Below are 57671 nucleotides of genomic sequence, written 5' to 3'. Positions count from 1 at the left end.
TGCTCGTCAGGCGGGTCTGGGAAGTAAGCAGTTCGTCGCCAGTGCCACCAGCCCGCTCACCGGTTTTCTGTATCAGCCAACGGAAGGAACGGAACGATGAACGTTGATTTTCAAACCGTCTGGGAACCGCTCGACTGGGATGATCTGACGCTGCGCATCAACGGTAAAACCGCATTGGACGTTGAGCGCGCACTTGCTGCACCACACCTGACGCGTGACGATTTTATGGCGCTCATTTCACCCGCCGCCAGCGCTTATCTGGAACCGCTGGCGCAACGGGCGCAGCAGCTCACCCGTCAGCGTTTCGGTAATACGGTGGGCTTTTATGTACCGCTGTATCTGTCCAATCTGTGTTCTAATGACTGCACCTACTGCGGCTTTTCGATGAGCAACCCCATCAAGCGGAAAACGCTGGATGAGGCAGAGATCCTGCGTGAATGCGCCGCTATCAAGGCACTCGGGTTTGAGCACCTGTTGCTCGTGACGGGCGAACACCAACGCAAGGTGGGTATGGATTATTTTCGCCGCGTCTTTCCGCTGATCCGGCCGCTCTTCAGTTCGCTGATGATCGAAGTCCAACCGCTGTCGCAGGACGAGTACGCCGAGTTGAAAGCGCTGGGGCTGGATGGCGTGATGGTCTATCAGGAAACCTATCATCCGGCAACCTACCAGTTGCACCATCTAAAAGGACAAAAACAGGATTTCCACTGGCGGCTCGCCACGCCGGATCGGCTCGGGCGCGCCGGGATCGACAAGATCGGGCTGGGCGCCTTAATCGGCCTGTCCACTAGCTGGCGCACCGACTGCTACATGGTGGCGGAACACCTGTTGCACTTGCAGCAGAATTACTGGCAAAGCCGATATTCTATCTCGTTCCCGCGCCTGCGCCCCTGTGCAGGCGGCATTGAACCGGCATCGATTATGGATGAAGCCCAGCTCATGCAGGTGATTTGCGCATTCCGATTACTGTCACCGGATATTGAACTGTCGCTCTCCACGCGCGAATCACCGTTCTTTCGCGATCATGCCATCCCTATCGCGATTAACAACGTCAGCGCCTTTTCCAAAACCCAACCGGGTGGCTATGCGGACGACCATCCTGAACTGGAACAGTTTTCACCCCATGACTCACGACGCCCTGAAGACGTAGCGCAGGCCATCGTGCGCGCAGGCCTCCAGCCCGTGTGGAAAGACTGGGACGGTTATTTAGGCCGGTAGTTACTGAAAAAATAAGTCATTGAGCGGGTAACGCGGCGATGCGCCTGATATTGGTCACTTAAGCGTGAAGTGAGAGGGAAACACGGTGATGAGGTTCCCGCAGGGACACCTCGCACCGTGGTAGCCCTCGTATCTCAGATCTTAAGCGATCGGTATGCGTGATACGCCTGATTTGCGAAGCGGCTCGCAGGCTGAAATGAGAATTACATGTAAAGCAATATTCTCAGGATAGCGCCACGCAACATGACATTCGGCCTATCGTCACGGCCTGCAACGAAGAATACAGTAGCGTCGTTGGCAAGCCTGAGCATGATTACGGAGCTTGCTGGCCGGAGCTGTTTGCTACTTATCGGCTCTGCACATCAACCCGCCGATACGGGGCTTATCCTTACCCGTATCGGCCCTTCCTTAAAAATAATCAGGTTACGTTCTGGTCAGGAAAAGTGTGCATCATCTTCGCGATTTCACTACCCACGATGCGCAACCCTTCCCGCATTTCTTCCGTAAAGCGATTGGCATAATTGAGCCGAAGACAATTACGGTATTTTCCCGAGGCGGAGAAGAGCGAACCCGCGGCTATCTGTATGCCCGCTTTTCTGACCTCACGGCTAAGCTTGAGCGAATCAAAATATTCCGGCAGTTCAATCCACATCAGAAAGCCACCCTGAGGACGACTCACGCAAATATTGGACGGAAAATACTCACGTACCCAGCAGGTAAACGTATCCAGATTAGCCTTGTACTGAGCGCGCATACGACGTAGATGAGGTTGATAGTGTCCGTTACGAATAAATTCCGCCACGGCTAGCTGAGGCTGCACCACAGTCGATCCTGTACTGATGTATTTTGTATGAATCACCCGCTCCAGATAGCGCCCCGGAGCAATCCAGCCGACGCGCAAACCGGGAGCCAGGTTCTTGGAAAACGAGCTGCACAGCAGCACACGTCCATCTTCATCAAATGATTTTATCGCGCGGGGACGCGGATACTCATAGGCCAGCTCGCCATAGGCATCATCTTCAATAATCGCGATATCAAAATGCTGTGCCAACGTCACCAGCGATTTCTTACGGGCGTCAGGCATGATGAAGCCAAGCGGATTGTTACAGCTCGGCACCAGCAGGACGGCTTTGATCGGCCACTGATCCAGCGCCAGTCTTAACGCTTCAAGACTGATCCCCGTCACAGAGTCGGTTGGGATCTCGATCGCTTTGATATCCAGCCCACGAAGGATCTGCATCGTGCCCGGAAAAGCGGGTGATTCAACGGCCACGATGTCGCCAGGCTGACAAACGGCGCGGACGGCAACAAATAGGGCTTCCTGACATCCGGTCGTGACCACAATATCATCTTGCGTCAGTTGGCAGCCGCAGTCCACGGTAAGACGGGCAATCTGTTCACGCAGCGCAGGCACACCATATACGCTGTCATATTGTAAGATGCGGGAATCCTGATACTGACAGAGACGACTCATCTCTTTCCACAGTGGTTTGATGGTCGGCTGGCTCACATCCGGCATTCCGCTACCAAATTTCAGTACGTTCGTTTCCAGACGCACATTCACCAGCTCCAGTACCGATTCCCACTGCGTGATCTCAACCGGACGCTGGGCAGGACGCGTTAGCGCGGGTACAGGCGGCGTTGCCTTACGCGGCATAACAAAATATCCAGAACGCGGCTGCGGCATAATCAACTGCCGGGTTTCCAGCAGATGGTAGGCCTGCTGTACGGTACTGATGCTTACACCATGTTCTGTACTCAGCGCCCGTACCGAAGGCAGGCGCTCTCCACTTTGGTACAATCCTTGTTCGATCCGCTGTTCTAACAGCCCGGCAAGGTGTTGATAACGCGTCATCAGTATCATCCCCTCTCAAGATTCTCAGCAGTAACCAGTACAGATTCGAATAAAAATCACCATTCAGATGCAATATCACACAATCTGTATGCTAAAAAAATGGATTTTTTGAGTCTGTATTGAAAATACCTTTCGCCCCATCATAGCGATCATTCACTGGCGAGGGGGAAAATATGGAATTTCATGAGAATCGATCACAAAAACCGTTCCGCGAGTCACCGTTCTGGCTCATGCTGATTTTGCCGTACCGCTTGTGGAAAGCCTGGCGGGCAAGGGCACAAACGCTGAAGATACTACGAAATATGAGCGATGACGGACTTAAGGATATCGGGCTGAAGCGAAGCGATCTCGATCGGTTCAGATAACACCGACGCAGAGAACAGTAGACAAAAAAACAGAAGAAACGTGCCGATACAGACGCTGCATCTGTATCGGCATTTTGGATTAGAGCGATGGGGATATTAGTGAGGTAAAGCGTCCGCCGGTTTTGCTTTCATCTGCATTCCGACAATCGCTGACAGCAAACAACCAATGGCAAGGTAAGCCGCCACCGCGTGCCATGAACCATCCATAAACTGCACCAGCAGCACAGCGATAAAAGGCGTAAACCCACCGCCGACCACGCTGGCGACCTGGTAACCTACACCCGCTCCACTGTAGCGGTACGCCGTACCAAATAGCTCGGTAAACATCGGTTGCTGTACGCTAACAATCATATCGTGAGCAATATTCGCCAGCATGATGGCAAAGAACAGAATCAGCAGCGTGTTATGGCTTTCCAGCGCCATAAAGAAGGGCACTGCACTCGCGGCACCAATCAGCGCACCGGTAACGTAGATCCGACGGCGGCCAAAGCTATCCGCCAGATAGGCAAAAAAAGGAATAGACACGCAACTGATCGCCCCCACCAGCAGCCCGATATTCAGGAAAATATCCCGCGATAGACCAAGATGGGTGGTGGAGTAATTGAGGGCAAATGCGGTGACGATATACATCGTCAGCAGTTCGCCAAGCCGTAGCGCAATAATCAGCAGAAATGCCTTCGGGTGCTGGCGCAGTGCTTCCATAATAGGGAACGAACGCAGTTTGTTTGCTCTTTCTCCCAGCGTCTTATTCGCCTCAAACTCCTGAGACTCATCCATCCCGTTACGCACCCACCAGGCAATCGCAACCAGAATCAGGCTGAACAAGAACGGCAAACGCCAGCCCCAGGTGATAAATTCTTCATTGGTCGTCAAATTACTGACCAGCGATACCGACCCTGTAGCCAGTAACAGCCCGACGCCAAAACCAACCTGTACCCCGCTGCTGTAAAAGGCTTTCTTCTTCTTCGGCGCATTCTCTACCGCCAACAGCGCTGCACCACCCCATTCACCACCGACGGCAAATCCCTGAATTGCCCGCAGCGTAACCAGCAACACCGGAGCCCACCAGCCGATGGAATCAAACGATGGCAACAGCCCAATCAGCGCCGTGGAAATACCCATCATCCAGACCGTGATCATCAACATCCGCTTACGGCCCAGCTTATCGCCAAAGTGCCCAAACACCATACCGCCGAGCGGACGGAACAGAAAACCTACGCCAAACGTACCAAATGCCGCCAGCGTCCCCATTGTCGGGCTGATCTGCGGGAAAAACTCGGTATTAAATACAAGGGCGGCAACAATTCCGTACAGCAAGAAATCATACCAATCCACCACGGCCCCCACAAAGCTGCCCCAGGCGGCACGTTTCGCTTTATGCTGAGAATGGCTTACTGACTGTGTTTGTAGGGTTTTGTCAGATGAAATTGAATCATCCTGATGAGGTACTGAGCCGCCAGGCTGTGAGAGTGTTGGCGTAGTTGAGGTGTCCATGTCGGTTCCGTTCTATTTACTTTACACTACTGTACAACAAAAAATTCAGGGATGACATTTTTAACGTCGCTTGCGACGGCCTTTAGGTAGCGCACAAGGATGTGCGCTATAAAAAATTTCAGGAAGACATGCCTAAACGTCGTTTACGATGGAGCCGTCCGCTGGGAATCCGCCATAAAAAAACCCCGACCATCATAGTCGGGGTTTTTGTTATTTACCGCATGGTAGTGCAGCGTAAAGAGACTTATTCGTCGTCGCTGCTACCAAAGCCTGCGTTAAGCAGTTCGGCCAGGTTAGCAGACGCTTCATCGGCACTCACCTGAGGCACGACTGGCGCTTCACCTGCCTGACGGCGGCGCAGACGATCTTGATGGTACGCATAACCCGTACCCGCAGGGATCAGACGACCCACGATAACGTTCTCTTTCAGGCCACGCAGCTCATCACGTTTACCCGCAACAGCGGCTTCGGTCAGTACGCGCGTCGTTTCCTGGAACGATGCCGCAGAAATGAAGGACTCGGTCGCCAGAGATGCTTTGGTGATACCCAGCAGATCGCGGCTGTATGTTGCCGTGATCTTGCCATCCGCTTCCAACTGACGGTTGGCAATCTTGATGCGAGACACTTCTGCCTGCTCGCCTTCCAGGAACTCCGTGCTACCGGCGTTAACGATGGTGCCTTTACGCAACATCTGACGAACGATAACTTCAATGTGTTTATCGTTAATCTTAACGCCTTGCAGGCGGTAAACTTCCTGAACTTCGTTGGTGATATAACGCGTTACTGCATGTACACCACGCAGACGCAGGATATCGTGCGGAGATTCTGGGCCGTCGGAAACAACGTCACCACGTTCCACCACTTCACCTTCGAACACGTTGAGCTGACGCCATTTCGGAATCATCTCTTCGTAAGCATCGCTGCCATCCAACGGAGAAATCACCAGACGACGTTTACCTTTGGTTTCTTTACCGAAGGAAATGATACCGCTGATTTCTGCCAGAATAGCTGGCTCTTTCGGACGACGAGCTTCGAACAGGTCGGCTACGCGTGGCAGACCACCGGTAATATCCTTGGTACCACTGGATTCTTGAGGGAGACGCGCCAATGTATCACCGGCACCAATCTGCACCCCATCTTCCAACTGAACAATCGTTTTACCCGGCAGGAAGTATTGAGCAGGCATATCAGTACCTGGGATCAGTACATCTTCACCTTTGCCGTCAACGATTTTCAGTGCTGGACGCAAGTCTTTACCGCTACCAGTACGCTCTGCGCTATCCAGAACGACGATAGAAGACAAACCGGTCAGTTCATCGGTCTGGCGAGTAATGGTCTGACCGTCAATCATATCAGCAAAGCGGATGAAGCCGCTTACCTCGGTCACCACTGGCATGGTATGCGGATCCCAGTTTGCGACGGTTTCGCCACCGCTAACTTCTGAGCCATCACCCTTCGCCATCACTGCACCGTAAGGCACTTTATAGCTTTCTTTGGTACGTCCGAATTCGTCGATCAGTTTCAGTTCGGTATTACGTGAAGTAATAACCAGTTTACCGTTGCTGTTCATAACGAACTTCGCGTTGTTCAGTTTCAGGCTACCTTTGTTTTTCACCTGAATGCTGGACTCAGCTGCCGCACGCGATGCCGCACCACCGATGTGGAACGTACGCATGGTTAACTGTGTACCCGGCTCACCGATAGACTGTGCCGCGATAACCCCGATGGCCTCACCTTTATTGATGATATGGCCACGAGCCAGATCGCGACCATAGCAATTGGCGCACACGCCAAAGTCGGTTTCGCAGCTTACGACTGAACGTACTTTAACGGCGTCAACGGAGTTCTCTTCCAACATGTCACACCACTGCTCGTTCAGCAGCGTGTTGCGTGGAACCAGAATATCCGCCGTGCCCGGTTTGATCACGTCTTCAGCCGTTACACGACCCAGTACGCGCTCACGCAGTGGTTCTTTAACATCACCACCCTCGATAACCGGCGTCATCATGATACCTTCGTGGGTACCACAATCGTCTTCGGTCACAACCAGATCCTGCGCAACGTCAACCAGACGACGAGTCAGATAACCGGAGTTTGCGGTTTTCAGTGCGGTATCCGCCAGACCTTTACGCGCACCGTGCGTCGAGATGAAGTACTGAAGTACGTTCAGACCTTCACGGAAGTTTGCGGTAATCGGCGTCTCGATGATGGAACCATCTGGTTTCGCCATCAGACCACGCATCCCCGCCAACTGACGAATCTGTGCCGCAGAACCACGCGCACCGGAGTCGGCCATCATAAAGATGCTGTTGAAAGAAACCTGTTGCTCAACCACGCCATCACGGTTAACCACATCCTCAACGGACAGGTTTTCCATCATCGCCTTCGCAACACGCTCGTTCGCCGCCGCCCAGATATCGATCACTTTGTTGTAGCGTTCGCCCGCGGTAACCAGACCAGACTGGAACTGCTCCTGAATCTCGGCAACTTCGGTTTCGGCTTCTTCGATAATCTCGGCTTTTTTCTCCGGGATAACCATGTCGTCGATACCTACGGAAGCACCAGAGCGCGCCGCGTAAGCAAAACCGGTATACATGATCTGGTCAGCAAAGATAACCGTCGGTTTCAGACCCAAAATGCGGTAACAGGTGTTCAGCATTTTGGAGATCGCTTTCTTGCCCAGAGGCTGGTTAACGATCGAATACGGCAGACCTTTCGGTACGATCATCCAGAGGATGGCACGGCCGATAGTCGTGTCAATCAGCGTCGTCTGATGCGTAACCTCGCCTTCGATGCTCTTGATCTCTTCCGTGATACGCACTTTAACGCGCGCATGCAGAGAGGCCAGACCAGCGCGATAAACGCGTTCAGCTTCTTTCGGACCCGTGAGAACCATGCCTTCGCCTTTGGCGTTAACACAGTCACGCGTCATGTAATACAGCCCCAATACCACGTCCTGAGAAGGAACGATGATTGGCTCACCATTCGCAGGAGACAGGATGTTGTTGGTCGACATCATCAACGCACGCGCTTCCAGCTGGGCTTCCAGCGTCAGCGGTACGTGCACAGCCATCTGGTCACCATCGAAGTCGGCGTTATAGGCCGCACAAACCAGCGGATGCAGTTGGATCGCTTTACCTTCGATCAGAACCGGTTCAAATGCCTGAATACCCAAACGGTGCAGTGTTGGTGCACGGTTCAGCAGGACCGGGTGTTCGCGAATCACTTCGTCCAGGATATCCCATACGACAGCTTCTTCGCGCTCAACCATTTTCTTGGCGGCTTTAATAGTGGTAGCAAGACCACGCAGTTCCAGCTTGCCGTAGATGAACGGTTTGAACAGCTCCAGTGCCATTTTCTTCGGCAGACCACACTGGTGCAGACGCAGGTATGGACCAACGGTGATTACGGAACGACCGGAGTAGTCAACACGCTTACCGAGCAGGTTCTGACGGAAACGACCCTGTTTACCTTTGATCATGTCGGCCAAAGATTTCAGAGGACGTTTGTTAGAACCGGTGATCGCACGACCACGACGGCCGTTATCCAACAGCGCATCAACCGCTTCCTGCAGCATACGTTTTTCGTTACGTACGATGATATCTGGCGCAGCCAGATCCAGCAGACGTTTCAGACGGTTGTTACGGTTGATCACGCGACGATACAGATCGTTCAGGTCGGAAGTCGCGAAACGACCACCATCCAGCGGAACCAACGGACGCAGATCTGGCGGCAGTACTGGCAGAACGGTCAGGATCATCCACTCTGGCTTGTTACCAGACTGTACGAACGCTTCCAGCAGCTTAATACGCTTCGTCAGCTTCTTACGTTTGGTTTCGGAGTTGGTTTCGGTCAGCTCTTCACGCAGCTGCTCGCATTCCTGCTCCAGATCCATATTCTTCAGCAGAGCCTGGATCGCTTCGGCGCCCATTTTCGCGTCGAATTCATCACCAAACTCTTCCAGCGCATCCAGATACTGCTCTTCAGTCAGGATCTGACGACGCTCGAGGTTGGTCATGCCGCCTTCAACCACGACATAAGATTCAAAATAAAGCACGCGTTCGATATCACGCAGCGGCATATCCAGCAGCAAACCGATACGGGAAGGCAGTGACTTCAGGAACCAGATGTGCGCAGTCGGAGAAGCCAGCTCGATGTGGCCCATACGCTCACGGCGCACTTTAGTCTGGGTCACTTCAACGCCGCACTTCTCACAAATAACACCGCGGTGTTTCAGGCGCTTATACTTACCGCACAAGCACTCATAATCTTTTACCGGCCCAAAGATACGGGCGCAGAAAAGGCCGTCACGCTCAGGTTTGAACGTACGGTAGTTGATGGTTTCTGGCTTTTTAACTTCACCAAAAGACCACGAACGGATCATGTCTGGCGAGGCCAGAGCAATTTTGATCGCATCAAACTCTTCGGTTTTAGTTTGCGCTTTCAGAAACTTTAATAAGTCTTTCACGGATTGGCTCCTGTCGGAGTTAGACCTGATAGACACCTGAATCATGCCGTTAACAACACAATTCAGGTGTCCCTATGACGAATGCCAGCAATACAACGAGCTGGGATTACTCTTCTTCCAGCTCGATGTTGATACCCAGCGAGCGGATTTCTTTCAACAATACGTTGAAGGATTCCGGCATGCCTGGTTCCATCTGATGATTGCCATCCACGATGTTCTTATACATCTTGGTACGGCCGTTCACGTCATCAGACTTAACAGTCAACATTTCTTGCAGGGTATAAGCTGCACCATAAGCTTCCAGCGCCCACACTTCCATCTCACCGAAGCGTTGACCACCGAACTGCGCCTTACCACCCAGCGGCTGCTGAGTAACCAGACTGTAAGAACCGGTGGAACGGGCATGCATCTTATCGTCAACCAAGTGGTTCAGTTTCAGCATGTACATGTAGCCCACGGTAACCTGACGCTCAAATTTCTCACCGGTACGTCCATCGTACAGGGTAATCTGACCGGAGGTAGGGATACCGCCCATCTGTAACAGTTCCTTGATTTCTTTCTCTTTTGCACCGTCGAATACCGGCGTTGCAATTGGCATACCTTTCTTCAGGTTTTCAGCCAGACGCATAACTTCTTCGTCTGAGAAAGTGCTCAGGTCAACTTTTTGACGCACATCGTCGCCCAGATCGTAGGCTCTCTGGATGAACTCACGCAGTTTAGTCACTTCTTCGTGCTGCTTGAGCATGGCGTTGATTTTCTCGCCGATACCTTTCGCAGCCATACCCAGATGGGTTTCCAGAATCTGACCAATGTTCATACGTGAAGGTACGCCCAGCGGGTTCAGTACGATATCGACCGGCGTACCGTTCTCATCGTAAGGCATATCTTCGATCGGGTTGATCTTGGAGATAACACCTTTGTTCCCGTGACGACCTGCCATTTTGTCACCCGGTTGGATCTGACGTTTAACGGCCAGATAAACCTTGACGATTTTCAGCACGCCCGGTGCCAGATCATCGCCCTGAGTGATTTTACGGCGCTTAGCTTCAAGTTTTTTCTCAAACTCGTGCTTCAGCTCATCATACTGTTCTGCCAGCTGTTCCAACTGATTCTGTTTATCTTCATCAGTCAGACCCAGTTCCAACCAGCGCTCGCGCGGCAGTTTGTCCAGTTTGTCGGCTTCTACGCCGCCGGAAACCAGCACAGCGTGGATACGTGCAAACAGGCCCGCTTCCAGAATCTGCAATTCTTCAGTCAGGTCTTTCTTCGCCTGCTTCAGCTGCATTTCTTCGATTTCCAGCGCACGTTTGTCTTTTTCCACGCCATCGCGGGTAAAGACCTGTACGTCGATAATCGTACCGGAAACACCGTTTGGTACACGCAGAGAAGAGTCTTTAACGTCAGACGCTTTCTCACCGAAGATCGCACGCAGCAGTTTCTCTTCTGGCGTCAGCTGGGTTTCACCTTTCGGCGTTACCTTACCAACCAGAATGTCGCCACCGGTCACTTCCGCGCCGATGTAAACGATGCCGGATTCATCCAGTTTAGAAAGTGCTGCTTCACCCACGTTCGGGATATCCGCAGTAATTTCTTCAGGCCCCAACTTGGTGTCACGAGACACACAGGCCAGTTCCTGAATGTGGATGGTCGTAAAGCGATCTTCCTGAACCACACGCTCGGAAACGAGGATGGAGTCTTCGAAGTTGTAACCGTTCCATGGCATGAATGCCACGCGCATGTTCTGACCCAGCGCCAGTTCACCCAGATCGGTAGACGGGCCATCTGCCAGAACATCACCACGTTCTACCGGCTCACCCAGAGACACACATGGCATCTGGCTGATGCAGGTGTTCTGGTTAGAACGGGTATATTTGGTCAGGTTATAGATGTCGATCCCGGCTTCGCCCGGATACATTTCATCGTCATTAACGCGGATTACAATACGGGATGCATCCACGTACTGTACTGTACCACCACGTTTGGCTACGGCAGTTACACCGGAGTCAACCGCAACAGCACGTTCCATGCCGGTACCAACCAGCGGCTTATCAGCACGCAGGGTTGGAACGGCCTGACGTTGCATGTTCGCACCCATCAGGGCACGGTTGGCGTCATCGTGTTCCAGGAACGGAATCAGGGATGCACCGACGGAAACCACCTGCTGTGTGGAAACGTCCATGTATTCAACCTGATCGCGGCTGAACAAGCTGGACTCGCCTTTGTTACGGCAGGTAACCAGTTCGTCGATGAAGCGGCCTTCTTCGTCCAAATTGGTGTTCGCCTGTGCGATAACGAAGTTACCTTCTTCAATCGCAGACAGGTAATGGATCTCATCCGTCACCACGTTGTCACGCACGCGACGATACGGGGTTTCAAGGAAACCGTATTCGTTCGTTTGCGCATAAACGGACAGGGAGTTGATCAGACCAATGTTAGGACCTTCCGGTGTTTCGATAGGACAAACACGGCCGTAGTGAGTTGGGTGTACGTCACGGACTTCAAAGCCGGCACGCTCACGCGTCAGACCGCCTGGGCCCAATGCAGAGATACGACGTTTGTGCGTAATCTCAGACAGCGGGTTGTTCTGGTCCATAAACTGTGACAACTGACTCGAACCGAAGAACTCTTTCACGGCAGCCGAAATCGGCTTGGCGTTGATCATGTCCTGTGGCATCAGCGTATCAAGATCGCCCAGAGACAGACGTTCTTTTACAGCACGTTCTACACGCACCAGACCCACGCGGAATTGGTTCTCTGCCATTTCGCCGACGGAACGGATACGACGGTTGCCGAGGTGGTCGATATCGTCCACTTCGCCTTTACCGTTACGGATATCAATGAGCTTCTTCATCACTTCGATGATGTCATCTTTGCTCAGGATACCAGAACCTTCGATCTCATCACGCAACAGAGAACGGTTGAACTTCATACGACCAACCGCAGACAGATCGTAGCGGTCTTCAGAGAAGAACAGGTTCTCAAACAGCGTTTCTGCTGCTTCACGCGTTGGCGGCTCACCAGGACGCATCATACGATAGATTTCAACCAGCGCACTCAGACGATCGTTTGATGGATCGACACGCACGGTTTCAGACATGTATGCGCCGTGATCGAGATCGTTGGTGAACAGAGTCTCGATACGTTTGTGACCAGACTGGCTCAGTTTAGCCAGCAGATCCAGCGACAGCTCCATGTTGGCTGCGCCGATCAGTTCACCGGTGCTCTCGTCGATATAATCTTTGGACAGTACTTTGCCAGCAATATATTCAACAGGCACTTCAATGCGCTCAATACCGTCTTTCTCTAACTGACGAATATGACGCGCAGTGATACGGCGACCTTTTTCGATATAAACTTTACCGTTCGCTTCGATATCAAACGATGCGGTTTCACCACGCAAGCGCTCAGGAACCAGATCCATCTGCAATTTATTGCCATTGATTTCATAGACAATTTTATCGAAGAAAAGATCGAGAATCTGTTCGGTGGAGTAACCCAGCGCGCGCAGGATAATGGTCGCAGGCAATTTGCGGCGACGGTCGATACGAACAAACAGGTTATCCTTCGGATCAAACTCAAAATCCAACCAGGAACCACGGTAAGGAATAATACGTGCGTTATACAGCACCTTACCTGAAGAGTGGGTTTTACCTTTGTCGCTATCGAAGAACACACCTGGACTACGATGCAGCTGAGATACGATTACACGCTCAGTGCCGTTGATCACGAAGGTACCGTTGTCGGTCATGAGCGGAATTTCGCCCATGTAAACTTCTTGTTCTTTGATGTCTTTAACGGTGCCTTCAGGCGCTTCGCGCTCGTAGATCACCAGGCGCAGTTTCACGCGTAGCGGCGCAGAGAACGTCACACCACGGATCTGACATTCTTTAACGTCAAATACTGGCTCGCCCAAGCGATAGCTAACGTATTGCAGCTCTGAATTACCGCTATAGCTTTTTATGGGGAAAACAGAACGGAATGCAGCTTCCAAACCGTACTGACCTTCCGGGTCTTGCTCGATAAACTTCTGGAACGAGTCAAGTTGGATAGAAAGGAGATAAGGTACGTCCAAAACCTGCGGACGTTTACCAAAATCCTTACGAATGCGTTTTTTCTCGGTATAGGAGTAAACCATAGGGTTCCTCAGCTAGCTGACAAGTCGAACCACTCTGTCTGCCCTAAGAAGGACAGTTCATGCAACACTATTTATGTTGGTCGGAAAATGGGGAACTTTCCGTAATACGTCTTTCTATTACTCTTAAACCATTTCATTGCTTTTGCTCAGGCAGGGAGCCCGTTCTGGAAAGCAGTATATTAAGTCGTCAATAGAAAAAAATATTGGGGAAATCAATGGCTAAACAGTGCGAAAGCCCATCAATGCCCTACAGCGCAAAAAGGCTGGTGACTAAAAAGTCACCAGCCATCAGCCTAATAAATCAGGCTGCAACCTGAAAGATTGGCTTATTTAACTTCAACTTCTGCGCCAGCTTCTTCCAGTGATTTTTTCAGTGCTTCAGCGTCATCTTTGCTCACGCCTTCTTTCAGAACTGCTGGTGCAGATTCAACCAGATCTTTGGCTTCTTTCAGGCCCAGACCAGTCGCGCCACGAACAGCTTTGATTACAGCAACTTTGTTAGCACCGATGCCTTTCAGCACAACGTCGAACTCAGTTTTTTCTTCAGCAACTTCAGCTGGGCCAGCAGCAACAGCTACAGCAGCAGCAGCAGAAACACCGAATTTTTCTTCCATAGCAGAAACCAGCTCAACAACATCCATTACAGACATAGCTGCTACTGCTTCCAGAATTTGATCTTTAGTGATAGACATAACAATTGTTCCTAAGAATCAGAAATAGTTTATACGTTAGCAAGTGCGTTAGAAAAGAAAGCGCTATTACGCAGCTTCTTTTGCATCGCGAACAGCAGCCAGAGTGCGGACCAGTTTGCCTGCAGCGGCTTCTTTCATGGTCGACATCAGACGTGCCAGTGCTTCTTCGTAAGTCGGCAGCGTTGCCAGACGGTCAATTTGAGCCGCCGGGATCAGCTCACCTTCAAAGGCTGCAGCTTTGACCTCAAATTTTGCATTCGCTTTCGCGAACTCTTTGAACAGACGAGCAGCAGCGCCCGGGTGTTCCATAGAATATGCAATCAGGGTCGGACCAACAAACGTGTCTTTCAGGCATTCAAATTGAGTGCCTTCAACGACGCGGCGCAGCAGGGTGTTACGAACAACACGCATGTAAACGCCAGCTTCACGACCTGCCTTACGCAGTTCGGTCATTTTATCAACGGTAACGCCACGAGAATCCGCAACAACCGCAGACAGCGCACCTTTGGCTACTTCGCTGACTTCAGCAACAATCGCTTGTTTGTCTTGAAGATTTAATGCCATTAGCTTTTGCTCCTGGATTTAGCCGGAGAAAATCTCCGGAACTCACTTCACTTATCGCCAAAATTAGAGATAAGCGTTGAAACACGGTGAGCAGAATCCAGTAAAAAATTATTCTTTATAAAAAAGAAAAACGTTATTTAGGCTCTGTCACCGTCTACGCAGGAAGGATTAAGCTTCTTTCGAAACACCTGCGGTCTTGGACGGAGGCCTGGATAGGCCAGGCTCCAACCGAAAATTCTTGCGTTATTCCACTTGAGAAACAACGGGCGTAAAATTATAGGTAAATCCCACACCCGAGTAAAGCGGAACAAAAGCTATTAGTTAGCAGCAGCGTTCAGACCGCTCTGGTCGATAGCAACGCCAGCGCCCATAGTGGTAGACAGGCTAACTTTCTTGATGTACACGCCTTTCGCCTGAGATGGTTTTGCTTTTTTCAGCGCAACCAGCAAAGATTCCAGGTTTTCTTTCAATTTGTCAGAATCGAAATCAACCTTACCGATAGTGGTATGGATGATACCGTTCTTGTCGTTACGGTAACGAACCTGGCCTGCTTTAGCATTGTTAACTGCTTCAGCAACGTTAGGTGTTACGGTACCCACTTTCGGGTTTGGCATCAGGCCACGCGGCCCCAGAACCTGGCCCAATTGGCCAACAACGCGCATTGCATCTGGAGATGCAATAACAACGTCAAAGCCCATTTCGCCTTTCTTAATCTGATCAGCCAGATCTTCCATGCCCACGAACTCAGCGCCAGCAGCTTTAGCCGCTTCAGCGTTTGCACCCTGGGTGAAGACAGCTACGCGAACAGAACGACCAGTGCCGTGAGGCAGAACGGTTGCACCGCGAACGTTTTGGTCAGATTTACGTGCATCGATGCCGAGGTTAACAGCGACGTCTACACTTTCTACGAACTTAGCAGTGGCCAGCTCTTTGAGCAGAGCAACAGCTTCGTTGATGTCGTACTGTTTAGTTACATCAACTTTGTCACGGATCACGCGCATGCGCTTGGTCAGCTTAGCCATTTATTAATCCTCCACTACCAGGCCCATGGAACGAGCGGTACCTGCGATAGAGCGCGCCATAGCGTCTACATCAGAACCAGTCATGTCCGCAGCTTTAGTTTCTGCGATTTCACGAACCTGAGCGCTCGTTACTTTACCAACTTTGTCTTTGTTCGGCTTACCTGAACCAGACTTGATACCAGCCGCTTTCTTCAGCAGAACAGCCGCTGGAGGCGTTTTGGTAACGAAGGTGAAAGAACGGTCAGAATAAACGGTAATAACAACAGGAATTGGCAGACCTTTTTCAACGCTTTCAGTTTTAGCATTGAACGCCTTACAGAATTCCATGATGTTCACACCCTGCTGACCCAGAGCCGGACCTACCGGTGGGCTTGGGTTAGCCATACCAGCTGCAACCTGCAGCTTGACATAGGCTTGTACTTTCTTGGCCATTTAACTTTCCTCAATTGGGTAATAGCGCCTAGTGAAAGGCTCCCCGTGGTTTGTATTACGTTTCAGTCGCCGTTAAGGCCACTGAAAAACAAAAGGCGCGAAATTATAGGTTAATTTCGCGCCATAGGCAAGTCGCTATTTTCAGCAAATCTTATCAGGCAATTAGCCTTTTTCGACCTGAGCAAAGTCCAGTTCAACAGGCGTCGCACGACCAAATATAGAAACAGACACCTTCAGGCGGCTCTTCTCATAGTCAACTTCTTCGACAACACCGTTAAAATCAGCAAATGGACCGTCGTTAACACGAACCATTTCACCCGGTTCAAACAGCGTTTTCGGACGTGGTTTGTCACCAACTTGCTGGAGACGATTCATAATCGCATCCACTTCTTTGTCACTGATTGGCGCAGGACGATCGGATGTACCGCCAATGAACCCCATAACACGAGGTACGCTGCGTACTAGATGCCAGCTGGCATCTTCCATCACCATCTGTACCAAGACATAACCAGGGAAAAACTTGCGCTCACTCTTGCGACGCTGACCACCACGGATTTCGACTACTTCTTCAGTAGGCACCATGACTTCGCCAAACAGTTCTTCCATATTATGGAGTTTGATATGCTCACGCAGTGATTGTGCTACGCGACCTTCAAAACCAGAAAACGCCTGAACGACGTACCAACGTTTTTTTGGAGCTTCAGACATCTTAGAACCTCAGGCCAGTGATAAACGATACCAAACGGACCAGAATACCATCCAGTCCCCACAAAATCAGTGACATCACGGCAGTCACCGCGGCAACGATTAACGTGGTGTGTAACGTTTCCTGACGAGTCGGCCAAATTACTTTGCGCACTTCAGTACGCGCTTCGCGAGCAAACGCTACGGTTGCTTTGCCTTTCGTGGTCAGCAGTGCCACACCACCGGCTGCGGCGATCAGGATAACAACGGCCAATGCACGCAAAGGAAGACTAAATTCGCGATAATAATAATTGCCAACAATCGCAACAACCAGCAAGGCACCTACTACCAGCCATTTAATCACTTCCAGGCCACGCCCACTATCCTGAGCTTCGGTATTCGCACTCATAAACCAACCTGTCACAATGATTCAGACAAATAACTTTGCCCCGTAACCACGGGGCAACCAAACCGAAAGATGTTCTGTAAAACGAATAATTCGGTATTTACGCCGTATCTACAGAGCCTATCTCACCAATGATTATATCCCACAATCGCTGATGAGATAGGTTCTACCATGACAGCGTAGAAAAAGGGCATCAAATGATGCCCTTTTATCGCGTGTCGCGTCAAACGTTATCAGCGATTAAGCGATAACTTTAGCAACAACGCCCGCGCCTACTGTACGGCCGCCTTCACGGATTGCGAAACGCAAACCGTCATCCATCGCGATTGGGTGGATCAGGGTAACAACCATTTTAATGTTGTCGCCTGGCATTACCATCTCTACGCCTTCTGGCAGTTCGATGGTGCCCGTTACGTCAGTGGTACGGAAGTAGAACTGAGGACGGTAACCTTTGAAGAACGGAGTATGACGGCCGCCTTCATCCTTGCTCAGGATATACACTTCTGATTCGAACTTGGTGTGTGGCTTGATTGAACCCGGCTTAGCCAGTACCTGACCACGCTCGATTTCTTCACGCTTGATACCACGCAGCAGAACACCAACGTTCTCGCCCGCACGACCTTCGTCCAGCAGTTTGCGGAACATTTCTACGCCGGTACAGGTAGATTTCGCGGTGTCTTTGATACCAACGATTTCCACTTCTTCACCAACTTTAACGATACCGCGCTCTACACGACCGGTAACAACGGTACCACGGCCGGAGATAGAGAATACGTCTTCGATTGGCAGCAGGAACGGCTTGTCAATGGCACGCTCTGGCTCTGGGATATAGGAATCCAGATGCTCTGCCAGTTCGATGATTTTTGCTTCCCACTCAGCGTCGCCTTCCAGCGCTTTCAGCGCAGAACCACGAACCACTGGGGTGTCGTCGCCAGGGAAATCGTACTGAGACAGCAGCTCGCGCACTTCCATCTCAACCAGTTCCAGCAGCTCTTCGTCATCAACCATGTCACATTTGTTCAGGAACACGATGATGAAAGGAACGCCAACCTGACGACCCAGCAGGATGTGCTCACGGGTCTGAGGCATTGGGCCGTCAGTCGCAGCAACAACCAGGATAGCGCCGTCCATCTGAGCAGCACCGGTGATCATGTTTTTCACATAGTCGGCGTGTCCTGGGCAGTCAACGTGCGCGTAGTGGCGAGACGGGGTATCGTATTCAACGTGAGACGTGTTGATGGTGATACCACGAGCCTTTTCTTCTGGCGCGTTATCGATCTGGTCGAATGCACGTGCGTTACCACCGTAGGTTTTAGCCAGAACGGTAGTGATTGCAGCGGTCAGCGTTGTTTTACCATGGTCAACGTGGCCGATAGTACCGACGTTAACGTGCGGTTTTGTACGTTCAAATTTTTCTTTAGACATCGATTGTCCCTCTAAGACACGGATAAATCGGTGGTATCACCACATCAACCAAGCAATAGCTTGCTGAATTTATTCACAGAAAGAAAATCAGGAGGAGGAAAAGGAAGTGGTGCTGATAGGCAGATTCGAACTGCCGACCTCACCCTTACCAAGGGTGCGCTCTACCAACTGAGCTATATCAGCACATCTTGGAGCGGGCAGTGGGAATCGAACCCACATCATCAGCTTGGAAGGCTGAGGTAATAGCCATTATACGATGCCCGCATCCTGGAACTCGGCTACCTAATTTTTCTGTAGATTTTGAAGTTGAGGAATAAGAATTTATAGACCCCGCCTTCGTCGATCCGGTTTGGTCTTACTACCGTATCGAATATCCTGTTACCAGGATTGAATTTGGTGGTGGGGGAAGGATTCGAACCTTCGAAGTCTGTGACGGCAGATTTACAGTCTGCTCCCTTTGGCCGCTCGGGAACCCCACCTGATTGTGTACTTGATGGTGCCGGCTACCGGAATCGAACTGGTGACCTACTGATTACAAGTCAGTTGCTCTACCTACTGAGCTAAGCCGGCATCAAGTGCTGCGCATTCTAGGTAGACAGAGCGCTCGATGCAACAAAAAAATTGCGTAAAATGTGCTTTCGCTTAGATTTTATCCAGATTCACTCACAATTCTAGGTCAGCAACAAGAATTAGTGCAAAGAACCATCAATCCCTCTCTAGAAAATGAGCATTGCACCATCAAATTTGCCTTATATCTCTTGCACCAAAAATGCGCCTTTTGCCCTTAAAGAGAACATGTCCCTCACTGACAGACGCTATTTTGCTCGTTTTTCTAAGAAAATAGACTTGGAACAAATTTTGCTAAGTTAGAAACAAATTTCTGAAGAACGAGCAAAATACGATGAAAATAGTTCAACTCAATGCGGCAACCTTACCTGTCTATCGTGAAGAACTGGCCAGTCTATTAATAGATGCTGTAGAAAAAGGCGCCTCTGTTGGATATCAATCGCCTCTGCACCACAAAGAAGCTATGGAATATTTTCATGAATTACAAGCATCTGTCGCTAACGGTGACCGCATACTATGGGCAGCACGCGACGAGGAAGGTATCGTCGGAAGTGTACAGCTAGAGTTATGTCAAAAGCCAAACGGGAGAAACAGAGCTGAAATTCAAAAATTGTTAGTTCATAGCCGTGTACGGAGAGCAGGAATAGGCAGACAGCTCATTCAGTTACTGGAAAAACACGCGCTTTTCCAACAAAGAGGGTTACTCTATTTAGATACCCAAGCTGGCTCCCCAGCAGAAGCGTTCTACCGAGCCTTGGGTTATCGCCATCTGGGAGAATTGCCTGACTATGCTTGCACACCCGATGGTTATTACCATCCAACGGCTATCTACTATAAACGCCTCTTTGCCGTGAATGGGTTAGGTAAAGCAATCGCCAGCTAGCCTGTACCCGATGCGTAAACATAGAAGCATCGGGTACAGAACCGATTTTCTCTTCTTCTTTCTATCCGCAAAGTGTTAACCTGCCCATTATCAAAAATTTATTACATAAGAAAAGGTGCCGCGATCATAGCGTTGGCTAAACTAATAGCCCGTTTTCTTCGCTGGCTGAGAGTCCCTTTTCTTACCTGTGAAGCAGGCAGAACACGACTTATGAGCAATAGAGAGCAATCCTTGGCCACGCCATATCTACAATTTAATCGCAGCCAATGGGCCGCCTTGCGCGATTCCGTCCCGTTAACGCTGACAGAGGAAGAAATCGTTAAGCTCAAAGGGATTAACGAAGACCTTTCATTAGACGAAGTCGCAGAAATTTATCTGCCACTATCCCGCCTGCTCAATTTTTATATCAGCTCTAATTTACGCCGTCAGGCCGTACTTGAGCAGTTCTTAGGTACGGATGGCCAAAAAATACCTTACATAATTGGTATTGCGGGCAGCGTCGCCGTGGGAAAAAGTACCACAGCCCGTGTGCTCCAAGCATTATTAAGCCGCTGGCCGGAACATCGCAGTGTAGAACTCATTACAACCGACGGATTTCTTCATCCAAATAAGGTGTTAAAAGCACGTGATTTGATGAAGAAAAAAGGCTTTCCGCAATCATACGATATGCATAGCCTGGTAAAATTTGTTTCTGATATAAAATCAGGAGCACACAAAGTCACCGCCCCAACTTACTCTCATCTAACATACGATATTGTTCCTAATAACAATAAAGTGTTGGAACACCCTGATATCTTAATATTAGAAGGCTTAAATGTCCTACAAAGTGGAATGGACTATCCACATGATCCACATAGAGTTTTCGTCTCTGACTTTGTAGATTTCTCTATCTATGTTGATGCACCTGAAACACTGCTACAAACATGGTATATAAATCGTTTCTTGAAATTCAGACAGGGTGCATTCTCAAATCCAAACTCGTACTTTCATAATTATGCAAAATTGACAGAAGAAGAAGCTGTCGGCATTGCTTCTCAATTATGGAAAGAAATTAACGGACTTAATCTAAAAGAAAATATTCTACCCACGCGGGAAAGAGCTAGTCTTATTATGACTAAAAGCGCTAATCATGCCGTTGAATGTGTTCGGTTAAGAAAGTGAAAAGCGAATAAATATGTAAAAAGCCCCCCTGAGGCTGACGAATCCCCAGAAAACGAGACAGGCATAGAGTTTTATGATCTACTGATTTTCGCCAAAAAACTCAATGAGATCACCTCTATGCCTGCCCGTAAAGTATGCCAGACTTTTTTCCGTCACGCTTTAGCCTCAACGCACCAATATCGGCAAAATGCCATTATCGATTCCACCGTTGCCCTGATGAACGGCGCGACACTTTCCCTTACCAGCATTGGACGTCACCTGCCGGGGACCGCTCGCGTCAAGGATAAAATAAAACGCATTGACCGTCTTCTCGGCAACACATCGCTTCATCGTGATATCCCTCTGATATTTAATAATATTGTTTCTATGATGACGAAACCTATGTCGTGGTGCGTCATCGCCGTTGACTGGAGCGGCTATCCCTGTAAGGAATATCATGTTCTCCGTGCCAGCCTTATCTGTGATGGGCGCGCCATCCCCTTAATGAGTCAGGTTGTCCCGTTAAAAAAACAAAATAATGTACTGATACAAAATACCTTTCTTGACGCCCTTGCGGAAGCTGTCGCGCCGAATACCCGAGTCACCGTCATTACCGATGCAGGTTTTCAAAGCGCGTGGTTCCGGCATATCAAATTTCTGGGATGGAGTTTTATTGGTCGAATCAGAGGGACGGTTAAATTTAGCCTTCATCATGACAAAGAGAACTGGATGACCGTAAAAGACTGCGAGGGAACAGCGCAGGCAAAATATCTGGGAGCGGGCACACTGGCACGCGCTAAATATGCGCAATGCGATGGACATTTTTTCCTTCACAAGAAAGCGTCAAAAGGGCGAAAAAGCAAACGAGCCAGAGGGAAACCGGGCTATCCGACCGTGGAAAAAGAGCAACGTGCGTCAGCCAAAGAGCCGTGGCTGATATTTACCAGCACAGATGAATTTAAGCCCCGTGAAATCATGAAGCTCTACAGCAGGAGAATGCAGATTGAACAAAACTTTCGAGATGAAAAAAGCGAGCGATTTGGCTTTGGACTACGAGCCAGTGGAAGCAAAAGCGGGGAGCGACTGTGGGTGCTAAGCCTGCTGGCAACACTGGCATCGATAGTCCTCTGGTTATTGGGCTATCACTTTGAGAATAAAGGACTTCACCTCCACTATCAGGCAAACAGCGTCAAAAAGCGTAGAGTGATATCGTTTCTGACGTTGGCAGAAAATGTGTTGCGACATTCAGAGCGAATATTAAGGCGTGTAAAACTGGAGAGTATCTTAGTTCAACTCGCCAGCACCTACCGAAGTATGGTGCTGGTTTATTAATGGTAATTTTGTGGGGATCCCTCAGCCCTGAGGTCTGAACTGCACCCCAAATGTTGGATACCCAACAGAGTAAGGTGCAGTTTTTTATGGCAAAACCTAAGTATTCCCTCGAACTCAGACTCGCAGTCGTAAACCACGTTCTCTCGGGCAGCGACGGAACCCATCGCACTGCCGAAATTTTTGCCGTCGAAAGAACCTCAGTTCGACGCTGGGTCAGAGCCTTCCAGCTTCACGGTATTGATGGCATTACCTGGAAAAACGATATCCACTCTGCAGAGTTCAGACTGGTGGTTGTCCATGCTGTGCTCAACGACGCGCTTTCAATGCGTGAAGCTGCAGCCCGCTTTAATATTTCCAATGAAACGGTTGTTCGTCGCTGGGTCTCCGTGTACAACGATGCCGGACCGGAAGCACTCCGGAATATGAAACGCGGCAGGCCTCGGGAAATGACCAGGAAAACCACCCCTCTTTCTACTGATACCGATATGGAACAGCTGTCTTCTGAAGAACTCCGGGCTGAGCTTCGCTATCTGCGGGCGGAGAATGCTTATTTAAAAAAGCTGGAAGCCTTGGTTCAAAGCGAAAAAAACGGCAAAAAGCCCAAATCATCAGCGAACTAAGGCAAGAGCATGCCCTTAATGACCTCCTGCGTGCCGCAGGCATGTCCCGGAGCACGTGGTATCACAACATCAGAGCGATGAAGCGAACGGATAAACACGCCGGACTCAAGGCCAGAATCAGTGACATATACCGCCATCACAAAGGACGTTACGGCTATCGCCGAATCACACTCTCTCTGAGAAAAGAGGGAATAGCAGTGAATCACAAGACAGTACAACGCCTGATGGCGGAACTGTCACTCCGCTCTGTTAGTAGGGTGAAGAAATATCACTCGTGGAAGGGAGAAACAGGTAAAGCAGCACCTAACATCCTTAAGAGAAACTTCTGGGCGTCAAAGCCTAATGAAAAATGGGTAACGGATGTTACCGAGTTTTCATTGCAGGGTAAGAAGCTGTATCTGTCGCCAGTTCTCGATCTGTTTAACAGGGAAATCATCTCCTACAGTCTGTCCGAAAGGCCGGTCATGGATATGGTGAATGCGATGCTGAGAGAGGCTTTATCAGTGCTCAGTCCGGAAGACACTCCGCTGCTGCACTCGGCTCAGGGATGGCAATACCGAATGGCAGGTTATCAGGAAAAGTTAAAAGCAAAGGGCGTCGTGCAAAGCATGTCGCGCAAAGGAAACTGCCTGGATAATGCGGTGATAGAGAACTTCTTTGGTACGCTGAAAACGGAGTGCTTTTACCCTGGCCAGTTCGGCAGCATTGAAGAGTTGAAGCAGGCGATAGAGGAATATATCGATTACTACAATAACGAGCGGATAAGCCTGAAGTTGAAAGGTCTGAGCCCGGTTGAATACCGGACCCAGGCCTTAAAAGCCGCGTAACATGAACCGTCCAACTTTATGGGGTCAGTCCATCCCCATCATTTCACCGGAATAAAATTAACCATCAGAGATAATTTTAATTAACTTAAGGGGAACTGTAATATTTTTCATGATAATACCTCGATGGCATTGACCTCTCCATATGCAGCAATAAAGCGAACTTCAGGTTCCAACTGTATGGAGAATTTATCAGCAACCTGATTGCGGACATAACGCGCTAATTCGATAATATCTGAGCTTTTTGCATTATTTTTATTAATTAGAACTAATGCCTGTTTCTCATGAACAGCCGCACCACCAAGCTGAAACCCTTTAAGCTTGCATTGATCAATCAACCATCCAGCGGCCAATTTAACGTTGCCATCGGCTTGTAAATACTGAGGAGCATTCGAATACTCTCGTAAAACACGTTCAGCATGCTGCGGTGTAATTATCGGGTTTTTGAAGAAGCTACCAGCATTACCTGTCACGGCAGGATCTGGAAGTTTGCTTCGACGCATATGGCACACGGAATCGAATATCTGCTGTGCCGTAACAATTGCTGGGTCCAGTTTGACCAAATCACCGTAGTTAAGTATCGGGTTCCACTCTTTCTTTAAAAAGAACCCTACTGCAATAATCGCAAACCCAGAACGGTATTGATGCTTAAATATGCTTTCACGGTAACCGAAATGGCATTCCTTACAGGTAAAACGTGTGACTTTACCTTCAGCCAGATCCAACACGTCAACATAATCACACACATGCTGTAATTCGATACCGTACGCACCAATATTCTGTATCGGTGCAGACCCCACACATCCTGGAATTAGTGCCAGATTTTCTAACCCAGCAATACCACTCTTAAGCGTATATTCAACTAATTGATGCCAATTCTCACCAGCTCCGACATGAATATACCAGCCGTCACTTTCTTCTCGAATATCTATACCCTTGAGCCGATTTAGCAGAATAGTGCCTAAAAAATCTTCGAGAAACAGGACATTACTCCCTTCCCCTAGTAACAAAATCGGCTCTCGTGATTCACTGGCGACGCGCCATCCTTCAATCAATTTCTCCTGAGTATCCGCAACCTTAATACAAGATGCGGAAACGGGTAATGAGAAAGAGTTATAAGACTTCAATGAAATAACACTCGACGCCATAATAGAAATACCTACTAATTCAGATATCACATAGTCTACCTGATCTACGCAAGATAGCGGCGGTCTTTCATCACGGGTACAGATAAAATCAGCCCCCCAACACGCACACAGCAAAAAGCCCTCGTCTTTCGACGAGGGCTTTCCACTATTTGATGCCTGGCAGTTCCCTACTCTCACATGGGGAAGCCCCACACTACCATCGGCGCTACGGCGTTTCACTTCTGAGTTCGGCATGGGGTCAGGTGGGACCACCGCGCTATCGCCGCCAGGCAAATTCTGTTTCATTCTAACCGTTACTTATCATGGCTTTTCTCTTCGCCATCTCCGTAACCATCAGAACCAATCCTAGAACAAGCTAAAATATTGTCTCTTGAGTCATCATCACACCAAAACACCTTCGGTGTTGTAAGGTTAAGCCTCTCGGGTCATTAGTACTGGTTAGCTCAACGTATCGCTACGCTTACACACCCAGCCTATCTACGTCGTCGTCTTCAACGGCCCTTCAGGGGCATCAAGTGCCCAGGGAAGACTCATCTCGAGGCAAGTTTCCCGCTTAGATGCTTTCAGCGGTTATCTCTTCCGCACTTAGCTACCGGGCAATGCAATTGGCATCACAACCCGTACACCAGTGGTGCGTTCACTCCGGTCCTCTCGTACTAGGAGCAACCCCTCTCAATCTTCCAACGCCCACGGCAGATAGGGACCGAACTGTCTCACGACGTTCTAAACCCAGCTCGCGTACCACTTTAAATGGCGAACAGCCATACCCTTGGGACCTACTTCAGCCCCAGGATGTGATGAGCCGACATCGAGGTGCCAAACACCGCCGTCGATATGAACTCTTGGGCGGTATCAGCCTGTTATCCCCGGAGTACCTTTTATCCGTTGAGCGATGGCCCTTCCATTCAGAACCACCGGATCACTAAGACCTGCTTTCGCACCTGCTCGAGCTGTCACTCTCGCAGTCAAGCTAGCTTATGCCTTTGCACTAACCTCCTGATGTCCGACCAGGATTAGCTAACCTTCGTGCTCCTCCGTTACGCTTTGGGAGGAGACCGCCCCAGTCAAACTACCCACCAGACACTGTCCGCAACCCGGATTACGGGCCCACGTTAGAACATCAAACATTAAAGGGTGGTATTTCAAGGTCGGCTCCACGCAGACTGGCGTCCACGCTTCAAAGCCTCCCACCTATCCTACACATCAAGGCTCAAGGTTCAGTGTCAAGCTATAGTAAAGGTTCACGGGGTCTTTCCGTCTTGCCGCGGGTACACTGCATCTTCACAGCGAGTTCAATTTCACTGAGTCTCGGGTGGAGACAGCCTGGCCATCATTACGCCATTCGTGCAGGTCGGAACTTACCCGACAAGGAATTTCGCTACCTTAGGACCGTTATAGTTACGGCCGCCGTTTACCGGGGCTTCGATCAAGAGCTTCGCCTTGCGGCTGACCCCATCAATTAACCTTCCGGCACCGGGCAGGCGTCACACCGTATACGTCCACTTTCGTGTTTGCACAGTGCTGTGTTTTTATTAAACAGTTGCAGCCAGCTGGTATCTTCGACTGGTCTCAGCTCCATCCGCGAGGGACTTCACCTTACACCAGCGTGCCTTCTCCCGAAGTTACGGCACCATTTTGCCTAGTTCCTTCACCCGAGTTCTCTCAAGCGCCTGAGTATTCTCTACCTGACCACCTGTGTCGGTTTGGGGTACGATTCGGTGTTACCTGGAGCTTAGAGGCTTTTCCTGGAAGCGTAGCATCAGTTACTTCATCACCGTAGTGACTCGTCATCACGCCTCAGTGTTAATGATGACCCGGATTTACCAAAGTCACCCACCTTCACGCTTAAACCGGGACAACCGTCGCCCGGATAACCTAGCTTTCTCCGTCCCCCCTTCGCAGTAACACCCAGTACAGGAATATTAACCTGTTTCCCATCGACTACGCTTTTCAGCCTCGCCTTAGGGGTCGACTCACCCTGCCCCGATTAACGTTGGACAGGAACCCTTGGTCTTCCGGCGTGCGGGTTTTTCACCCGCATTATCGTTACTTATGTCAGCATTCGCACTTCTGATACCTCCAGCACCCCTCACAGGACACCTTCGCAGGCTTACAGAACGCTCCCCTACCCAACAACACCTGAGTGTCGCTGCCGCAGCTTCGGTGCATGGTTTAGCCCCGTTACATCTTCCGCGCAGGCCGACTCGACCAGTGAGCTATTACGCTTTCTTTAAATGATGGCTGCTTCTAAGCCAACATCCTGGCTGTCTGTGCCTTCCCACATCGTTTCCCACTTAACCATGACTTTGGGACCTTAGCTGGCGGTCTGGGTTGTTTCCCTCTTCACGACGAACGTTAGCACCCGCCGTGTGTCTCCCGTGATAACATTCTTCGGTATTCGTAGTTTGCATCGGGTTGGTAAGTCGGGATGACCCCCTAGCCGAAACAGTGCTCTACCCCCGAAGATGAATTCACGAGGCGCTACCTAAATAGCTTTCGGGGAGAACCAGCTATCTCCCGGTTTGATTGGCCTTTCACCCCCAGCCACAAGTCATCCGCTAATTTTTCAACATTAGTCGGTTCGGTCCTCCAGTTAGTGTTACCCAACCTTCAACCTGCCCATGGCTAGATCACCGGGTTTCGGGTCTATACCCTGCAACTTAACGCCCAGTTAAGACTCGGTTTCCCTGCGGCTCCCCTATTCGGTTAACCTTGCTACAGAATATAAGTCGCTGACCCATTATACAAAAGGTACGCAGTCACCTAACAAGTAGGCTCCCACTGCTTGTACGTACACGGTTTCAGGTTCTATTTCACTCCCCTCGCCGGGGTTCTTTTCGCCTTTCCCTCACGGTACTGGTTCACTATCGGTCAGTCAGGAGTATTTAGCCTTGGAGGATGGTCCCCCCATATTCAGACAGGATGTCACGTGTCCCGCCCTACTCATCGAACTCACAACTTGTGCATTTTTGTGTACGGGACTATCACCCTTTACTGTGCGACTTTCCAGACGCTTCCACTCACACACAAACTGATTCAGGTTCTGGGCTCCTCCCCGTTCGCTCGCCGCTACTGGGGGAATCTCGGTTGATTTCTTTTCCTCGGGGTACTGAGATGTTTCAGTTCCCCCGGTTCGCCTCATGACACTATGGATTCATGTCATGATAGTGTGTCGAAACACACTGGGTTTCCCCATTCGGGTATCGTCGGGTATAACGCTTCATATCAGCTTACCGACGCTTATCGCAGATTAGCACGCCCTTCATCGCCTCTGACTGCCTAGGCATCCACCGTGTACGCTTAGTCGCTTAACCTCACAACCCGAAGGTGTCTTGAAGACACATTCGCGCTGCGATTATTTGAGAGACTCATTGACAGACTGATTCATTGCTCACACCACATTACTGTCGTGTCAGTATGTTCAGCTGTCATGTTTCAATTTTCAGCTTGTTCCAGATTGTTAAAGAGCAAAATACTTCGCAGCATACTGTTTCCAATACGCTCTGAAGTCTTTTTAATGGTGGAGCTATGCGGGATCGAACCGCAGACCTCCTGCGTGCAAAGCAGGCGCTCTCCCAGCTGAGCTATAGCCCCATCGTTGCTTACAGATACCTTATATACCACTCACGGAAAAGTTGGTAGGCCTGAGTGGACTTGAACCACCGACCTCACCCTTATCAGGGGTGCGCTCTAACCACCTGAGCTACAAGCCTATTAAGGTATTTCTGCTCGTTATTTTCATCAGACAATCTGTGTGAGCACTTCACTCAACGCACATCTTCTTGGTAAGGAGGTGATCCAACCGCAGGTTCCCCTACGGTTACCTTGTTACGACTTCACCCCAGTCATGAATCACAAAGTGGTAAGCGCCCTCCCGAAGGTTAAGCTACCTACTTCTTTTGCAACCCACTCCCATGGTGTGACGGGCGGTGTGTACAAGGCCCGGGAACGTATTCACCGTAGCATTCTGATCTACGATTACTAGCGATTCCGACTTCATGGAGTCGAGTTGCAGACTCCAATCCGGACTACGACGTACTTTATGAGGTCCGCTTGCTCTCGCGAGGTCGCTTCTCTTTGTATACGCCATTGTAGCACGTGTGTAGCCCTACTCGTAAGGGCCATGATGACTTGACGTCATCCCCACCTTCCTCCAGTTTATCACTGGCAGTCTCCTTTGAGTTCCCGGCCTAACCGCTGGCAACAAAGGATAAGGGTTGCGCTCGTTGCGGGACTTAACCCAACATTTCACAACACGAGCTGACGACAGCCATGCAGCACCTGTCTCACAGTTCCCGAAGGCACTAAGGTATCTCTACCGAATTCTGTGGATGTCAAGAGTAGGTAAGGTTCTTCGCGTTGCATCGAATTAAACCACATGCTCCACCGCTTGTGCGGGCCCCCGTCAATTCATTTGAGTTTTAACCTTGCGGCCGTACTCCCCAGGCGGTCGATTTAACGCGTTAGCTCCGGAAGCCACGCCTCAAGGGCACAACCTCCAAATCGACATCGTTTACAGCGTGGACTACCAGGGTATCTAATCCTGTTTGCTCCCCACGCTTTCGCACCTGAGCGTCAGTCTTTGTCCAGGGGGCCGCCTTCGCCACCGGTATTCCTCCAGATCTCTACGCATTTCACCGCTACACCTGGAATTCTACCCCCCTCTACAAGACTCTAGCTTGCCAGTTTCAAATGCAGTTCCCAAGTTAAGCTCGGGGATTTCACATCTGACTTAACAAACCGCCTGCGTGCGCTTTACGCCCAGTCATTCCGATTAACGCTTGCACCCTCCGTATTACCGCGGCTGCTGGCACGGAGTTAGCCGGTGCTTCTTCTGCGGGTAACGTCAATCGATGAGGTTATTAACCTCACCGCCTTCCTCCCCGCTGAAAGTGCTTTACAACCCGAAGGCCTTCTTCACACACGCGGCATGGCTGCATCAGGCTTGCGCCCATTGTGCAATATTCCCCACTGCTGCCTCCCGTAGGAGTCTGGACCGTGTCTCAGTTCCAGTGTGGCTGGTCATCCTCTCAGACCAGCTAGGGATCGTCGCCTAGGTGAGCCATTACCTCACCTACCAGCTAATCCCATCTGGGCACATCTGATGGCGCGAGGCCCGAAGGTCCCCCGCTTTGGTCCGAAGACGTTATGCGGTATTAGCTACCGTTTCCAGTAGTTATCCCCCTCCATCAGGCAGTTTCCCAGACATTACTCACCCGTCCGCCGCTCGTCACCCAAGGAGCAAGCTCCTCTGTGCTACCGCCCGACTTGCATGTGTTAGGCCTGCCGCCAGCGTTCAATCTGAGCCATGATCAAACTCTTCAATTTAAGATTTGTTTGATTTGCTGAACTCGTCAGCGATGCTCAAAGAATTAAAACTGTTTATTCGTAATGAATTTACTGTTGTTCACTCTTCAAGACTTTTTATATCGTCAAGATACGGTCTTGTGAGTGCCCACACAGATTGTCTGATTAAATTGTTAAAGAGCAGTGCCACAATCTCTCGTGGCGCGGGTCGCATATACTATGCTAATCCGCTTTAAAGTCAAGTCATTGCTGACTGCTTTATGAAATCTTTTTCCTGTCATCACAACTGCGTTTGCGCTGTTGCCGTGTCAGTGGAGGCGCATTATAGGGACTTCTCGCCGCCTGACAAGCGCTAAATGCAAAATAATTATCGTTTGTCTACTATTTACCCACAAGGCTATTAAAGTGGCAGTTTTTCCAGCGAATCGAAGCCATAACGCTGCAATATTGGCCACAGCGTAGCGACTTTAGGCGTAATCGCCAGACAGTAAACCAGATTCTTATCTGTCGAAAGTGGAGGATTATCCAGATTAGCAATCAGCCATGCTGTTCTTTTAGCTATAGCAGCACCAGAGTCGACAAGACGTGTTCCATCTGACAATGCCGCTTTCAGCTCTTCTGCTAATAATGGAAAATGCGTACACCCGAGCACGACCGTGTCTGGCGGTTCCGGTAAACGTAGCCAAGGACGCAGAATTTTTTGCAGCTCGAAAATTGAGACCGTCTCACCCTGCAATTTCGCTTCTGCTAACTCGACCAGCTCTGACGATCCCAATGACAGAATCTGGCAATCCGTCGCAAAACGGGCAATCAGTTCGTGCGTATAGGGGCGTTGAACCGTTGCGCGCGTCGCCAGTAGGCCAACAACGCCATTGCGCGTCAGCTTAGCTGCCGGCTTCACCGCAGGGACGACGCCCACGACAGGGAAAGTAAAACGCTCACGTAACGCAGGAAGGGAAATTGTACTTGCCGTATTACAGGCAATTACAACCAGTGCGAGCTGATGGCGTAGTTGAACTGCGTTAACAATCTCAACCACGCGCTCGATAATAAACTGCTGTGATTTCTCACCATAAGGAAACGCTTCGTTATCGAATGCGTATATATAGTGAAGATCCGGCAAGAGTTGCCGGATTTCATCATAAACAGACAGCCCGCCTACGCCGGAATCGAAGACCAGAACCGTAGGACGGGATGGCAGGTTAGAAGGTATAGCTTCCGGTGAGATAGTATTCTCGCCCTGCCGTGCGGTAGCCATATGCCGTCTCGTAATCTTTATCAAACAGGTTGGCGATTCTACCACGAACTGTCAGATGAGAGGTGATCGGATATGAGGCGGAAACATCAACCGTACTGTAGCTAGGTAGGCGGCGGGTATTTGCTGCATTATCAAACCGCTTACCTACATACTGGTAACTCAGATTAAAATCGACGTCATACAGGTTCCAGTCAACTTGGTACTTTGCTTGCTGCTTCGCACGACGGGCCAAAACCTTATCGTTTTCATCGTTACGGGCATCAAGATAGTCCAAAGTGATTTGGTGATTCAGTACACCAGTCTCAAATGACCCCGTCCACTCCAGCCCCTTCATCGTTGCTGCATCAACGTTATAATAAGTCCCGGTATTTGTTGCAAAAGCATACTCATACGCGATCAGATTATCGATCTGATTAATATAACCCGACAAACGCCAACTTAATGGCCCGGTTAAACCTTCCAATCCGGCTTCCCATTGTTTCGACTCTTCAGGCTTTAGGTTTTTATTTGATTCAATATCGAAACGCTTCTGACCATACAACTGTCCCAAAGTGGGTGCCTGAAAGCCTGTCGCATAAGAGAGGGTTACTCGGTAATCGGGGAAGAACTCCCAGCCTGATGCAAGCTGCCAAGTACCATGCCTACCAAACTTCTCATTGTCATCACCGCGTACAGACCCTTCCAGAATAACAGCACCATATTGTTGTTGCGCGGTTAAATAGGCCCCTGAATTATCCTGCTTATAGCGGTTACTCTCGCGGTTTAGTGTATTAAAACTAACCCCCTCTGAAGTTAGCTTCTGCTGGCGCCAATCAATGCCCGCACTGACCATGCCATGGCTAAGTGCCAAGGTATTCCCCCACAGCACGTCATATTGGTCCATATCATCTTGAGAGTTATAAGCACCATAGCGCCCTTGAGTACTGAGATATTGGATTGAAGTATATTTCTGATAGCTGGCAATCAACTGAGAAGCATAATTTTCATGGGAGAATCGCAATCCGCCACTATAGGTATGGTTGTAGCTCTGCTGTTCATTTTGAATGGGAAAACCAAAGTCTTGGGAAAGCGCATCATAGTCACTATTGCTGCCATAACCGTAGCCACGGAAGAACCCAGAAATAGAATCGTTAAACTGATGTTCAACCCCTGCCCAGAATGTTTTATTGCGCCAGCCATCTTTATCTGAATCTAATGCCTGATTAGATGAATCCGGGTAAACATTGAATCCCCGAGTATCCTGATAAGCTCCAGCTAAAGAGACTCGAGTGCTATCACCAACCGACTGATGCAAGCTTCCACTATATTCCTGATAGCGGTTCGAACCAGCCCCTGCATTGAGTACTGTTTTATTTTCTGTTGTTTGCGTAATGATATTAACCACGCCACCAATAGCATCGGCACCGTATACCGCCGAACGTGGACCACGCATAAACTCAATGCGCTGTACTAAAGCAATAGGAATAAGGTTGAAATCTGGATCGCCTGTAATACCGTATTTAGCAATAGGGACACCATCAATGAGTACTAACGTGTGGCGTGCTTCCGAGCCCCGAATATACATTGATGCACTTTGCCCCAACCCACCAGTCTGAGCAATATTCACCCCTGGCAATCGACGCATAACTTCCAAAACATTCTTCGCTTGCCACCGATTGATGTCATCACGAGTGACCACGTCAATTGATGCCAGCACCGAAGAAACCGGCTGCGCGAAGCGATTTGCCGTTACTACCATGTCATCGGTATTTTTTTCCGATGACGGATTTTGACTTTCCTGCGCCCAGCCAGAAAATGCCGTGACGGAAAGCGCCGTCAGCAGCGAAATTTTTTTAATCATTGTTAAAGCATCCGAGAAATAATAAGGATGCCGCAGGCTCTGTTAATAGCACGCGATATGCAGAACCAATTGCGACGTATTCCGGCAGGTCTTCGGGCTTGGATGCCGTTGTTACCACAAACCGTCAATGACGGTAAGGGATACAACGAAAGCGATGACTTCCCATCTATACCCGTCATACTTCAAGTTGCATGTGCGTTGGCTGCGTTCACTCACCCGAATCACTTACTTGAGTAAGCTCATCGGGATGAAATGAGAGACATCCTGTCTCTCACCGGAGGCCAGCCGTTGGCTGGTCAAATTCGTTCCCGACGAATTTGTCCCTCTCTTGCCGCCTACCTGAAACTCGAATTATTTAGGGTACATAACAGTGTCTGCATAATAATGCTATCGCCGGGGCTTTCCTTACCGCTGCGCGTCAGCTCCAGATTTACACTGGATTCCCTTTTAACTTGTGTTACAAGGCCGGATGCTCATCCTACAATCGCGAATTGTGGAAGTCTAGACTTCTATATCACTACAGGATAATAACGTAACAAAACTGGACTTCCTGGCCGGATTCCCTACAATTCCCGGCCAATAACACCCTTTTAGACGCTGTTCAGACGAGAAAACCATGACGCCAGAAATCCTGCCCATCGAACAATACGACGACCAGCTTGCAGAGAAAACCGAGCGTCTTCGTGGAATGATGGCACCGTTCAATGCACCAGAACCTGTCGTCTTCCGTTCTCCCGTCAGCCACTATCGGATGCGCGCCGAGTTCCGTATCTGGCACGAGGGTGACGAGCTTTATCACATCATGTTTGACCAGCAAACCAAACAGCGCATTCGGGTCGATCGCTTTCCGGCAGCCAGCGAGTTAATCAATCGTCTGATGCCAGCGCTGCTTGCTGCAATCCAGCCCGACTCCGTCCTGCGCCGCAAACTGTTCCAGATAGACTACCTGTCCACCCTGAGCGGCGAAGTGATCGTTTCGCTGCTCTATCACCGTGCGCTGGACGAGGAGTGGCAGGAGCATGCCCGCGCGCTGCGCGATAGCCTGACGGCGCAGGGCTTCCGTCTACAACTGATTGGCCGCGCGACAAAAACCAAAATCTGCCTCGATCGCGATTATGTCGATGAATGCCTGCCGGTTGCAGGTCGGGATATGATTTACCGACAGGTAGAAAACAGCTTCACGCAGCCGAATGCCGCAATCAATATTCAGATGCTGGAATGGGCGCTGGATGCGACGGCGGGATCGACGGGAGATTTGCTGGAGCTGTATTGCGGCAATGGCAATTTTTCACTCGCGCTGGCAAGGAATTTCGAACGCGTACTGGCCACCGAGATAGCCAAGCCATCCGTTGCGGCCGCACAATATAACATCGCGGCGAACCAGATAGAGAACGTGCAGATTATCCGCATGGCGGCAGAAGAATTTACGCAGGCCATGCAGGGTGTGCGTCAGTTTAACCGCCTACAGGGCATCGATCTGACGAGCTACCAGTGCGAGACCATCTTTGTTGACCCGCCGCGCAGCGGACTGGATGACGAAACGGTGAAACTGGTGCAGGCGTATCCGCGTATTCTTTATATTTCCTGCAACCCGGAAACGCTGAGCCATAACCTGCAAACGCTCTCAGAAACCCACGACATTCGCCGTCTGGCACTGTTCGATCAATTTCCTTACACCCACCATATGGAGTGTGGCGTGCTGTTGGAAAAACGTCAGTAACAGTACACAATCTGGCGGGTCACCCCGCCAGCATGCTCCGCTACAGCGTTTCGCTCTCTTCTGCGGACACTGATTCCGTGGCCTTTCTGCGGCGCAGTTTTAGGCCAATCCAGAAAACCAACACCACACACAGGATCGAAGGAATAAAATTCGATCCAATGGCGGGATATTCAACGCGCACGATGGCGCTGTAAATCAGTAATCCCAACAGAAAACTGGCCGCCGCCAGCATCGGAATACCTTCCGGCATACTGTGGTGCAAATAGCGTTGATGCAGGCAGTAAACGGACAATACCAGCGCAATCAGGGGAAAAATCGAGAACGGAACAATACTGCTGAATAAGGCGGCGAATGCGCCGTTTATGGACAAGCCCGCAATCAACGCCAGCACCAGCGTACCTTTTTCTTGGTGAGGTTTTTCTGTCATGGTTTCTCCCTTTTCATGTTGTTGGTATAGAGGATTTATGGCACGGTAAAACTACTATCGTGTTCTTTTCTGTACCAGTAATACGCCCCTTTGGCGATCATCCGCAGTTGCAGTACCAGTCGTTCTTCCAGCTGTTTACGCTGTTCCAGAGAAACATCCAGGGCTTCTGCCCCCGCGCTGAAAACAATGGTCACCATCGCTTCCGACTGCGCTTCCGCAAAACTGCGGGGAATATGGTTTTCCACCTCAAGATAATCCGCCAGTTCAGCGATAAAATGCTGAATTTCGCGCGCGACTGCCGCACGGAAAGCGGCCGACGTACCTGAACGTTCACGCAGCAACAGCCGGAACGCATTAGGATTATTGCCGATAAATTCCATGAAGGTGGAAACCGACGTCCTGATTACGCTACCGGTCTTGGCAATACGCTGTCGGGCCTGTCGCATTAACTGACGCAGCATCAGCCCGCTTTCGTCAACCATTGTCAGCCCCAGTTCATCCACGTCACGAAAATGACGATAGAAAGATGTCGGCGCAATACCCGCTTCGCGGGCAACTTCACGCAGACTCAGGCTGGCAAAACTGCGCTCAGCGCTTAACTGGCTAAATGCAGCTTCTATAAGGGAACGACGAGTCCGTTCTTTTTGTTGTGCTCTGACACCCATTATGCTGCCCAAATGATCTCTCCCCTTTCCAGAGGGGCACTATAGCAAACTTTATTGTCCGCAGAATGAGACAAAGTTTGCCATATTAAGAATGTGAGAATCTGTTTCCATAGTAAAGGCAGGGATGATTGGGTTCTGCCGCAGTCGATGTTACAATCGCACGATGTTAAGGCCACGTTATTATTTTGTATAAAAACAGGTTTAACCTACCATGACTCTACAACATCAATACGATTATGATGCCATTGTGATTGGTTCCGGTCCCGGCGGTGAAGGTGCAGCAATGGGATTAGCCAAGCACGGCGCCAAAATTGCGGTGATTGAACGTCACTACAATGTCGGCGGCGGCTGTACCCACTGGGGTACGATTCCTTCCAAAGCCCTCCGCCACGCCGTCAGCCGCATTATCGAGTTCAATCAAAATCCCCTCTACAGTGACAACTCCCGCATTATCCGCTCCTCATTTTCCGATATTCTACGCCATGCCGACAGCGTCATTGGTCAGCAAACCCGTATGCGACAAGGATTTTATGAGCGTAACCAGTGCGAGTTGTTCTCCGGCGAGGCCAGCTTCATCGACGCCCATACGATTGCCGTTCACTACCCAGACAACACCCATGAAACGCTGACCGCCGCCAATATCATTATCGCGACCGGATCACGTCCGTATCATCCGGCAGACGTCGACTTCAATCACCCGCGTATTTACGACAGCGACTCTATTCTGCAACTCGACCATGAGCCCCAGCACGTCATCATCTATGGCGCTGGCGTTATCGGCTGCGAATATGCTTCTATCTTTCGCGGTCTGAGCGTTAAGGTCGATTTAATCAATACCCGCGATAGGCTGCTGGCGTTTCTCGATCAGGAAATGTCGGATGCCCTGTCCTATCACTTCTGGAACAACGGCGTGGTTATTCGCCACAACGAAGAGTTCGAAAGTATTGAAGGACTGTCTGACGGCGTGATCGTCAACCTGAAATCAGGCAAGAAGATGAAGGCAGACTGCCTGCTCTATGCCAACGGACGCACAGGGAACACGGAAACGCTGGGGTTGGAGAATATCGGCCTGAACACCGACAGCCGCGGACAGCTCAAAGTCAACAGTATGTACCAGACGGCGCTGGCGCATATTTATGCAATTGGCGATGTCATCGGCTATCCCAGCCTGGCATCAGCGGCGTACGATCAGGGCCGGCTCGCCGCGCAGGCGATTATCAAAGGCGATGCCAGTGCGCATCTGATCGAAGATATCCCAACCGGTATTTACACTATTCCGGAAATCAGCTCCGTGGGGAAAACCGAACAAGAGCTTACCGCAATGAAGGTGCCTTACGAGGTCGGACGCGCACAGTTCAAGCATCTGGCACGGGCGCAGATTGTCGGCATGAATGTGGGAAGCTTGAAGATTCTGTTCCACCGCGAAACCAAACAAATCCTGGGTATTCACTGCTTTGGTGAGCGCGCCGCTGAGATTATCCACATCGGGCAGGCCATCATGGAACAAAAAGGTGAAGGCAATACTATCGAATATTTCGTTAATACCACCTTCAACTATCCAACCATGGCAGAAGCGTACCGCGTAGCGGCACTGAACGGACTTAACCGCTTATTTTGACAAGTTTTCCATATAGCCCTGCATATGCTCGCGGATGGTATCAGCAAGTTGCTCATAGCGTCCGCGCAGCGGTGAACCGGGGCGATACACCAGCGCGATTGTGCGCTTGGGCTCCGGTTTATAGCATGGTAAATAGCAGACGCCGTCACGTTCGCGTTCGCGCGGCACGGATAACGACGGCAGCAGTGTAATCCCGCTTCCGGCTGCGACCATGTTACGTAGCGTCTCCAGACTGGTTGCCCGGAAATGCGTATCTTCATCCGCCCCGGCCTGAAAACAGAAGCCCATCGCCTGATCGCGCAGGCAGTGGCCGTCTTCCAGCATCAGCAACTTTTCACCCGCCAGGTCGGACATCGCCACGCGTTCGCGGTTCGCCCAAGGATGATCCTGATAAATTGCCAGCTTCATCGGTTCATCAAAGAGGGGAACTTCGATAAAGGCTTCGGACTCTTTCACCATCGCGAGAATGGCGCAGTCCAGTTTGCCGCTGTCCAACTGGGCCAGCAACTGGTGGGTTTGTGCTTCGTGCAGATACATTTCGAGTTTGGGAAACGTGCGGTGCAGCATTGGAATGATTTGCGGCAGCAGATAAGGCCCCACAGTGGGGATCAGGCCGATATGCAGAGGCCCAGACATGGTTTCCCCCTGCTGGCTCGCCATCTCTTTTAGTACCTTGACCTCGCGTAATACCGTTCGTGCCTGCTCGACCAGCAGCAGCCCCGCTTGTGTAAACAAGACTTTGCGACTGGTTCTCTCCAACAGCATCACGCCGAGTTCGTCTTCCAGTTTACGAATCTGTCCACTGAGTGTTGGCTGACTCACATGGCAGGAATCTGCCGCGCGTCGGAAGTGACGATGTTCTGCCAACGCGACAAGATACTCTAAGTCCCGAATATTCATTATTATTCTCCTTATAATGATAGATAAAGACGATAGATATAATATCAACGAGCGACAATACCTATCAACATCCCAAATGAATAATATATCCAACTAAAGCGTGTTTGCTTATTCCAGCCACCTGTCACGCTATACCGAGCAGGCTAATATATTCAAGTGATTTGATGATGAAAGCATTTTGTGTCTTTCGGTTAGCGAGACAAGCATGATGGATATAAGGAAATTCGATACATAGACCGATAATTCACAGTGCGGATAGGTGTAAAGCGACAAAAATGGGTAGGGATAAACGGCAGTCAACAAAGTGACAGGAAGGTTATTCAGTCCCTTACGGGCAACCGCACCATGCGAATAGGAATCTCATCCCTGAGACTCCCCCCTTTTCATGGCCGCCACAAGTGATGTTGAAAGGTATTCCGATACCGTTATTCTTCGTCACCGCGTTGCGGTCTCGTTCTTCCTGAAATCTTGCGCGTCATCTCAGCGAGACACATCAGGGCGAACGCCCAACGTATGGCAAATCGCGTAGCTCAGCTCAGCGCGGTTCAGCGTATAGAAATGGAAATCTTTTACGCCTTCGCGGCTGAGAATTTTCACCATGTCCATCGCGATAGACGCCCCCACCATTTTTCGCGTCTCTGGATCGTTATCCAAACCGTCAAACATGGCCGTCATCCAGTTTGGCACGCGGACGTTCGTCATCGTGGCAAACTTTTGCAATTGCTTGAAGTTCGACACGGGCAGGATGCCCGGTACAATTTCTACATCGATACCCGTCGCTACACATCGGTCACGAAACCTCAGGTAGCTTTCTACGTCGAAAAAGAACTGTGTAATTGCGCGATCCGCACCAGCATCAATCTTGTGTTTGAGGTTAATCAGGTCAGCCTGCGCGCTTTTCGCTTCAGGGTGTACTTCAGGATAGGCGGCAACAGAAATATCGAAATCGCCCACCTCTTTCAGCAGGGAAACCAGATCCGCTGCGTACATGTTCGGTTTGCCACCTTCGGGAGGCAAATCGCCACGCAGCGCGACAATATGGCGGATACCGCTCTGCCAGTAATCTTGCGCGATTTCACGCAGTTGTTCACGCGACGCATCGATACAGGTCAGGTGAGGTGCCGCTTCCAAGCCGGTACGTTCTTTAATCGTTTTGATAATACTATGAGTACGGTCACGCTCGCCGGAATTCGCCCCGTAGGTCACGGAAACAAACTTGGGTTTCAGACTGCTCAGTCGATCAATGGAGCTCCACAGGGTTTCTTCCATATCGCTGGTACGCGGCGGGAAAAATTCAAACGACACATTAATCTGTCCCTGCAATTCCGCCAGACTTTGATTCAGCGCTTCCCGCTGGTTTGCGTGAAAAAAGCTCATACCTGCTACCCCGTTGACCATGACTGTTATTATCACTCGCTAAACGTCTATACGTTTAGACGTCTATATAAAAATGACGTAATCTGCTTAAAGAGTCAACGCTTTTCAGCACGACGGGAGGTGATGATTGCTCACGGTAAATGAAAAAATCTCATGATGAAAGGTGCGTGAAAACACGAAGAGGAAGTATGTCTCTTGCGTATTGGCCATCTCCCACTGTGTGGAGACGGCCAACAATGCTGCCGCAATGACAGCAGATTCTACAGTAACTGTGCCAAACGGTTTAGGTCAGACTGAAGCGCACCCGCCGTGACATCACGCCCCGCGCCCGGCCCACGGATAACCAGCGGGTTATCCCGATACCAGCGGCTTTCAATCGCAAACACGTTGTCGCCCGGCAACAGCGAAGCCAGAGGGTGATCGGGGCGAACAGCTTCAACACCCACGCGCGCTTTACCGTTGCTGTCAAAGCGTGCGACGTGACGCAGAACCAGACCCATTTCCTGTGCTGCCTCCAGACGACGCAGCATCTGCTCGTTCAGCGAATCGCCATTCTCGAAGAAGTAATCGACTGATCCCTGTTCACAGCCCGGCGGCACCAGCGACTCAACCCGAACCTGACTAGGTTCGATGTCATAACCGGCCTCACGCGCCAGAATCACCAGCTTGCGCATAACGTCCTGACCAGAGAGGTCAACGCGCGGATCCGGCTCAGTCAGCCCCTGCTGGCAAGCCTGATCGACCAGATCGGTGAACGGTACGGTGCCGTCGAATTGCAAGAACAACCAGGAGAGCGTGCCGGAGAAAATCCCGCTAATCGCCAAAATACTGTCGCCACTTTCCCGCAAATCACGTACCGCAAAGTTGACCGGCAACCCCGCGCCGACGGTCGCGTTATACAACCAGTGGCGATCCGTTTTCGCGAACGCATCGCGGATCTGGCGATAGTTATTACCACCGGATGCGCCGGCTAATTTGTTGGCGCTGATGACATGGAAACCATAGCTGGCGAAATCCAGATACAGATCGGCGACCGACTCACTGGCAGTGACATCCAGCACCACCAAATCATCGAAGGGGTGCGCACGCATCCACAGGAACAGATCTTCACCATCCCGCTCCTGCGCTTCACTTTCAAAGAAGGCCAACGCCCGGCTGGCATCCAGCCCATCATAGTTCAGCAGGCTGCGCGTACTATCTACCACGCCAGCCAGAACAAACTCAAAGCCGGTACGTGCAGACAGATTGCTCTGCTCACGCGCAAACAGCTCCAACCAGCGTGAACCAATATTGCCTTTACCGAACAGCACCAGACCGATGCGCTTCTCTGCACGGAATAGTGAATGGTGCAGCCCGCGAATCAGATGCTCTGTCGGGCCGACACGCAGCACCGCCACCAGACTGATGCCATCATCGGCCTGGCGGACAAATTCAATCGGCTGATCTTTCAACTGCTGATAGAAACGGTGGCTGTGCAGCGGATTTTTGCCCACGCCCGCACCGACCATCGCGACCATCGCCAGTCCGTCACGCTGGTTGAGTTCAACCGGCAGCGCGGCCTGTGCCAGCAGTTGCAGCGCGCTATCTACCACTTCGGAGGTGTAGCACAGTTGCAGCAGGTTACGATCCTGATGAACGCCGATTGCCAGCGGTTTCAGCTGCGCACGGTTCAGAAGCTGTTCGACTTCTTTTTGCAGTAGCGCGAAATCGTGTTCTGAAGGAACCTGAACTTCAATCAGGCACACGTCATCGTGGCTGGTGACAATTTTGGCACCCGTGCCCGAGGCCAGTACGCGTTCAATGCGCGTCGACCCCTGTTCAGGCTGATAGCTGCAACGCAGTTGCAGGTCGATATCGCTACCGGAAACGGGCTGCAAGGTACGCGTATGTAGCACCGGCGCGGCCAGACGCGCCAGCTCACTGGCTTCATCCAAACGCAGCAGCGGCAGCAGGCAGGCATCTTTCACTTTGCGCGGATCGGCGCTATAAACTCCGGCGACATCGCTCCAGATGGTCACGCGTTCCACCCCCGCCAGCGCACCAATTTGCGTGGCCGAGTAGTCACTTCCGTTGCGCCCCAGCAGTACCGTTTCACCCGCATCATTGCGGCAGATAAAACCGGTGACCACCAAACGCTGCCCCGCGTGTTGCGTCAGATATTGCTGCAACAGCGGCCAGGAGCGGCCTTCATCGACCTGCGGCTGTGCGGCACGTTCCGCGCAGAGAAAGTCGCGCGCATCCAGCCAGGCCGCATTCATATCCAGCTGATTCAACACCGCGGACATCAGGCGAGCCGACCAGATTTCGCCGTGTCCGACAACTTCGGCGTAAACGGCATCGGTAATCTTGCCATCCAGCAGCGTAGCCAAACGCTCCAGATCGCGAATAAACTGGGCGGTCAGCGCTTCTGCCGTTTGCGCAGGCAGAAGGCCAGCGATCAGGTCGCTGTGATAACGGCGTAACGCCTGCTGCACCTGATGCGCCGACAGACGATCGCTCTGACTGAGTTTCAACCAGCTAATCAGCTGATTTGTGGTACTGCCTGCGGCAGACACCACCATTAAATCACCGGGGTGGCTATATTCCGCCATAATACCGGCAACGCGCAGGTAACACTTCACATCGGCCAGACTGCTACCGCCAAACTTATGCAGTTGTCGGCCCGTTACCGATGGCGCTACTCCTAATGCACTCATTCTTACCTCTTGGCTGCGGCTTGAAACGCACGATCCAGATCGGCAACCAGATCATCGCCGTCTTCAATACCGGTGGAAATACGCAGTAATGTTTCAGAGATACCCGCCGCGGCACGCGCTTCTGGCGCCATACCGGCGTGCGTCATCGTTGCCGCATGAGAGATGAGGCTCTCAACCCCGCCCAGCGATTCCGCTAGCGTGAACAGCTCCAGCGACGCAAGAAAACGCCGCAGCGTGTCTTCATCCCCATCCAGCTCAAAACTTAGCATAGCGCCAAAACCGGATTGTTGACGGCGGGCAATATCATGGCCGGGATTGTTTGGCAGTGAAGGATGGTACAGCGCCTTCACCAATGGCTGCGTCTGTAAAAATTCAACGATTTGTTGCGCGTTACGCTGCGCGGCGGCCATACGCGGCGCCAACGTACGCAAGCCGCGTAGCAACAGATAACTGTCAAATGCTGCACCCGTGACACCGATGTTGTTCGCCCACCAGGCCAGTTCAGTAATGGTATCGGCATCTCTGGCGATCACGGCACCCGCGACGACATCAGAGTGGCCGTTCAGATATTTGGTACAGGAATGCACCACCAGATCGGCACCCAGCTCCAGCGGCTTTTGCAGTGCCGGGCTCAGGAAGGTGTTATCCACCACGCTGACCGCCCCCGCTTCCCGCGCGGCCTGACAAATTGCGGCAATATCCACGACGCGTAGCAGCGGGTTGCTCGGGCTTTCCACCAGCACCAGCTTCGGCTTTTCTGCCAATGCCGCGTTGAGTGCATCGGCATCACTTTGATCGACAAATTTGACGCGAAACGCGCCGCGCTTGCTCAGGCTGTCAAACAGGCGATAGCTGCCACCGTAGCAATCATGCGGTGCCACCAGCAGATCGCCGGGACGCAGAAACACCGTGCAAACCAGCATAATCGCCGACATTCCGCTGCTCGTCATTACCGCACCCGCGCCGCCTTCCAGTTCGGCAAGCGCACGCTGTACAACATCACGCGTGGGGTTGCCGCGACGTGAATAGTCGTGTGCGCGTGGCTGGTTGAATCCGGTAAAATTATACGTGCTGGAAAGGTGAATGGGGGGAACGACGCAGCCATACTGTTCATCATCATTTAACCCACTGCGGACTGCGATCGTTGCCTGTTTACGCGTCATCGGCTCATTTCCTGGCTGGAGGCTGAAAAGATAGGAACTTAAGAGTAAACGCAGTTTCAATGGACGTCAATACATCTAGACATCTAAACCTCTTTGCGTATAGATTGAGCACAGGCAGAATAACCGTTAGAATTGTGGCATTTCATGACAGATGCTGTCTTCATTAGATTAATTTTTAAGGTATCCCATGGCTGAGTGGAACGGCGAGTATGTCAGCCCTTACGCTGAACACGGTAAAAAAAGCGAGCAAGTCAAGAAGATAACAGTATCTATCCCTCTGAAAGTATTAAAGATACTGACTGACGAACGCACGCGTCGTCAGGTGAACAACCTGCGCCATGCCACCAACAGCGAACTGCTGTGCGAGGCGTTTCTGCACGCGTTCACGGGTCAACCGTTACCGAATGACGAAGACCTGCGTAAAGAACGCAGCGATGAAATTCCTGAAGCCGCGAAGATCATCATGCGTGAAATGGGTATCGACCCGGATACGTGGGAATACTGATCGCGTTTGCGCTATCGATTTTCTCGCTAACCCCGCCTTCCCCGGCGGGGTTTTGCTATGCAGATAATGCCAGCTCAATTCACCGCTCTCGATAACGTCCGCCGTTCTCTTCTTCCGACCGTTTCTTCTTCCACTCACGTTGTGAATTGGGATTGCATTTAATTTGTTATGTTATAACATATCATTTTCATGGCATATAACGGTGATATATCCACATTATGACAGAGCCTCTCTCCGCCAGCCGCATGCTGCTACAACTGCACCATGTTTCCGTCGCCGGCGCGAATCGTGCACCGAGACTCAGTGATATTTCGCTGTCCATGCAGGCGGGTGAACGCTTAGCGCTGATTGGACCCAACGGCAGCGGCAAATCCACGCTGCTACGCGTGTTAACCAGCGAACTCGGCACAACGACGGGTTACATCCATCTGAACGGTCAGCCGCTGAATACGCTCAGCCGCCATGAGCGAGCAAAGCACATCGCGATTCTGGCCCAGAACGATACGCCGGATCTGCGTCTACGAGTCGCGGAATACGTCGCTTTGGGGCGAATTCCACACCACGGATTCAGCACGCCTGCGTACGATCGCCAGCTCATCGAAGAGGCGCTGGACGATACCGGCTTATTACCGCTGCGACACCGTCTGCTGGGGACACTCTCCGGCGGGGAACGTCAACGCGCGGCACTGGCACGCGCCTTTGCGCAAACGCCACAGCTCCTGCTGCTGGATGAACCGACCAACCATCTCGATCCGTTGGCACGTGCGCAATTGCTGTCTCTGGTGCGAAAACGCGGTATTTCAACGCTCGCAGTGCTGCACGACCTGCCACTCATCACCCCTTTTGCCGATCGCGTCGCCGTTTTGCAACAGGGCACGCTGCTCCGCTGGGGAACGCCTGCACACGCGCTGAGCGCCGACTGTGTGAAATCCGTCTTTGGGATGGAGAGTTTTACGGTGCCGCACCCGATAAACGGCTCGCCCATTCGCATCTTTGAAGCCCCTGAACTGCACTAAGGAATCATGATGAAAATAACGCTTCTGTCTGGACTGCTGGCATTGACATCGTGCTGGGCGCACGCCTCTGGTTTTCCGGTCACGGTCGACAGCTGTGGGCAACCGTTAACGTTCACCCAGCCGCCGCAGCGCGCCGTTATTCATGACCTGAATATGACGGAAATGGCGTTTTCACTCGGGCTGCAAAAAAGTATCGTCGGCGTGACCGGGATCACCGGCTGGTATAAAGCCCCTCCAGACTTTATCAAACAGCAGGGCACGATCCCTGAGCTGGCAGCAAAATACCCGACGTTGGAAAACCTGCTGGCTGTACACCCGGATTTCTTCTTTGCCGGGTGGAACTACGGTATGAAAGCCGGTGGCGACGTCACGCCGCAAGTGCTGAAAAAATACGGCATTCCGACGCTGGTGCTCAGCGAAAGCTGCGTGTTCACCGAACCGCAGCAGCAGCATCCGCAAGCCAGCATGGATCTGCTTTACGGCGACATGCTGAAATTGGGGAAAATCTTCGGTAAGCAGGAGCTGGCTCAGGAACACATCGACGATTGGAAACAGCACATTGCCGCCCTGCAAACCCGTATTGGCGATCGGCCAAAGCAGACGGTTTTTCTGTATGACTCTGGCGACGATAAACCTTTTACCAGCGGGAAATTCGCCATGCCAACCGCCATTATTGAAGCCGCGGGCGGCAGAAACGTGATGGACGATATGGCAACGAGCTGGGCCTCGACATCGTGGGAAAGTGTAGCGGCACGCGAGCCTGATTTTATTATTTTGCTGGATTACCAGACGGGCAACGGCGCGGATGCGTTAAGGCGTTTTCTGGAATCACACCCGCTGATGAAATTTACCCCCGCCGTACAACAGCATCGCTATCTGAAGCTGCAATATGCGGAGCTCACGCCGGGGCCGGCGAATATCGCGGCCGTCGATAAACTGGCGCACGCACTCTACCCGGATGCCTTTCAGTGAGTCCAACGTATTCACGTTACGCCGCCACCGTCGTGATTGCGCTGCTGATACTGCTCGGGCTGATGCTGTTAAATATTGCGACAGGCAGCACGACGATTCCCCTCACGCAGGTCGCCAGTGTCTTAGGGCTATCATCGACGGAGGTTTCGCCGATGACGTCACGTATCATTCTGGAACTGCGCATTCCCCGCAGTCTGCTGGCGGCGCTGTGCGGCGCGGGATTGGCAATGGTCGGAGCCTTTTTGCAAACGGCAACCCGTAACGATCTGGCCGACCCTTTTCTGTTTGGCCTGTCTGCCGGAGCCTCGACGGGGGCGGTCGCCGTCATCACCCGTTTTGGCGAGCAGCTCGGTGACTGGGCGCTGCCGATGGCGGCCTTCTGTGGCGGTATCTTATCGGCCGTTGCCGTGACGGTACTATTCCTGCTGCAACAGGCGCGAGGCGCAGAACGCCTGATCATTTGCGGATTGGCGATCTCTTTTCTGTTCGGCGCGCTGACGAACTATCTGGTGTTTTCCGGCGATCAACGGGCCGCCAGCTCGATTCTTTTCTGGTCGCTGGGCGGGCTAGGCCTTGCCCGTTGGGACACGTTACCTTTTGCAGTGTTCAGCGTTTTGCTGCTCTTCGGCCTCACAGCCCTACGCTGGCGTGCGCTCGATGCGCTGCTGGCGGGCGGACAAACCGCGGCCTCAATGGGGATTAATCTGTCTCGCGTACGGGTGGAAATTTTCATCTGCTGCGCGTTCGCCACCTCGCTGCTAGTCGCGCTGACCGGCGTGATCGGTTTTATCGGCCTGATGATTCCCCATCTGGCTCGCCCGCTGAGCGGGGTGCTACACAAGCGGCTTCTGCCGATGACAGCGGTACTGGGTGCGATACTGCTGTGCGGCGGCGATTGGCTCAGCCGACGGCTACTGGCACCTCAGGAATTGCCCATTGGGATTATTACAGCGGGGTTGGGCGGCGTCTTCGTTCTGGGGATGCTGGTAAAACGTCAGCAGGGATGAAAAATGCAGGTTTAAAATAACTCCAACAACCCCAAAATATTGCCAGATGGAGTTATTGGGGTTATCGTTATCGTAGTAAAGGGCAACGGGGTGCAGGGATGGATAGCAGGACGTTAATAGCAGAAATCAAGGCCGATGGGTGGGAGCTGATAAGAGTGAACGGAAGTCACCACCATTTTATGCACCCTAGCAAACCGGGGTTAGTCACAATCCCCCACCCTAAGAAAGATTTACCGATAGGCACGGTAAAAAGCATCAGGAAACAAGCAGGAATATGATCATCGCTGACTCGAAGAGGCTTAATTATGTTTTATCCGATTGCAATTGAAGCAGGCGACGATACCCACGCATACGGTGTAACCGTGCCAGATCTACCGGGCTGTTTTTCTGCAGGCGATACGCTAGACGATGCCATCACGAATGCGAAAGAGGCAATTACCGGACATATCGAACTGCTGATAGAGATGGGTCAGGATATTCCCACCGTGTCGTCAGTAGGCCAGTTGGCAAAAAGCGCAGAATACGCAGGGTACACCTGGGCGGTTGTTGATATCGATGTGACACGCTTAATGGGCGGTTCAGAAAAAATTAACGTCACGCTGCCTAAATCGCTGATTGACAGAATTGATCGTTGCGTAGCGAGTAATCCTGAATTTAAAAGCCGCTCAGGTTTTCTCGCACAGGCGGCATTAGAGCGAATCTCGTCTTCCCGATGAACAGCACTGACACGCCAGAAACAACAAAGGCACCATTCGGTGCCTTTGCAGAAAGTTACTGTGCCAATTGACCAGTAAAACTTATTTTTTAGTGCCTGGTACGGAGAAACGCTTGTTGAAGCGGTCAACACGGCCACCCGTTGCAACATCACGTTGTTTACCGGTGTAGAACGGGTGGCATTCGCCACAAACGTCCAGGTTCAGGTCACGACCCACGGTAGAATGGGTTTTGATCACGTTACCGCAAGAGCAAGTTACAGTAACTGCAGAATAATTCGGGTGAATACCTTTTTTCATGGGGAAACCTCAGTTAAGGCCGTGTCGCTATCCAGCCCTGTTCCGCCAGACACCACACGAAAGTTGTATAAGTAAGTTCATTATGCGAACGGCGCAATGATTTTCGCGAACGATTCATCATTTGTGCAAACAGCATAGTGGCGGCGGATCATACAGAATCTGATACCCCGATGCAATCGCATCCACACATTATCCCTCGCAGCATGTACACTAGCGCCTTGCGTTATTTTCACCCTGCTCGGCGCGTGATACAAACCACCCGGTTGTGTCGTGGATCGCCGCACTAATCCACGTCGATTATCACGGAGATGTTATGTCTGTCGCTCAGGTCGCTTTGCCCGTGCCGTTGGCACGTACATTCGATTATTTGCTGCCCGCTGGAGGTATCGCTCCGCAGGTTGGCGCGCGCGTCAGCGTCTCCTTTGGTAATCGTAAAGCTATCGGCATTATTACCGCGCTGAGCGATACCAGCGAGCTTCCGCTTGAGCAATTAAAACCCGTACATGATGTGCTGGACGAACAGCCGCTGTTCCCGCCCAGCCTGTGGCGCATTCTGCTGTGGGCCGTTGAGTACTATCACTATCCGATTGGCGAAGTGCTGTTCCATGCATTGCCGATATTACTGCGTCAGGGAAAACCCGCACACCGTGCCCCGCTTTGGCAGTGGTTTGCTACCGAACAGGGTCGGGCGACCCCGTTCGGCACGCTCAAACGCGCCGTGAAGCAGCAGCAGGCGCTGGCCGCTTTACTTCAGTCGCCAATTTATCGCCATCAGGTGAGCGAAATCGGGCTGACGGAAACGGCGTTGCAGGCACTGCGTAGCAAAGGGCTGTGCGAATTGCAGGCCGCAGAGCAAACGCTCTATGACTGGCGTCAAAGCTTTAGTCTGGCAACCGACCGGCTGCGTCTGAATACCGAGCAGGCCACCGCCGTTGGCGCGATCCGCAGCGAGGATAACCACTTTTCCGCCTGGTTGCTTGCGGGTATCACCGGTTCAGGCAAAACCGAAGTCTATCTCAGCGTGCTGGAAAACGTACTGGCGCAGGGCAAACAGGCGTTGGTGTTAGTGCCGGAAATTGGCCTGACGCCGCAAACCATCGCCCGCTTCCGTGAACGCTTTAACGCGCCGGTGGATGTCCTGCACTCGGCACTTAACGACAGCGAACGCCTTGCCGTCTGGCTACGCGCCCGCAGCGGTGAAGCCGCGATCGTCATCGGGACGCGGTCGGCATTATTTACCCCCTTTGCCCGTTTGGGTCTGATCGTGATCGATGAAGAACACGACAGCTCCTATAAGCAGCAGGAAGGCTGGCGCTATCATGCCCGCGATTTGGCGGTGTTCCGCGCCAGAGAGGAAGACATTCCCATCGTCATGGGGACGGCGACGCCCGCGTTGGAAACGCTGTATAACGTCCAGATCGGCAAGTATCGACGCTTGAATCTGACCAAAAGAGCAGGCAATGCCGCGTTGGCCAAACAGCACGTTATCGATCTGAAAGGGTTGGCGCTGACGGCGGGGTTATCTCAGCCGCTGATTACCCGCATTCGCCACCATTTAGCGAACGATAATCAGGTTATTCTGTTTCTCAATCGTCGCGGCTTCGCTCCCGTGGTGATGTGCCACGAGTGCGGCTGGATTGCCGAATGTCAGCGCTGCGATCACTACTATACCTACCACCAGCATCAGAAAATGTTGCGCTGCCACCACTGCGACAGCCAGCGTCCGGTGCCACAACAGTGTCCCAGCTGCGGCTCAACGAATATGGTGCCCGTTGGTCTGGGCACCGAGCAGCTGGAGCAAAGCCTCGCCCCGCTATTTCCCGATGTCCCGATCACCCGCATCGACCGCGATACTACCAGCCGCAAAGGCGCGCTTGAACAACAGCTCTCGCAGGTCAGGCAAGGTGGCGCACGTCTTCTCATCGGCACACAGATGTTGGCGAAAGGCCATCACTTCCCTGACGTGACGCTGGTTGCCCTGCTGGACGTGGACGGTTCGCTGTTCTCTGCCGATTTCCGCGCAGCCGAGCGTTTTGCCCAGCTCTATACTCAGGTGGCAGGCCGCGCGGGACGTGCAGGCAAGGCAGGCGAAGTGGCGCTGCAAACTCACCACCCGGAACATCCGCTATTACAAACGCTGCTGCAACAGGGCTACGATGCCTTTGCCAGCCAGGCGCTTACCGAACGGAAAAGCGTCTTTCTGCCGCCGTTTACCAGCCATATCCTCTTCCGCGCTGACGATCACGATAATCAGCAGGCCGCCTTATTCCTCCAGCAACTGCGTAATTTACTGGAAGCGAGCCCGCTGCGGGACGAATCACTCTGGCTACTGGGCCCAGTCCCTGCTTTACAGCCAAAACGTGCGGGGCGCTTCCGCTGGCAGCTCTTGCTACAGCACCCTTCTCGAGCGCTATTACAAAAACTGGTCAGAACCTCAATGGCGCTGATCGGCACGCTGCCGCAGGCACGTAAAGTGAAATGGATGCTGGATGTCGACCCTACGGACGGTTAGCGTTTCCTGTTAGATCATTTCGGTTTTTTGCCACGCCTTTTTTGCGAGCGGCGTCGAGAACACGATATTCATCACACTTTCTGTGCAAATTAAGCAACAAAACCTGCGTTCAATCTGTTATCACTGTCTGCGCAGGCAGTATGCTGAGGCTGGTCGTGTACTGACGCATAGCGCCACTCCATCGGCACACTGCACCGAAAAGCGTTACCCGTCATCATAGAGAGTCAGCAGGCAGGAGCGTTCTGCTGACAGTCAGCGCCAGTTAACGCTGACGCAAGGAGAAAAGCGTTGAAGCAGAAGAAAGGCGTCACCACGGCGACGATGAAAGACGTGGCGGATGAGGCGGGCGTTTCCACCGCAACCGTATCCCGAACGTTAATGAACCCAGAAAAAGTCTCTGCGACCACCCGCAGGAAGGTCGAGCAGGCTGTCATCGCCGTTGGCTATTCGCCCCACGCGCTCAACAGGAATCTCAAGCGTAACGAATCGCGCACGATCCTGACGATCGTCCCGGATATCTGCGATCCTTATTTCTCTGAAATATTTCGCGGGATCGAGGAAACGGCAGCCGAACACGGCTATCTGGTGTTGATTGGCGACTGTGCCCACCAGCATCAGAAAGAAAAAACCTTCGTCGACCTGATTATTACCAAGCAGATCGACGGCATGCTGTTACTCGGCTCTAATCTGCCGTTTGACGCAGGCCAGGAAGAGCAGCGTAATCTGCCGCCGATGGTGATGGCGAATGAGTTTTCACCGGATCTGGCGCTGCCCACCGTGCATATCGATAACCTGACCGCCGCCTTTGAAGCCGTACATTATCTGCATCAGGCGGGTCATCAGCGCATCGCCTGCATTGCTGGCCCGGAGCATATGCACCTGAGCCAATATCGCCTACAGGGATATATTCAGGCCCTACGGCGCAACGGGATTCTCATCGACAACCAGTACATCTTTCGGGGCGATTTCACCTATGAAACCGGGATGCACGGCCTGATTGCACTGATGCAGCACCCGCAGCCGCCCAGCGCGATCTTCTGTCATAGCGATCTCATGGCGCTGGGCGTGCTGGCGCAGGCCAGAAAGATGGAGCTGGATATCCCGCGCGACCTTTCCGTCGTCGGTTTCGATGATATCGAACAGGCGCAGTACAGTTGGCCTCCGCTGACTTCTATCGCCCAGCCCCGTTATCAGATCGGACGCGAGGCAATGCTGCTACTCTTAGAGCAGTTGCAAGGTAACACGGTACAAAACGGTTCCCGTCTGTTGTCCAGTGAGCTGGTCATACGCGACAGCGTCGCCGCGCCGAATTACGCCCGTAACAGGCTTTAAGACTTCAGGTGCTGGTCAAATATTTGAGGGTTCAGTAACATGACCCCCTAATTATGTTATCCCCTAAATAATTCGAGTTTCAGGAAGGCGGCAAGGGAAGGAATCCCGATGAGCTTACTCAGGTAAGTGATTCGGGTGACAAATCTGCCGGGAGCAGATTTGAACGCTGCTTGCAGCGGCCCTTCAGGGCGAGGCCCACGACGGGCCGAGTATTTGAACGCAGCCAACGCACATGCAACTTGAAGTATGACGGGTACATTTACCTATCAATTCACAGCGAAACGACAGTGGCACAAAGAGACTACGTGAGCCGGGGACGTTCATCAGGGACGCGTCGGAAAACGACAAATAGCCGGAAAAAAGGCAAGGCTTCAGGTGCGTCCAAGACGATGATCGCACTCGCTGTTGCCGTTTTGGTCACCTTCGCGGGCGGTCTGTACTTTATCGCCCATAATAAACCCGACGATTCACCCGTCCTGCCGCATCAGAATGTGGGTAAAGGTAACGGGCTGCCACCCAAGCCGGAAGAACGCTGGCGCTACATCAAAGAGCTGGAAAATCGCCAATTGGGTGTCACAACGCCAACGGAGCCTTCTGCGGGTGGCGAAATTCAGTCGCCAGTGCAGTTGACGGATGAACAGCGCCAATTGCTGGAGCAGATGCAATCTGATATGCGTCGTCAGCCAACGCAGCTCTCTGAGGTGCCATACAACGACCAGACTCAGGTTCCGCGTTCTCAGGTAACGATTAAGCCGCCGACACAACCAATGCAGCAGCAGCCTGTTGTGACGACGCAGCCCACCACGCGGGCACCGGCTGTCACGCAAACGACGCCAGTGGTTCCAAGACAAGATATTCCAAAACAAGACATTTCAAGACAAGACATTGCAAGGCAAGAAACGCCAAAACAGGAAGCGCCGAAGCAACAGCCGGTCAAGCAGACTGAAGCGCCAAAAGTCGAAAAAACGCAACGTTGGGCGATTCAATGTGGTTCATTCAAAACCCTGGATCCTGCCGAATCGGTGAGAGCGCAGTTGGCATTTGCCGGTATCGAAAGCCGCATTACCTCCAACGGTGGATGGAACCGTATTATGCTGGGGCCTTATAACAACCGTGCTGCCGCAGATAGCATGATCCAACGCCTGAAGAGTGCGGGCGCATCAAACTGTATTCCTCTTGCCAGCGGGGGTTGAAAAACCCCACGCTTTCCCCCATCTATAACATCAATGTGCCCCGAATCATGCGGGGATCTTTTTCTTCAAACGGGGACTAACTCGTGACAACAATCGTAAGCGTACGCCGCAACGGCCAGGTGGTCATTGGCGGTGATGGACAAGCCACTCTGGGCAACACCGTGATGAAAGGCAACGTGCGTAAGGTACGTCGCCTCTACCATGACCGCGTTATCGCCGGTTTCGCAGGCGGCACGGCGGATGCCTTCACCCTTTTTGAGCTTTTTGAACGCAAGCTGGAATTGCATCAGGGTCATCTGGTGAAAGCCGCTGTCGAACTGGCGAAAGACTGGCGTACCGACCGTATGCTACGCAAACTGGAAGCCCTGTTGGCCGTCGCGGACGAAAATGCTTCTCTGATCATTACCGGTAATGGCGATGTCGTGCAGCCTGAAAACGATCTGATCGCCATTGGTTCCGGCGGTCCTTATGCGCAGGCCGCCGCGCGTGCTTTGCTGGAAAACACCGAACTGAGTGCGCGTGATATCGTCGAGAAATCTCTGGGGATTGCGGGCGACATCTGTATCTACACCAACCAGTTCCACACGATAGAAGAATTAGCCTCCAAGGCGTAAGGATCAACTATGTCTGAAATGACCCCGCGCGAGATAGTCAGCGAACTCGACAGCTATATCATCGGCCAGCATAAAGCGAAACGCGCCGTTTCCATCGCACTGCGTAACCGCTGGCGTCGTATGCAGCTGGACGAAGCGCTCCGCCACGAAGTGACGCCTAAAAACATTCTCATGATCGGCCCAACCGGCGTAGGTAAAACCGAAATCGCTCGGCGTCTGGCGAAACTCGCCAATGCGCCGTTCATCAAAGTGGAAGCAACCAAATTCACCGAAGTGGGCTATGTCGGTAAAGAAGTTGACTCCATCATCCGCGATCTGACGGATTCCGCGATCAAAATGGTGCGCCTCCAGTCCATCGAAAAAAACCGCTTCCGTGCGGAAGAGATGGCGGAAGACCGCATTCTGGACGTGCTGATTCCACCAGCGAAGAACAACTGGGGGCAGGCAGAAAGCACGCCTGAACCTTCCGCTGCACGTCAGGCATTCCGCAAGAAACTGCGTGAAGGCCAGTTGGACGACAAAGAGATCGAGATCGATCTGGCTGCCGCACCCGTTGGCGTAGAGATCATGGCACCACCGGGCATGGAAGAGATGACCAACCAGCTCCAGTCCATGTTCCAGAATCTAGCAGGCCAGAAGCAAAAAGCCCGCAAGATCAAAATCAAAGATGCCTTCAAGCTGCTGATAGAAGAAGAAGCCGCCAAGCTGGTGAACCCGGAAGAGCTGAAGCAGCAGGCGATTGAAGCCGTTGAGCAGCACGGTATCGTATTCATCGATGAGATCGACAAAATCTGTAAGCGCGGCGAAAGCTCCGGCCCGGATGTTTCTCGTGAAGGCGTTCAGCGCGACCTGCTGCCGCTGGTTGAAGGCTGCACCGTATCCACCAAGCACGGGATGGTCAAAACCGACCATATCCTGTTTATCGCCTCTGGCGCGTTCCAGGTTGCCAGCCCGTCCGATCTGATTCCAGAATTGCAGGGACGTCTGCCGATTCGTGTGGAATTGCAGGCGCTGACGACGGAAGATTTTGAGCGCATCCTGACAGAGCCGAGCGCCTCGCTGACCGAGCAGTACAAAGCGCTGATGGCGACGGAAGGCGTGAATATTTCGTTCACCGCCGATGGCATCCGCCGTATTGCCGAAGCCGCCTGGCAGGTAAACGAAAGCACCGAGAATATCGGCGCGCGCCGTCTGCATACCGTGATGGAGCGTCTGATTGAAGACGTGTCTTACGACGCCAGCGAAATGAACGGCCAAAGCGTTACCATTGACGCAGATTACGTACGTAATCATCTGGATGAATTAGTAGCAGATGAAGATCTGAGTCGATTTATCTTATAATCCGTTTTCGCGGATCGCACGATTAACGATAAAGTGGGAGGCGTTGGCCTCCCACTTTTGTTTCTGACGCCGCCATCACTGACTTTTCTTGTTTATAAACGGATGATTCACGCAATTGAATCGTCAATAAAAATTGAAGCACACCATGACCTTATCGACCCATAGCAGCAAAACCAAAGCCTGGCTGGATAGCCTGCGTCCAAAGACGTTGCCATTAGCTTTTGCGTCCATCGTCACTGGCTCGGCGATTGCGAGCTGGCATAGCAGCTTTAAACCGGGCGTAGCATTACTGGCGTTGTTGACCGCCGGACTGCTGCAAATCCTTTCCAATCTGGCGAACGACTATGGGGATGCGATAAAAGGCAGCGACACCGAGGAGCGTATCGGGCCGTTGCGTGGCATCCAAACCGGTGCCATTACGCTGACGCAGCTGCGCAATGCGCTAATCGTGACCGTGGCGCTCACCATCATTTCCGGCGTGAGTCTGGTGATTCTGGCGTGTGAAAAGCCCGCAGATATCTTTGGCTTCCTGATTCTGGGGCTGCTGGCGATTTTCGCCGCCATCACCTATACCGTCGGTAACAAACCCTACGGTTACATTGGGCTCGGCGATATCTCGGTGCTGATTTTTTTCGGCTGGCTCAGCGTCGCCGGGTCGTATTATCTGCAAACTGGCCACTTCGACAGTATCGTGATGCTACCTGCCACGGCCTGCGGTCTGTTGGCGACAGCGGTCTTGAACATCAACAACCTGCGCGATATCGACAACGATCGCATCAGTGGCAAGAACACGCTGGCGGTGCGCCTCGGCGCGGAAAAAGCGCGTTTCTACCACACAATACTGCTGTTGCTAGCACCAGTTTGTCTCGGTCTGTTTGCCACGTTTTATCTGCACAGCCTGGCGGGTTGGCTCTTTATTCTGACGCTTCCGTTGCTGATTAAACAGGCGCGCTATGTGCTGCGTGAAACCAGCGCATTCAGCATGCGTCCGATGTTGGAAAAAACGGTGAAAGGCGCGCTGCTGACCAACATTCTGTTCGCCGTTGGCGTGATACTGAGTTAGTGCGGGTAAAGTGAGCGAAGGCGAAAAGCGGTGCGTATTTACTGATGCGCATCAAGTTAACATTTGATGATTTTGCCAACAGCCGCCAGAAAGGGATATACTCATGATTCCGGCGGCAAACAGACGTTAATCCTATGAAATACGATACTTCCGAACTGTGCGATATCTACCACGAAGAGGTGAATGTTGTTGAGCCTCTGTTCTCTAACTTTGGCGGGCGTACTTCATTTGGTGGCAAAATCACCACGGTGAAATGTTTTGAGGATAACGGCCTGCTGTTCGATCTCCTTGAAGAGAACGGTCTGGGGCGCGTGCTGCTGGTCGATGGCGGGGGCTCCGTGCGCCGCGCGTTGATCAACGCGGAAATCGCCCGGTTGGCGACGCAAAACGAATGGGAAGGCATTGTCGTTTATGGCGCGGTGCGTCAGGTCGACGACTTGGCTGAGCTGGATATTGGTATTCAGGCGATGGCCGCCATTCCGGTCGGTGCCAGTAGCGAAGGTATCGGCGAAAGCGATATTCGCGTCAACTTCGGCGGCGTGACCTTCTTCTCCGGTGATCATTTGTATGCCGATAATACTGGTATCATTCTGGCGGAAGACCCGCTGGATATTGAATAATATCGTTGAATCTCCGCGTTTTTATTGCGGTAACATCATCACAAAAAAGGGCGATAACCGCCCTTTTTTATTTGGCTCAATCGATAATTGATTCCTTCGTCTGAGCCGGCAAGTCCTATCAGACTTCTTCCATTTTGCCTAACAGCGCGCGTAAGCGCTCTTGCCATACCACTTGCTCTTCTTTCAACTGTTCGTTCTCGCGCACCAGCGCGTCACGTGAACCCGCTGCCGCCTGAAC

The 57671-nt window shown here is 51.7% G+C and carries 44 protein-coding genes, 6 tRNA genes and 3 rRNA genes (2 of these 53 running past the window's edge); 22 read left to right on the top strand and 31 right to left on the bottom strand.

Annotation, left to right across the window (positions count from 1 at the left end; translation table 11 throughout):
• Nucleotides 1-100, top strand: the end of a protein-coding gene (locus O1Q74_RS01060; protein WP_271875657.1) for a thiazole synthase. 686 nt of this gene lie to the left of the window's left edge; the window shows 100 of its 786 coding nt (coding positions 687-786); its start codon lies off the left edge, out of view; it ends in the stop codon at nt 98-100.
• A complete protein-coding gene (gene thiH, locus O1Q74_RS01055; RefSeq protein ID WP_271875655.1) occupies nt 97-1218 on the top strand; it encodes a 2-iminoacetate synthase ThiH in 1122 nt (373 codons plus the stop codon). The genes O1Q74_RS01060 and thiH overlap by 4 nt, the downstream gene beginning before the upstream one ends.
• Nucleotides 1219-1636: 418 nt before the next feature.
• Here thiH and O1Q74_RS01050 read toward each other — a convergent pair whose 3' ends face one another.
• Nucleotides 1637-3073, bottom strand: a complete 1437-nt coding sequence (locus O1Q74_RS01050) for an aminotransferase-like domain-containing protein (RefSeq protein WP_271875654.1) — start codon at nt 3071-3073, stop codon at nt 1637-1639.
• A gap of 173 nt (nt 3074-3246) precedes the next feature.
• Between O1Q74_RS01050 and O1Q74_RS01045 the strand changes: the two genes are divergently transcribed.
• Nucleotides 3247-3438: a DUF1127 domain-containing protein gene (locus O1Q74_RS01045; protein WP_010285501.1), complete on the top strand. Its 192-nt coding sequence runs from the start codon at nt 3247-3249 to the stop codon at nt 3436-3438.
• A gap of 96 nt (nt 3439-3534) precedes the next feature.
• Here O1Q74_RS01045 and shiA read toward each other — a convergent pair whose 3' ends face one another.
• From shiA to O1Q74_RS00975, 14 genes are all read right to left on the bottom strand, one after another.
• Nucleotides 3535-4932, bottom strand: coding sequence for a shikimate transporter (gene shiA / locus O1Q74_RS01040; protein ID WP_271875651.1), 1398 nt, complete (start codon nt 4930-4932; stop codon nt 3535-3537).
• 244 nt (nt 4933-5176) lie between these two features.
• The gene (rpoC, locus tag O1Q74_RS01035) at nt 5177-9400 is read right to left on the bottom strand and encodes a DNA-directed RNA polymerase subunit beta' (protein ID WP_271875649.1); all 4224 of its coding nucleotides are present in this window, start codon (nt 9398-9400) and stop codon (nt 5177-5179) included.
• Between the two features lie 106 nt (nt 9401-9506).
• Nucleotides 9507-13535 (bottom strand): DNA-directed RNA polymerase subunit beta, encoded by a 4029-nt coding sequence (gene rpoB, locus O1Q74_RS01030; RefSeq protein WP_225086523.1) that lies wholly within the window; start codon nt 13533-13535, stop codon nt 9507-9509.
• A gap of 326 nt (nt 13536-13861) precedes the next feature.
• Nucleotides 13862-14227 (bottom strand): 50S ribosomal protein L7/L12, encoded by a 366-nt coding sequence (gene rplL, locus O1Q74_RS01025; protein WP_012772935.1) that lies wholly within the window; start codon nt 14225-14227, stop codon nt 13862-13864.
• A 66-nt stretch (nt 14228-14293) separates the two neighbouring features.
• Nucleotides 14294-14791, bottom strand: coding sequence for a 50S ribosomal protein L10 (rplJ, locus tag O1Q74_RS01020; RefSeq protein ID WP_012772934.1), 498 nt, complete (start codon nt 14789-14791; stop codon nt 14294-14296).
• 317 nt (nt 14792-15108) lie between these two features.
• Complete coding sequence (gene rplA, locus O1Q74_RS01015; RefSeq protein WP_039348153.1) at nt 15109-15813, bottom strand: 50S ribosomal protein L1; 705 nt, start codon at nt 15811-15813, stop codon at nt 15109-15111.
• Nucleotides 15814-15816: 3 nt separating this feature from the next.
• The gene (gene rplK, locus O1Q74_RS01010; RefSeq protein WP_012772932.1) at nt 15817-16245 is read right to left on the bottom strand and encodes a 50S ribosomal protein L11; all 429 of its coding nucleotides are present in this window, start codon (nt 16243-16245) and stop codon (nt 15817-15819) included.
• A 162-nt stretch (nt 16246-16407) separates the two neighbouring features.
• Nucleotides 16408-16953 carry a transcription termination/antitermination protein NusG gene (gene nusG, locus O1Q74_RS01005; protein WP_005970339.1) on the bottom strand — a complete coding sequence of 182 codons (546 nt, stop codon included), beginning with the start codon at nt 16951-16953 and terminating at the stop codon, nt 16408-16410.
• 1 nt (nt 16954) lies between these two features.
• Nucleotides 16955-17338 carry a preprotein translocase subunit SecE gene (secE, locus tag O1Q74_RS01000; protein ID WP_010285488.1) on the bottom strand — a complete coding sequence of 128 codons (384 nt, stop codon included), beginning with the start codon at nt 17336-17338 and terminating at the stop codon, nt 16955-16957.
• Between the two features lie 237 nt (nt 17339-17575).
• Complete coding sequence (tuf, locus tag O1Q74_RS00995; RefSeq protein WP_271875639.1) at nt 17576-18760, bottom strand: elongation factor Tu; 1185 nt, start codon at nt 18758-18760, stop codon at nt 17576-17578.
• Between the two features lie 107 nt (nt 18761-18867).
• Nucleotides 18868-18943 (bottom strand) — tRNA-Thr (locus O1Q74_RS00990).
• 6 nt (nt 18944-18949) lie between these two features.
• Nucleotides 18950-19024, bottom strand: a tRNA-Gly gene (locus O1Q74_RS00985).
• 130 nt (nt 19025-19154) lie between these two features.
• A tRNA-Tyr gene (locus O1Q74_RS00980) sits at nt 19155-19239 on the bottom strand.
• Nucleotides 19240-19254: 15 nt separating this feature from the next.
• Nucleotides 19255-19330, bottom strand: a tRNA-Thr gene (locus O1Q74_RS00975).
• 331 nt (nt 19331-19661) lie between these two features.
• Here O1Q74_RS00975 and O1Q74_RS00970 point away from each other — a divergent pair.
• The 4 genes from O1Q74_RS00970 to O1Q74_RS00955 all read left to right on the top strand — a co-directional run bounded on the left by O1Q74_RS00970 (nt 19662) and on the right by O1Q74_RS00955 (nt 24129).
• Nucleotides 19662-20210, top strand: a complete 549-nt coding sequence (locus O1Q74_RS00970; RefSeq protein WP_271875638.1) for a GNAT family N-acetyltransferase — start codon at nt 19662-19664, stop codon at nt 20208-20210.
• A 210-nt stretch (nt 20211-20420) separates the two neighbouring features.
• Nucleotides 20421-21371, top strand: a complete 951-nt coding sequence (gene coaA / locus O1Q74_RS00965) for a type I pantothenate kinase (protein ID WP_271875636.1) — start codon at nt 20421-20423, stop codon at nt 21369-21371.
• Nucleotides 21372-21488: 117 nt separating this feature from the next.
• Entirely contained in the window at nt 21489-22682 is a 1194-nt protein-coding gene (locus O1Q74_RS00960) for an IS4 family transposase (protein WP_271875634.1), read from the top strand.
• A gap of 86 nt (nt 22683-22768) precedes the next feature.
• Nucleotides 22769-24129 (top strand): IS3 family transposase gene (locus O1Q74_RS00955; RefSeq protein ID WP_271875632.1). Its coding sequence is split into 2 segments (ribosomal slippage): nt 22769-23249 and nt 23249-24129, totalling 1362 coding nucleotides; the frame shifts between segments, so codons are not numbered across the junction.
• Between the two features lie 107 nt (nt 24130-24236).
• Here O1Q74_RS00955 and murB read toward each other — a convergent pair.
• The 8 genes from murB to btuB form a co-directional block, all read right to left on the bottom strand.
• Nucleotides 24237-25274, bottom strand: coding sequence for a UDP-N-acetylmuramate dehydrogenase (gene murB / locus O1Q74_RS00950; protein ID WP_271878693.1), 1038 nt, complete (start codon nt 25272-25274; stop codon nt 24237-24239).
• A 154-nt stretch (nt 25275-25428) separates the two neighbouring features.
• Nucleotides 25429-25544, bottom strand: a 5S ribosomal RNA gene (rrf, locus tag O1Q74_RS00945).
• A gap of 137 nt (nt 25545-25681) precedes the next feature.
• Nucleotides 25682-28588: ribosomal RNA gene (locus O1Q74_RS00940) — 23S ribosomal RNA — on the bottom strand.
• A 204-nt stretch (nt 28589-28792) separates the two neighbouring features.
• Nucleotides 28793-28868, bottom strand: a tRNA-Ala gene (locus O1Q74_RS00935).
• A 42-nt stretch (nt 28869-28910) separates the two neighbouring features.
• Nucleotides 28911-28987, bottom strand: a tRNA-Ile gene (locus O1Q74_RS00930).
• Nucleotides 28988-29060: 73 nt separating this feature from the next.
• A 16S ribosomal RNA gene (locus tag O1Q74_RS00925) occupies nt 29061-30602 on the bottom strand.
• The 16S, 23S and 5S rRNA genes sit together here with 2 tRNA genes alongside, the layout of an rRNA operon.
• 379 nt (nt 30603-30981) lie before the next feature.
• Complete coding sequence (murI, locus tag O1Q74_RS00920) at nt 30982-31839, bottom strand: glutamate racemase (RefSeq protein WP_271875630.1); 858 nt, start codon at nt 31837-31839, stop codon at nt 30982-30984.
• Complete coding sequence (gene btuB / locus O1Q74_RS00915; protein ID WP_271875628.1) at nt 31784-33679, bottom strand: TonB-dependent vitamin B12 receptor BtuB; 1896 nt, start codon at nt 33677-33679, stop codon at nt 31784-31786. The genes murI and btuB overlap by 56 nt, the downstream gene beginning before the upstream one ends.
• A gap of 616 nt (nt 33680-34295) precedes the next feature.
• Between btuB and trmA the strand changes: the two genes are divergently transcribed.
• Nucleotides 34296-35399 carry a tRNA (uridine(54)-C5)-methyltransferase TrmA gene (gene trmA, locus O1Q74_RS00910; RefSeq protein ID WP_271875626.1) on the top strand — a complete coding sequence of 368 codons (1104 nt, stop codon included), beginning with the start codon at nt 34296-34298 and terminating at the stop codon, nt 35397-35399.
• A gap of 40 nt (nt 35400-35439) precedes the next feature.
• On the opposite strand, the gene O1Q74_RS00905 is transcribed toward trmA, so the two are convergent.
• Nucleotides 35440-35826, bottom strand: coding sequence for a YijD family membrane protein (locus tag O1Q74_RS00905; RefSeq protein WP_271875624.1), 387 nt, complete (start codon nt 35824-35826; stop codon nt 35440-35442).
• 35 nt (nt 35827-35861) lie between these two features.
• Entirely contained in the window at nt 35862-36491 is a 630-nt protein-coding gene (fabR, locus tag O1Q74_RS00900; RefSeq protein ID WP_010308157.1) for an HTH-type transcriptional repressor FabR, read from the bottom strand.
• A 211-nt stretch (nt 36492-36702) separates the two neighbouring features.
• Here fabR and sthA point away from each other — a divergent pair, with 211 nt between their 5' ends.
• Nucleotides 36703-38109 (top strand): Si-specific NAD(P)(+) transhydrogenase, encoded by a 1407-nt coding sequence (sthA, locus tag O1Q74_RS00895; protein WP_271875621.1) that lies wholly within the window; start codon nt 36703-36705, stop codon nt 38107-38109.
• Here sthA and oxyR read toward each other — a convergent pair.
• From oxyR to metB, 4 genes are all read right to left on the bottom strand, one after another.
• Nucleotides 38101-39009: a DNA-binding transcriptional regulator OxyR gene (gene oxyR / locus O1Q74_RS00890; protein WP_010281486.1), complete on the bottom strand. Its 909-nt coding sequence runs from the start codon at nt 39007-39009 to the stop codon at nt 38101-38103. The genes sthA and oxyR overlap by 9 nt on opposite strands.
• 480 nt (nt 39010-39489) lie before the next feature.
• A complete protein-coding gene (gene metF / locus O1Q74_RS00885) occupies nt 39490-40386 on the bottom strand; it encodes a methylenetetrahydrofolate reductase (RefSeq protein ID WP_271875618.1) in 897 nt (298 codons plus the stop codon).
• Nucleotides 40387-40646: 260 nt separating this feature from the next.
• The gene (locus O1Q74_RS00880; protein ID WP_271875616.1) at nt 40647-43082 is read right to left on the bottom strand and encodes a bifunctional aspartate kinase/homoserine dehydrogenase II; all 2436 of its coding nucleotides are present in this window, start codon (nt 43080-43082) and stop codon (nt 40647-40649) included.
• 2 nt (nt 43083-43084) lie between these two features.
• Nucleotides 43085-44245, bottom strand: a complete 1161-nt coding sequence (metB, locus tag O1Q74_RS00875; protein WP_271875614.1) for a cystathionine gamma-synthase — start codon at nt 44243-44245, stop codon at nt 43085-43087.
• 187 nt (nt 44246-44432) lie between these two features.
• Between metB and metJ the strand changes: the two genes are divergently transcribed.
• The 6 genes from metJ to O1Q74_RS00845 all read left to right on the top strand — a co-directional run bounded on the left by metJ (nt 44433) and on the right by O1Q74_RS00845 (nt 48461).
• Nucleotides 44433-44750, top strand: a complete 318-nt coding sequence (gene metJ, locus O1Q74_RS00870; protein ID WP_005973355.1) for a met regulon transcriptional regulator MetJ — start codon at nt 44433-44435, stop codon at nt 44748-44750.
• A 218-nt stretch (nt 44751-44968) separates the two neighbouring features.
• Nucleotides 44969-45766, top strand: coding sequence for an ABC transporter ATP-binding protein (locus O1Q74_RS00865; protein ID WP_271875606.1), 798 nt, complete (start codon nt 44969-44971; stop codon nt 45764-45766).
• A gap of 9 nt (nt 45767-45775) precedes the next feature.
• Entirely contained in the window at nt 45776-46738 is a 963-nt protein-coding gene (locus tag O1Q74_RS00860) for an ABC transporter substrate-binding protein (protein ID WP_271875605.1), read from the top strand.
• Nucleotides 46735-47745 (top strand): FecCD family ABC transporter permease, encoded by a 1011-nt coding sequence (locus tag O1Q74_RS00855; RefSeq protein WP_271875603.1) that lies wholly within the window; start codon nt 46735-46737, stop codon nt 47743-47745. The genes O1Q74_RS00860 and O1Q74_RS00855 overlap by 4 nt, the downstream gene beginning before the upstream one ends.
• Nucleotides 47746-47843: 98 nt before the next feature.
• A complete protein-coding gene (locus O1Q74_RS00850; protein WP_010281507.1) occupies nt 47844-48023 on the top strand; it encodes a type II toxin-antitoxin system HicA family toxin in 180 nt (59 codons plus the stop codon).
• A 27-nt stretch (nt 48024-48050) separates the two neighbouring features.
• Nucleotides 48051-48461 carry a type II toxin-antitoxin system HicB family antitoxin gene (locus O1Q74_RS00845; protein WP_271875598.1) on the top strand — a complete coding sequence of 137 codons (411 nt, stop codon included), beginning with the start codon at nt 48051-48053 and terminating at the stop codon, nt 48459-48461.
• Nucleotides 48462-48542: 81 nt separating this feature from the next.
• Here the strand turns inward: O1Q74_RS00845 and rpmE are convergent, their stop codons facing one another.
• A complete protein-coding gene (gene rpmE / locus O1Q74_RS00840) occupies nt 48543-48758 on the bottom strand; it encodes a 50S ribosomal protein L31 (RefSeq protein WP_012772907.1) in 216 nt (71 codons plus the stop codon).
• 313 nt (nt 48759-49071) lie between these two features.
• Between rpmE and priA the strand changes: the two genes are divergently transcribed.
• The 7 genes from priA to rraA all read left to right on the top strand — a co-directional run bounded on the left by priA (nt 49072) and on the right by rraA (nt 57433).
• Entirely contained in the window at nt 49072-51270 is a 2199-nt protein-coding gene (gene priA, locus O1Q74_RS00835; RefSeq protein ID WP_271875596.1) for a primosomal protein N', read from the top strand.
• Nucleotides 51271-51558: 288 nt separating this feature from the next.
• Nucleotides 51559-52602 carry a DNA-binding transcriptional regulator CytR gene (gene cytR / locus O1Q74_RS00830; RefSeq protein WP_271875595.1) on the top strand — a complete coding sequence of 348 codons (1044 nt, stop codon included), beginning with the start codon at nt 51559-51561 and terminating at the stop codon, nt 52600-52602.
• Between the two features lie 287 nt (nt 52603-52889).
• Nucleotides 52890-53795 (top strand): cell division protein FtsN, encoded by a 906-nt coding sequence (ftsN, locus tag O1Q74_RS00825; protein WP_271875593.1) that lies wholly within the window; start codon nt 52890-52892, stop codon nt 53793-53795.
• Nucleotides 53796-53878: 83 nt separating this feature from the next.
• A complete protein-coding gene (hslV, locus tag O1Q74_RS00820) occupies nt 53879-54409 on the top strand; it encodes an ATP-dependent protease subunit HslV (RefSeq protein ID WP_271875592.1) in 531 nt (176 codons plus the stop codon).
• Nucleotides 54410-54418: 9 nt separating this feature from the next.
• Nucleotides 54419-55750, top strand: coding sequence for an HslU--HslV peptidase ATPase subunit (gene hslU / locus O1Q74_RS00815; protein WP_226309521.1), 1332 nt, complete (start codon nt 54419-54421; stop codon nt 55748-55750).
• Nucleotides 55751-55895: 145 nt separating this feature from the next.
• Nucleotides 55896-56813: a 1,4-dihydroxy-2-naphthoate polyprenyltransferase gene (locus tag O1Q74_RS00810; protein WP_271875589.1), complete on the top strand. Its 918-nt coding sequence runs from the start codon at nt 55896-55898 to the stop codon at nt 56811-56813.
• Between the two features lie 134 nt (nt 56814-56947).
• Nucleotides 56948-57433, top strand: coding sequence for a ribonuclease E activity regulator RraA (gene rraA, locus O1Q74_RS00805; protein ID WP_180743875.1), 486 nt, complete (start codon nt 56948-56950; stop codon nt 57431-57433).
• A 118-nt stretch (nt 57434-57551) separates the two neighbouring features.
• Here the strand turns inward: rraA and zapB are convergent, their stop codons facing one another.
• Nucleotides 57552-57671 carry the 3' portion of a septal ring assembly protein ZapB gene (zapB, locus tag O1Q74_RS00800; RefSeq protein ID WP_225086497.1) on the bottom strand. 120 nt of this gene lie beyond the right edge of the window, so only the last 120 of its 240 coding nucleotides appear in the window; the start codon falls outside the window, past its right edge — the gene reads right to left on this strand; the stop codon is at nt 57552-57554.

It is taken from the genome of Pectobacterium sp. A5351 (genome assembly GCF_028335745.1).
Taxonomy (GTDB): domain Bacteria; phylum Pseudomonadota; class Gammaproteobacteria; order Enterobacterales; family Enterobacteriaceae; genus Pectobacterium.
The sequence above is the reverse complement of the archived record's forward strand: the minus strand, read 5'-3'. Positions and strand labels throughout refer to the sequence as shown.

Coding starts and splice junctions, on each gene's coding strand:
- metJ (WP_005973355.1), top strand. CDS start 44,433: ATGGCTGAGTGGAACGGCGAGTATGTCAGCCCTTACGCTGAACACGGT.
- O1Q74_RS01045 (WP_010285501.1), top strand. CDS start 3,247: ATGGAATTTCATGAGAATCGATCACAAAAACCGTTCCGCGAGTCACCG.
- fabR (WP_010308157.1), bottom strand. CDS start 36,491: ATGGGTGTCAGAGCACAACAAAAAGAACGGACTCGTCGTTCCCTTATA.
- rplK (WP_012772932.1), bottom strand. CDS start 16,245: ATGGCCAAGAAAGTACAAGCCTATGTCAAGCTGCAGGTTGCAGCTGGT.
- O1Q74_RS00810 (WP_271875589.1), top strand. CDS start 55,896: ATGACCTTATCGACCCATAGCAGCAAAACCAAAGCCTGGCTGGATAGC.
- hslU (WP_226309521.1), top strand. CDS start 54,419: ATGTCTGAAATGACCCCGCGCGAGATAGTCAGCGAACTCGACAGCTAT.
- O1Q74_RS01050 (WP_271875654.1), bottom strand. CDS start 3,073: ATGACGCGTTATCAACACCTTGCCGGGCTGTTAGAACAGCGGATCGAA.
- O1Q74_RS00970 (WP_271875638.1), top strand. CDS start 19,662: ATGAAAATAGTTCAACTCAATGCGGCAACCTTACCTGTCTATCGTGAA.
- rpoB (WP_225086523.1), bottom strand. CDS start 13,535: ATGGTTTACTCCTATACCGAGAAAAAACGCATTCGTAAGGATTTTGGT.
- rplJ (WP_012772934.1), bottom strand. CDS start 14,791: ATGGCATTAAATCTTCAAGACAAACAAGCGATTGTTGCTGAAGTCAGC.
- thiH (WP_271875655.1), top strand. CDS start 97: ATGAACGTTGATTTTCAAACCGTCTGGGAACCGCTCGACTGGGATGAT.
- O1Q74_RS00845 (WP_271875598.1), top strand. CDS start 48,051: ATGTTTTATCCGATTGCAATTGAAGCAGGCGACGATACCCACGCATAC.
- sthA (WP_271875621.1), top strand. CDS start 36,703: ATGACTCTACAACATCAATACGATTATGATGCCATTGTGATTGGTTCC.
- O1Q74_RS00865 (WP_271875606.1), top strand. CDS start 44,969: ATGACAGAGCCTCTCTCCGCCAGCCGCATGCTGCTACAACTGCACCAT.
- murI (WP_271875630.1), bottom strand. CDS start 31,839: ATGGCTACCGCACGGCAGGGCGAGAATACTATCTCACCGGAAGCTATA.
- tuf (WP_271875639.1), bottom strand. CDS start 18,760: ATGTCTAAAGAAAAATTTGAACGTACAAAACCGCACGTTAACGTCGGT.
- rraA (WP_180743875.1), top strand. CDS start 56,948: ATGAAATACGATACTTCCGAACTGTGCGATATCTACCACGAAGAGGTG.
- secE (WP_010285488.1), bottom strand. CDS start 17,338: ATGAGTGCGAATACCGAAGCTCAGGATAGTGGGCGTGGCCTGGAAGTG.
- O1Q74_RS00850 (WP_010281507.1), top strand. CDS start 47,844: ATGGATAGCAGGACGTTAATAGCAGAAATCAAGGCCGATGGGTGGGAG.
- rplL (WP_012772935.1), bottom strand. CDS start 14,227: ATGTCTATCACTAAAGATCAAATTCTGGAAGCAGTAGCAGCTATGTCT.
- shiA (WP_271875651.1), bottom strand. CDS start 4,932: ATGGACACCTCAACTACGCCAACACTCTCACAGCCTGGCGGCTCAGTA.
- O1Q74_RS00880 (WP_271875616.1), bottom strand. CDS start 43,082: ATGAGTGCATTAGGAGTAGCGCCATCGGTAACGGGCCGACAACTGCAT.
- priA (WP_271875596.1), top strand. CDS start 49,072: ATGTCTGTCGCTCAGGTCGCTTTGCCCGTGCCGTTGGCACGTACATTC.
- coaA (WP_271875636.1), top strand. CDS start 20,421: ATGAGCAATAGAGAGCAATCCTTGGCCACGCCATATCTACAATTTAAT.
- O1Q74_RS00905 (WP_271875624.1), bottom strand. CDS start 35,826: ATGACAGAAAAACCTCACCAAGAAAAAGGTACGCTGGTGCTGGCGTTG.
- btuB (WP_271875628.1), bottom strand. CDS start 33,679: ATGATTAAAAAAATTTCGCTGCTGACGGCGCTTTCCGTCACGGCATTT.
- rpmE (WP_012772907.1), bottom strand. CDS start 48,758: ATGAAAAAAGGTATTCACCCGAATTATTCTGCAGTTACTGTAACTTGC.
- metF (WP_271875618.1), bottom strand. CDS start 40,386: ATGAGCTTTTTTCACGCAAACCAGCGGGAAGCGCTGAATCAAAGTCTG.
- rplA (WP_039348153.1), bottom strand. CDS start 15,813: ATGGCTAAGCTGACCAAGCGCATGCGCGTGATCCGTGACAAAGTTGAT.
- nusG (WP_005970339.1), bottom strand. CDS start 16,953: ATGTCTGAAGCTCCAAAAAAACGTTGGTACGTCGTTCAGGCGTTTTCT.
- trmA (WP_271875626.1), top strand. CDS start 34,296: ATGACGCCAGAAATCCTGCCCATCGAACAATACGACGACCAGCTTGCA.
- O1Q74_RS00860 (WP_271875605.1), top strand. CDS start 45,776: ATGAAAATAACGCTTCTGTCTGGACTGCTGGCATTGACATCGTGCTGG.
- O1Q74_RS00960 (WP_271875634.1), top strand. CDS start 21,489: ATGCCTGCCCGTAAAGTATGCCAGACTTTTTTCCGTCACGCTTTAGCC.
- murB (WP_271878693.1), bottom strand. CDS start 25,274: ATGGCGTCGAGTGTTATTTCATTGAAGTCTTATAACTCTTTCTCATTA.
- oxyR (WP_010281486.1), bottom strand. CDS start 39,009: ATGAATATTCGGGACTTAGAGTATCTTGTCGCGTTGGCAGAACATCGT.
- metB (WP_271875614.1), bottom strand. CDS start 44,245: ATGACGCGTAAACAGGCAACGATCGCAGTCCGCAGTGGGTTAAATGAT.